General features: G+C 62.7%; 47 protein-coding genes and 1 pseudogene (1 of these 48 running past the window's edge). 14 read left to right on the forward strand and 34 right to left on the reverse strand.

The window, feature by feature from the left end:
* Positions 1–113: 113 nt before the first annotated feature.
* From D0550_RS16310 to D0550_RS16345, 10 genes are all read right to left on the reverse strand, one after another.
* Positions 114–506: a PP2C family protein-serine/threonine phosphatase gene (locus D0550_RS16310; protein WP_116810259.1), complete on the reverse strand. Its 393-nt coding sequence runs from the start codon at positions 504–506 to the stop codon at positions 114–116.
* A 14-nt stretch (positions 507–520) separates the two neighbouring features.
* Positions 521–1,786, reverse strand: a complete 1,266-nt coding sequence (locus tag D0550_RS16315; RefSeq protein WP_161965867.1) for a multiheme c-type cytochrome — start codon at positions 1,784–1,786, stop codon at positions 521–523.
* Between the two features lie 57 nt (positions 1,787–1,843).
* Positions 1,844–5,551 (reverse strand): hypothetical protein, encoded by a 3,708-nt coding sequence (locus D0550_RS36860; protein ID WP_116810297.1) that lies wholly within the window; start codon positions 5,549–5,551, stop codon positions 1,844–1,846.
* Between the two features lie 77 nt (positions 5,552–5,628).
* Positions 5,629–6,963, reverse strand: coding sequence for a hypothetical protein (locus tag D0550_RS16325; RefSeq protein WP_206606332.1), 1,335 nt, complete (start codon positions 6,961–6,963; stop codon positions 5,629–5,631).
* The gene (locus tag D0550_RS35500) at positions 6,921–7,556 is read right to left on the reverse strand and encodes a hypothetical protein (RefSeq protein ID WP_206606333.1); all 636 of its coding nucleotides are present in this window, start codon (positions 7,554–7,556) and stop codon (positions 6,921–6,923) included. The genes D0550_RS16325 and D0550_RS35500 overlap by 43 nt, the downstream gene beginning before the upstream one ends.
* A 1-nt stretch (position 7,557) precedes the next feature.
* Entirely contained in the window at positions 7,558–8,205 is a 648-nt protein-coding gene (locus D0550_RS35505) for a heme-binding protein (RefSeq protein WP_206606334.1), read from the reverse strand.
* Between the two features lie 202 nt (positions 8,206–8,407).
* Positions 8,408–9,655 carry a heme-binding protein gene (locus tag D0550_RS35510; protein WP_206606335.1) on the reverse strand — a complete coding sequence of 416 codons (1,248 nt, stop codon included), beginning with the start codon at positions 9,653–9,655 and terminating at the stop codon, positions 8,408–8,410.
* Positions 9,652–11,445 (reverse strand): cytochrome c3 family protein, encoded by a 1,794-nt coding sequence (locus tag D0550_RS16335; protein ID WP_116810261.1) that lies wholly within the window; start codon positions 11,443–11,445, stop codon positions 9,652–9,654. The genes D0550_RS35510 and D0550_RS16335 overlap by 4 nt, the downstream gene beginning before the upstream one ends.
* A gap of 8 nt (positions 11,446–11,453) precedes the next feature.
* Complete coding sequence (locus D0550_RS16340) at positions 11,454–12,326, reverse strand: hypothetical protein (protein WP_116810262.1); 873 nt, start codon at positions 12,324–12,326, stop codon at positions 11,454–11,456.
* Complete coding sequence (locus D0550_RS16345; protein WP_116810263.1) at positions 12,323–14,854, reverse strand: cyclic nucleotide-binding domain-containing protein; 2,532 nt, start codon at positions 14,852–14,854, stop codon at positions 12,323–12,325. Before D0550_RS16345 ends, D0550_RS16340 begins: the two co-directional genes overlap by 4 nt.
* 400 nt (positions 14,855–15,254) lie before the next feature.
* Between D0550_RS16345 and D0550_RS16350 the strand changes: the two genes are divergently transcribed.
* Positions 15,255–17,222, forward strand: coding sequence for a S8 family peptidase (locus D0550_RS16350; RefSeq protein ID WP_116810264.1), 1,968 nt, complete (start codon positions 15,255–15,257; stop codon positions 17,220–17,222).
* Here D0550_RS16350 and gabT read toward each other — a convergent pair.
* From gabT to gyrA, 13 genes are all read right to left on the reverse strand, one after another.
* Complete coding sequence (gene gabT, locus D0550_RS16355) at positions 17,172–18,482, reverse strand: 4-aminobutyrate--2-oxoglutarate transaminase (RefSeq protein WP_116810265.1); 1,311 nt, start codon at positions 18,480–18,482, stop codon at positions 17,172–17,174. The genes D0550_RS16350 and gabT overlap by 51 nt on opposite strands.
* A 20-nt stretch (positions 18,483–18,502) precedes the next feature.
* Positions 18,503–19,405, reverse strand: coding sequence for a UTP--glucose-1-phosphate uridylyltransferase GalU (gene galU, locus D0550_RS16360; RefSeq protein WP_241520821.1), 903 nt, complete (start codon positions 19,403–19,405; stop codon positions 18,503–18,505).
* Between the two features lie 123 nt (positions 19,406–19,528).
* Positions 19,529–19,852: a ComEA family DNA-binding protein gene (locus D0550_RS16365; RefSeq protein ID WP_116810266.1), complete on the reverse strand. Its 324-nt coding sequence runs from the start codon at positions 19,850–19,852 to the stop codon at positions 19,529–19,531.
* Positions 19,853–20,004: 152 nt separating this feature from the next.
* Positions 20,005–21,198 carry a tetratricopeptide repeat protein gene (locus D0550_RS16370; RefSeq protein WP_116810267.1) on the reverse strand — a complete coding sequence of 398 codons (1,194 nt, stop codon included), beginning with the start codon at positions 21,196–21,198 and terminating at the stop codon, positions 20,005–20,007.
* On the reverse strand, positions 21,188–21,475 hold the full coding sequence (locus D0550_RS16375; protein ID WP_116810268.1) for a lipopolysaccharide assembly protein LapA domain-containing protein: 288 nt from the start codon (positions 21,473–21,475) through the stop codon (positions 21,188–21,190). The genes D0550_RS16370 and D0550_RS16375 overlap by 11 nt, the downstream gene beginning before the upstream one ends.
* Positions 21,476–21,506: 31 nt before the next feature.
* Entirely contained in the window at positions 21,507–21,854 is a 348-nt protein-coding gene (locus tag D0550_RS16380) for an integration host factor subunit beta (protein ID WP_275129248.1), read from the reverse strand.
* A gap of 51 nt (positions 21,855–21,905) precedes the next feature.
* Entirely contained in the window at positions 21,906–23,582 is a 1,677-nt protein-coding gene (gene rpsA / locus D0550_RS16385) for a 30S ribosomal protein S1 (protein ID WP_116810299.1), read from the reverse strand.
* 119 nt (positions 23,583–23,701) lie between these two features.
* Positions 23,702–24,388 (reverse strand): (d)CMP kinase, encoded by a 687-nt coding sequence (gene cmk / locus D0550_RS16390; protein ID WP_116810270.1) that lies wholly within the window; start codon positions 24,386–24,388, stop codon positions 23,702–23,704.
* Positions 24,381–25,700, reverse strand: coding sequence for a 3-phosphoshikimate 1-carboxyvinyltransferase (gene aroA / locus D0550_RS16395; RefSeq protein ID WP_116810271.1), 1,320 nt, complete (start codon positions 25,698–25,700; stop codon positions 24,381–24,383). Before aroA ends, cmk begins: the two co-directional genes overlap by 8 nt.
* Before the next feature lie 109 nt (positions 25,701–25,809).
* Positions 25,810–26,973, reverse strand: a complete 1,164-nt coding sequence (gene pheA / locus D0550_RS16400; protein WP_116810272.1) for a prephenate dehydratase — start codon at positions 26,971–26,973, stop codon at positions 25,810–25,812.
* A 69-nt stretch (positions 26,974–27,042) separates the two neighbouring features.
* Complete coding sequence (locus D0550_RS16405) at positions 27,043–28,209, reverse strand: phosphoglycerate dehydrogenase (protein ID WP_116810273.1); 1,167 nt, start codon at positions 28,207–28,209, stop codon at positions 27,043–27,045.
* 84 nt (positions 28,210–28,293) lie between these two features.
* Entirely contained in the window at positions 28,294–29,373 is a 1,080-nt protein-coding gene (serC, locus tag D0550_RS16410; RefSeq protein ID WP_116810274.1) for a 3-phosphoserine/phosphohydroxythreonine transaminase, read from the reverse strand.
* Positions 29,374–29,412: 39 nt separating this feature from the next.
* Complete coding sequence (gyrA, locus tag D0550_RS16415) at positions 29,413–32,034, reverse strand: DNA gyrase subunit A (RefSeq protein ID WP_116810275.1); 2,622 nt, start codon at positions 32,032–32,034, stop codon at positions 29,413–29,415.
* Between the two features lie 79 nt (positions 32,035–32,113).
* Here gyrA and D0550_RS36415 point away from each other — a divergent pair, with 79 nt between their 5' ends.
* The 7 genes from D0550_RS36415 (at position 32,114) to D0550_RS16445 (ending at position 37,580) form a co-directional block, all read left to right on the forward strand.
* Complete coding sequence (locus tag D0550_RS36415) at positions 32,114–32,665, forward strand: amidohydrolase family protein (RefSeq protein WP_206606336.1); 552 nt, start codon at positions 32,114–32,116, stop codon at positions 32,663–32,665.
* On the forward strand, positions 32,548–33,408 hold the full coding sequence (locus D0550_RS16420) for an amidohydrolase family protein (RefSeq protein ID WP_206606337.1): 861 nt from the start codon (positions 32,548–32,550) through the stop codon (positions 33,406–33,408). The genes D0550_RS36415 and D0550_RS16420 overlap by 118 nt, the downstream gene beginning before the upstream one ends.
* 7 nt (positions 33,409–33,415) lie before the next feature.
* The gene (ubiG, locus tag D0550_RS16425) at positions 33,416–34,126 is read left to right on the forward strand and encodes a bifunctional 2-polyprenyl-6-hydroxyphenol methylase/3-demethylubiquinol 3-O-methyltransferase UbiG (protein WP_116810276.1); all 711 of its coding nucleotides are present in this window, start codon (positions 33,416–33,418) and stop codon (positions 34,124–34,126) included.
* A 25-nt stretch (positions 34,127–34,151) separates the two neighbouring features.
* Positions 34,152–35,438 carry a DNA recombination protein RmuC gene (locus D0550_RS16430; RefSeq protein ID WP_116810277.1) on the forward strand — a complete coding sequence of 429 codons (1,287 nt, stop codon included), beginning with the start codon at positions 34,152–34,154 and terminating at the stop codon, positions 35,436–35,438.
* Positions 35,439–35,455: 17 nt separating this feature from the next.
* Positions 35,456–36,289, forward strand: coding sequence for a squalene/phytoene synthase family protein (locus D0550_RS16435; protein ID WP_116810278.1), 834 nt, complete (start codon positions 35,456–35,458; stop codon positions 36,287–36,289).
* Between the two features lie 21 nt (positions 36,290–36,310).
* Positions 36,311–37,060, forward strand: a complete 750-nt coding sequence (locus D0550_RS16440; protein ID WP_116810300.1) for a YciK family oxidoreductase — start codon at positions 36,311–36,313, stop codon at positions 37,058–37,060.
* 100 nt (positions 37,061–37,160) lie between these two features.
* Positions 37,161–37,580 carry a VOC family protein gene (locus D0550_RS16445; RefSeq protein ID WP_116810279.1) on the forward strand — a complete coding sequence of 140 codons (420 nt, stop codon included), beginning with the start codon at positions 37,161–37,163 and terminating at the stop codon, positions 37,578–37,580.
* A 17-nt stretch (positions 37,581–37,597) separates the two neighbouring features.
* Here D0550_RS16445 and D0550_RS16450 read toward each other — a convergent pair whose 3' ends face one another.
* The 5 genes and pseudogenes from D0550_RS16450 to D0550_RS16470 form a co-directional block, all read right to left on the reverse strand.
* Positions 37,598–38,449 (reverse strand): S4 domain-containing protein, encoded by an 852-nt coding sequence (locus tag D0550_RS16450; protein ID WP_116810280.1) that lies wholly within the window; start codon positions 38,447–38,449, stop codon positions 37,598–37,600.
* A 36-nt stretch (positions 38,450–38,485) separates the two neighbouring features.
* A complete protein-coding gene (scpB, locus tag D0550_RS16455; RefSeq protein ID WP_116810281.1) occupies positions 38,486–39,547 on the reverse strand; it encodes an SMC-Scp complex subunit ScpB in 1,062 nt (353 codons plus the stop codon).
* Between the two features lie 1,463 nt (positions 39,548–41,010).
* Positions 41,011–41,784 (reverse strand): annotated as a pseudogene (locus D0550_RS36865) (segregation and condensation protein A); the annotation flags it as partial.
* 95 nt (positions 41,785–41,879) lie between these two features.
* Complete coding sequence (locus D0550_RS16465) at positions 41,880–43,097, reverse strand: tryptophan--tRNA ligase (RefSeq protein ID WP_116810282.1); 1,218 nt, start codon at positions 43,095–43,097, stop codon at positions 41,880–41,882.
* A gap of 129 nt (positions 43,098–43,226) precedes the next feature.
* Positions 43,227–43,850, reverse strand: coding sequence for an L-threonylcarbamoyladenylate synthase (locus tag D0550_RS16470; RefSeq protein WP_116810283.1), 624 nt, complete (start codon positions 43,848–43,850; stop codon positions 43,227–43,229).
* A gap of 45 nt (positions 43,851–43,895) precedes the next feature.
* On the opposite strand from D0550_RS16470, the gene D0550_RS16475 reads away from it, so the two are divergent.
* Genes D0550_RS16475 through D0550_RS16485 form a run of 3 tightly spaced genes read left to right on the forward strand, consistent with a single transcriptional unit; the run spans position 43,896 to position 45,590 of the window.
* On the forward strand, positions 43,896–44,459 hold the full coding sequence (locus D0550_RS16475; protein ID WP_116810284.1) for a septation protein A: 564 nt from the start codon (positions 43,896–43,898) through the stop codon (positions 44,457–44,459).
* The gene (locus D0550_RS16480) at positions 44,456–44,737 is read left to right on the forward strand and encodes a BolA family protein (protein WP_116810285.1); all 282 of its coding nucleotides are present in this window, start codon (positions 44,456–44,458) and stop codon (positions 44,735–44,737) included. The genes D0550_RS16475 and D0550_RS16480 overlap by 4 nt, the downstream gene beginning before the upstream one ends.
* A 43-nt stretch (positions 44,738–44,780) precedes the next feature.
* Positions 44,781–45,590: a peptidylprolyl isomerase gene (locus tag D0550_RS16485; protein ID WP_116810286.1), complete on the forward strand. Its 810-nt coding sequence runs from the start codon at positions 44,781–44,783 to the stop codon at positions 45,588–45,590.
* 40 nt (positions 45,591–45,630) lie between these two features.
* Here the strand turns inward: D0550_RS16485 and ligA are convergent, their stop codons facing one another.
* Genes ligA through smc form a run of 3 tightly spaced genes read right to left on the reverse strand, consistent with a single transcriptional unit; the run spans position 45,631 to position 52,152 of the window.
* On the reverse strand, positions 45,631–47,646 hold the full coding sequence (gene ligA / locus D0550_RS16490; protein WP_206606338.1) for an NAD-dependent DNA ligase LigA: 2,016 nt from the start codon (positions 47,644–47,646) through the stop codon (positions 45,631–45,633).
* The gene (locus tag D0550_RS16495) at positions 47,643–48,620 is read right to left on the reverse strand and encodes a cell division protein ZipA (RefSeq protein ID WP_116810287.1); all 978 of its coding nucleotides are present in this window, start codon (positions 48,618–48,620) and stop codon (positions 47,643–47,645) included. Before D0550_RS16495 ends, ligA begins: the two co-directional genes overlap by 4 nt.
* Before the next feature lie 28 nt (positions 48,621–48,648).
* Positions 48,649–52,152, reverse strand: coding sequence for a chromosome segregation protein SMC (gene smc, locus D0550_RS16500; protein ID WP_116810288.1), 3,504 nt, complete (start codon positions 52,150–52,152; stop codon positions 48,649–48,651).
* A gap of 252 nt (positions 52,153–52,404) precedes the next feature.
* Here smc and dksA point away from each other — a divergent pair, with 252 nt between their 5' ends.
* The 3 genes from dksA to phaR are packed head-to-tail and all read left to right on the forward strand — an operon-like array spanning position 52,405 to position 54,912.
* Positions 52,405–53,340, forward strand: coding sequence for an RNA polymerase-binding protein DksA (gene dksA / locus D0550_RS36670; RefSeq protein WP_116810289.1), 936 nt, complete (start codon positions 52,405–52,407; stop codon positions 53,338–53,340).
* Positions 53,333–54,283, forward strand: a complete 951-nt coding sequence (gene gluQRS / locus D0550_RS16510) for a tRNA glutamyl-Q(34) synthetase GluQRS (RefSeq protein ID WP_116810290.1) — start codon at positions 53,333–53,335, stop codon at positions 54,281–54,283. Before dksA ends, gluQRS begins: the two co-directional genes overlap by 8 nt.
* A 53-nt stretch (positions 54,284–54,336) precedes the next feature.
* Positions 54,337–54,912 carry a polyhydroxyalkanoate synthesis repressor PhaR gene (gene phaR, locus D0550_RS16515; protein ID WP_116810291.1) on the forward strand — a complete coding sequence of 192 codons (576 nt, stop codon included), beginning with the start codon at positions 54,337–54,339 and terminating at the stop codon, positions 54,910–54,912.
* 67 nt (positions 54,913–54,979) lie between these two features.
* Here the strand turns inward: phaR and pnp are convergent, their stop codons facing one another.
* The 3 genes from pnp to truB all read right to left on the reverse strand — a co-directional run.
* Entirely contained in the window at positions 54,980–57,067 is a 2,088-nt protein-coding gene (gene pnp, locus D0550_RS16520; RefSeq protein ID WP_116810292.1) for a polyribonucleotide nucleotidyltransferase, read from the reverse strand.
* Between the two features lie 185 nt (positions 57,068–57,252).
* Complete coding sequence (rpsO, locus tag D0550_RS16525; RefSeq protein ID WP_116810293.1) at positions 57,253–57,522, reverse strand: 30S ribosomal protein S15; 270 nt, start codon at positions 57,520–57,522, stop codon at positions 57,253–57,255.
* A 121-nt stretch (positions 57,523–57,643) separates the two neighbouring features.
* Positions 57,644–57,671, reverse strand: the end of a protein-coding gene (gene truB / locus D0550_RS16530) for a tRNA pseudouridine(55) synthase TruB (protein WP_116810294.1). The gene runs 887 nt beyond the window's last position; 28 of the gene's 915 nt are visible here — the last part of the coding sequence; the start codon falls outside the window, past its right edge; the stop codon is at positions 57,644–57,646.

Consider the following 57,671-nt stretch of genomic DNA (forward strand, 5'->3'; position numbering starts at 1 on the left):
CGAGTCACCAGATTTCCGATTGGGATGAACCGCGCTAAACTGCTCTTTCCGAAAAGATTCTCCTGGACCCGCAGCACTTTCCAGATACGAGTGAATCGCGCGTCAAGCGCAACTCAAAAAACGCGCCCCTGGCGCCCAACAAAGAATAACGCGCGAACTATCGCCGACCCACGCAAACTTCCGCCTGCCCGCTCGACGATGCGCGTCGCGACGACGGTGGACCCCATGTTTGTCGTAAAGCACTGTTTCGTCTTTTTGGCCGTAGCCGCGACTGTCTCATGCGCTTTGCGAATGGCTTCCACCAGCGGCAGTGTCAAAGCCTCGCCGAGTAATGTTTCTTTGACGACGCGACTGGCCACGTCGCCGCTCGCATGACCGCCCATGCCATCGGCGACGAACCAGAAATTGCTCGCCTCGTCCCAGCCGATGACATCCTCGTTCGGACCGCCGCGACGGCCTGGATGGGTGCGACCGGAGAAGCGTTTGTTGGCAGCTCGGAAACGCACGGTTGATGGTCCGTTCAGAATGATTTCTGCGCGTTGGCCGCGGCAGTGGCGAATTGTTGCGGACTGAACGTCGTGTCGTTCTTGACCGCGTTGTAGAGCGCATCCAGCGCCGCTTTCTTGCTGTTGCGATCGCCGATCGTATAGCTGAGGCTTTCCAGCCCCAGCACGATCTGCTCCGCAGCCGCGTAGTCACCTGCTTTGTCGGTCGCTGCGTAACGAGCGAGCGTCTTGCGCATCTTAATTACATCCTCGCTCGAATATTGTCGACGAGCGAGTGCATCGCGCGGGGCCAGCCAGTTCAGCAACGCCTTCGCTGCCTCGTTCACCGCGGCACGATCACGCTGACCTGCGCGGATCAGCGCGTTGGTCAGCTCGGCCAGCGGCGCAGTCGCGGTCGGCTCGAAAGCATCGGTGAGGGCCTGCAACACGATGAGATTCTGGGTCTGCAAACGCACTGTGCCGGGCTTGATGCCCGCCCCCGCGCGCGCCGAGTTCCAGCGGATCTTGTCCATCGGATGATGGCAGCTGTGGCAATCGTAGAACGCCAGCTCCGGAAACATGTTGCCCGCATGGAACATGTTTGTTTGCAGCAGCGACAGATAGCGGCGCGTGGTCTCGATCTGACCGGTGACCCACAGGTTCATGCCCGAGATCTTGCCCTTGCGTTTGTCGTAATCGGCGTCGACGATGAAATGCGCCGGTTGATTGGTGGTGTAAGCCTCGAGCTCGAAGCTCAAGCGCGGGTGACCCGCGCCCATGATGGCATGCGTCGCGAATTGATCCTTGGTGCCGAGATGACAGCCCAGGCACACCTGGGCTCGCTTGAGCGGCTGTTCCGTTGGATACATGCCGCGCGCGACGTTGTCTTTGTGCGTGGCGCTCTCGACCGCGTGACTTTCGAGCCACTGCTCCGATCCGCCGTGGCACGCCTCGCAGCCTACGCCATCGCTGATCTGAAACTTCGGGCCGCGCTTGTCGGAAGGAACATTGTCGGCGTGACAGTCGAGGCAGATCTTCGCGGCCGTCGCGTTGGGCAAGCCGAGATTGGCGGCAATGCGCTTGGATTCCGGCAGCTCGAGCGTCCTGAACGCCTGCGCGTGCCGGTCCTCCTGCTGCCAGATCCGATACTCGTTGAGCGCCACGTCTCTATCCGACTGCGGCGCGAGTTTGCCGTGGCAGACGCTGGTGGCGCAGCTCGCCACTCCCATATGTTTGTAATCGGCAATACCCGGCTCGATGGCGAGCGCGCGCACGCTCACCCCCAGCAGCGCCGCGATCATGCACAGCGCTTTAGTTCCTGAGAAGGCTCCCGGCCTCCATCCCATAGAGATACTCCGCTACTGTCGCGACACCCTCTGTTCAACCTGGTCGGTCACATACCATGGCTGACCCTTGTCATCGAGGAACAGCTTGCGCATTTCCTCCAAATTGAGCGGTCGCGAGCCACGCCGACCGAACACGGCCACCTGACCGCCCGTCTCGTCCACACCGCGATCGCGTTCCAGGCCCTTCGACAAACTGAGCGCCGGCTTGCTGGTCGAATACATCGCGATCAGCTCTGGTTTGGGGTCGGGACTGAAGCCGTAGAACTTCGGCTGCGACGCCGGCGATGTGAGCTGTACGACCTTGAGGCCGCCCTTGCCGTCGGCCACATACATGAACAGCGACGCATTGGTCGTCGCGACGATCACGTCTTGCGCATCGGTGATCTTCCCGCCCGCCGTGAAGCGCTGATACTCGAACATTCGCTCTGGCCGCTCGGCATCGACGATCACGACACCATCGCTACCGGCGGCGACGTAGGCGTAGGTTCTCGCGACGAACACGCGTTGCGCATTCTTCATGCGAATGGTGTTGTCCTGCACGAGCCGCGGTTCCTTCGGATCGGTTACGTCGATCGTCTTCAAACCCTCGGCATCGGTAACGAACAGATAGCGGAACTGCAACGCGGTCGAACGCGCATCCTTCAATGGCACTTCCGCGATGAGCACCGGGTTCAGCGGCGTATCGACGCTGACGATCGCGACCCCCTTCGCCGTCGTGATGTACAGATAGTAGCCGCCGACGGTGATGTGTCGCGCGCCATTGAGCACACCACCCGGATTCCAGGTCACCGCGCGCTTCAGGAAGTTATTGCGCGGCTCACCGTCAGCCATCGTGTTGACGTCGACGAGGATCAAGCCCTCCTTCGAATCAGTGATGTACGCGTAGTTGTAGAGCGGATGGAACGGCTGTTCCATGTTGGCCACGCGCATCTTCTCGCCTTGATTGCGCGGCGGATGAATCGGCTGGTTCGTAGGCAGCGCCACGCAGGTCGCGTCCTTGGTGTTGACCTGAGTGTCATGCCCCAGCGGGCTGAACGGCGCCGTTATCAAGCGCTGTGACACGCCCTTGTTGCCCTGGCTCGCAACGTCGTACACCTGCAAGCCGCCGCGCCCTTCAGCCACATATAAGTACTCGCCCCGCAGCTGCAGACAGCGCACATCGCCCGCGCTATGGCTAGAGCCGCTCTTCAACTCGCGGCCATTCTCGTTGTGCTTGTTGAACCAATCCGGATACGCGTAACGATGCAGATAACTGCCGATGACAGCCTGCGGCTCGTCCCATTCCGTAACGGTCACCGCACTGATCTGGCCCGCGCCGCCCACATACGCGTTGTAGCCGACGAAGTTGATGAAGTTAGTTCCTTGCGCCAACAACTGCGCCATGATGGCGTTGTTGTCATTCTCCTTGGACAAGTGACAGTCGCTGCAAGTCTTGGTCTCGGTCTTGCGCTCGGTGTGCGGGTAATGCGGGTTGAACGCTTGCGAGCTGTAGCCGCTGGCCGCGATCGGCGGCTGCTGAATGTAGATCTTTTCGCGGTTGGCGTTGGTCGATGAAAGGACTAGCGCCGAACTCGATCTCACTGGTGCGATCTTGCCACCCGCAGCAGGTTCGCGACGGCCGAGCAGGAACATGTCGTCACGAGCAACCTGCGGATTGTAGGTCGCATAGTTGCGCGTCTCGCCACCCTCATAGTGATGACGATTGGTCTTGGCGTTCGCCTCGATCGGCAAGTGACAGCCGCCGCAACTCGTGGTCCACGAGGTGTGGCACATGTAGCACTCGACGTTCTCATCGGTGTGCGCGAGATTGCTCGCCGCCACACCCTTGCCCCACTCCAGCGACGATGTGTTCTTGCTCATGAGCTTGGCACGCGCCGCCTTCGGATTGTATTCGGCGCTGTTCGGATCGACGGAGCGCTTTACGAGACTCATCCGCCATTCGACGCCCGCTTCCATCATCGAGCGCTGATACAACGTCTCGCCGACCCACTCGAAGCGGCGCCGGCCATCGGGCGTGCGCAGCGCCGTCATGTCCAGACCGCCGCCCAACGCGGCTGGGCCGGACGTGTACAAATTCGGTAGCTGCAAGGCCGTGCCGTGACAGTCCTTACAATCGATCTCGACGGCCGCGGCCACTTCGCCGTAGATGTAGCCGTTGCCGTGATTGTCCTGAGAGAAGTGGCAATCCACGCACTGCATGCCCACGTCGACGTGGATAGACGACATGTGGACCGCCTTCTTGAACTTCTGCGGATCCTCGTCGCTCACGATCTTGTTGTTGGCGTCGAGCAGATTTCCCTTGCGGTCGCGCTTGAACACACCGCGGAAATTCCAGCCGTGGCCATGATAGTCCGCGAACTGCGTGTCCTTGAGCTGTGGATTCAGCTCCGACACCTGCTTCAAGAAATCGACGTCCGCCCACTTGCCGCGCGTCGCCGCGCCTTCCGGGTTGCGATCGAGCACTTTGCGCATTTGATCGCTGGTCGGGTACTGCTGCTGCTCCGGCCACATAAAGGGCGCGTCGGACTCGTAGTCCCACATCGTGTAGCCGAGGAAGCTGTTCATGAACATGTTCGGCTGGTGCATGTGACAGACCATGCACTGACTGGTCGGCACCGAGCGCGTCAGCGTGTGCGTCAACGGGTGACCCGGCTCGGTCTTGCTGATCGTCGGGTCGACAGTGCGAGTAAGGCCCTCGTGACCGAACTTCGCGTAGATGCTCGAATGGCGCTTGTCGCGATCGTTCGCATACACCACGTGGCAGGAAGCGCAGCCCGAATGGCGGAAGTCGCCGGGCTGATCGTTGGTGCCGATGAACCACGGCAGCGGATCGTTCAAGCGAGTCTTGGTGATGTTGATCACCGGCACGGCGATGCGCGCTCCGGTACCTGGACCGCGATTCGATTGCCGGAAATCCGGCCGACCGGGTTCTTCGATCCGTTGCAACTGACCGAGCGCGTTCGGCAGGCCGGTCTCGGGGAACAGGTNNTTCACGATATTGCGCCCGCCGCGCTCGAACACGCGGAAGATGTCGCCCGGGTAAATCGTTTCCCACGACGGCAGCGGATACAGCTGCGGCAGAATGCCGGCGATCGCAGCCTCATTGACCAGATGGTCCGGAATCTTCGGCCCTTTCAGCAGTATTCCCTGACCGTTGCGATCGTAGGACTCGCCAAGAATGTACTGTTTGAAATCGAGGATGCCGTTGTTGTAGGCGGCGCCACCCCATAGCATCGCACCCGTCGTGTGCATGCTGCGCGCCGACGCCTCGATGACTTCCATGTGGCACGCGCCGCACGACTCACGAACGATGCGATAGTCGGACGGATTGATGAAGCGGATGAACTCGGGGCTCTCGCGATTCAACAACGTGTAGGTGCGTTGCGGATTGGCGCTGGACGGATAGTTCCATTCCTTCGGGAATCGCGGCAGCACATGCGCCAGTTCCTGCCGCTTCATGTATTCCTTCGTGCCGCGCTCAATGCCGGCCGACAAGCGCACGCTCGCATCGCCACCGTGACAGTCCGTGCAACCCAGCTTCACCGCCGGGTTCGTGTGCATGGTGTTCGAGTCCGTCTGCGTATGGCAGGTCTGACAGCCCTCGGTCTTCGCCCGCACCATTTCGTCGGTCTGACTCTTCGGCGCCGGCGGCGCGGTCACGTACTTGGGCTCGTCGCCGAACAGACCGGCAGAAGCCACGCCACTGAAGGCGCAGAGCATGACCAGTGCCTGCACCGTTGCTGTCGCGATCCTACCTGCCTTTTGCCAGTCACCAGTCATTAGTCACCAGTCACTTCTCAGTAAGCGAAAATCGCGTTGAGCAGGAAGTAACCCGGATTGTCGTCCGGGAACAGTGCATCGAAACCGTCGCCGGCAATCAGCGTTGCATACGAGGCGCGCACCACGATGTTTTGTGACATCAGCGGCCGATAGATCAGCGACGCCGACACGTCGTAACCGATGTGCTTGTCGATCGGCCCTTGATTGCGTGCGACTTCGAGCACTGCCGTGTCGTCGAAGTACAGCGTGTTGGCGTTGAAGGACAGGCGCAGCTGCGGCATCAGATCCATGTCGACACCGAGCCCGGCCATGACGATGCCGGGATTGGTGAAATTCGACTGACCTTGCTCCTTCGACGAACGCAGGTTGTTCAATACGCCGTTGCGCGTCGCCAGCGCCACGCGGCCACCGCCGATCAGCGGTACGGCCTGGCGAATGAAGTAACTGGTGTCCGCACCTGCGAACTGCGGGTTTTCGAATACGGCATCGAAGCCGTGGGCCTTGTCATCGAATGGATCGTCATCGCCACTGCCATACAGCAGCGAGATGCGCGGACGGATCCAGTCGAAGTCCATCGACAGCTCCGCCGCCGCAAACAGCGCGCTGATGTCGACTTTCCTATTGACGAAGACACTCGGGGTCTCGTCGCCGAAGGCGTAGTACACCGAGGTCGTGAGATTGACTCGGCCGAAATGACCGTCGCCGTTGTAGCCCACGTACGTCACGTCGTACTCACGCAGATTCTCCAGACCAAGCGACGACGGCCGCTCGATGAAGTTATTGCGGTTGTAACGCAGCTCGTCTTCGCGATTGCGGTTGTAGAGCACGGTCGCCTGCGACGTGAAGCCGAGCACCGGGAAGTCCTGTCGATAGATGTTCGCGACGAATACGTCGTCTTTGCGAGGCGTCTCGCTCACGTCGTTCAAGCCGCTGTTGATGTCTTTTTCCAGGCGGCGGAAGTACGCGATGTTGTACTGCCACTTGTTGTTGCCGCGGGTGCCAAACAAGCGAGCCCCCAGCTGATTGTCTTGAAACAGGAAGCCTCGGAAGTCCGACGAGAACGGCTGAATGCCGATCCGGAAGCTGTCGAAATCGTAGTTGTCGGAAACGTTCCGCAGATGTCTGTCCACGAACGCGGCCTGCAAGCCGACGAACGTGTCGTCGCGCGTCAGCCCACGGCGCGGATCGGCGTTCACGCCCTGGATTTCTTCGAGCTCGGTGTAGTTGTACGAAATGACCGGAGTGACCCGGAATTCCCAATCGGGTGGCTTGAAGACCGTGTTGCCTTTGTAATAGACGAACTCGGCACTCAGGTTCTGCGCCATCGACCATTGATCGGTGCTGCCGAACACGTCGATCCCGCCGGGATTTTTTTTTGGTCGAGATTTGCGCCGACGGCCGTGGGCACTTCACGCAGCTCGAAAACCGTGTCGGAGATCAGGCCCAGGTTGAAGAACCAATCCTTGCCGACGACCGGCTTGTCCGCTTTGAGCACGTTGCGGTTGTACGGGTCCCACCAGCGTTCCTCGTAGCCGAGCGTATCGACGATGCGCCAGCGATCGGGCATGGGCACCGAGTCCACGAAGTCAGTGAGACCGGGGCGCGGAATTGGCGAGACCGATGCCGGTGGTGCGCGCTCCATGACTCGTCGCCGAGGTGCGCGGCCCGTATCTTCAAGCGGCGGCGGTGGCGGCAAAGCCTGCTGCGCTTCCGGCGACGGCGGCGGTACGCCCTCGCCTGTCGGCGTCGTCGGTTGCTGTGCGCTGCCCTCTTGCGGACACGGCACTTCGGTGTAGCCAGGCCTGCGTCGCTTCACGATTCGGCCGATGTCGTCCTGATAGCAAACTTCCGCGGCGCTGACGCTGGTGGGCCAGCCCGTCGCGGTGACAACGAATGTACTGATTGTGAGTAACGAAGCAGTTAGTGGTTGACGTCTCCTGGTCACGTCACTTCCCTCCACACACGTTATCGTCCGTGCTATCGATGAACGGCGCCTGCGGACACTGCACATAGCGCAACCGCACGCCTTTCGGCAGCAAGTTGTCAGCACGCATTTCCGCCGGCGCATTGTTGATCGCACCCTCCAGCGTCTGACCGGCGTTGTGCAGTCCCATGAACGCGATCATGTCGTCCTGGTCGATGCCGTCACCGGACACGCCGATGCCGCCGATCAACGTGCTGCCTCGATAAACCGGCACGCTGCCGGGGAAGATCTGCAACCCATTCGCCAGGCGCACACCCGTGATCGTCTGCCCCACGCTGCTCAGATCGGTGGCGAGTTGCACACCCGCGCAGCCTGCAGCGACATCCGGAATGCCCGGCACGCCGGCAACGAACAACACATGCTGGAGAATCGCGTTCATCGCCAGATCGAGTTGCATGCCCGTGGAAAACGGACTCCACTCGCCGGCCGGCTTGCTCAATGGCCCCTGACTCTCGCCATTGATGCCGTCGGGATAGAACGGTCGTGCCAGGTTGCCGTAAGCGCGATCGGTGTACGCGATCCGTCCGTCGGCAAGTGCCGAAGGATCATTGAGGAAGGTACGAAACGCATCCACGTAGCCACTCAACGGAATCGAGCGCACGACACTCACTGCCGCATCCGTCGTGCTGAGATATCTCGCATCCGGCAGGGTCGCGAATTAAAAAAAAACTCGCCGCCGAAAACTGGACGACATGAAAACGCCGCAAGTACGTGCCTTTCTGCAACGACACGTCCGTGCCGAACAGCGGCGCGTCGCGGGGTGCGAACGATGCCCCAGAATCTCGCCTTTGCGAGTCGACGACTGAGAATCGTCACGCGCGCTTTGCGATCCCACCGGACGTCGGATCTGCGCAACGAGCTCGATTCGCCACATCGAGCGCCGATCGCAACAATATGCGCACTTCACCTTCAGACAGCGCTGCTCCACCGACAATCGCGCCGTCCGTGCCGGCACGCGGCGCATAACGCAGGTTGTTGGTCTCGTCGACCAGCACGAAAGCATCGCGGCCGGGGAAATCCTGGTCGCCATCAGCCCGCACGCCGGACCCTGGCTGACCGAACATCGTGCCGTCGCGAATGACGCCGTCGGTATACCCGGGCACGGGTATCAGTTGGCCCACCGCCGCGGTGAGCGTGTCGAACCCTGGCGCCGACTGCGGATTGGCGCTGAGATCGGCGAACTCGACGTCGGTGAACCGCAGCAGCTTGCCATCGACGGTGATGCGATCGGCCCGTCGATCGACCGGCGCGCCGAAGCCGAACGTGGCGGCGAACGCAATCGCCTCGTCGACGTCGATGTCCCGATCGAAGATGCTCTTGTCGATGGTGTAAAAGCCATCGGCCAGCACGCCGACGCCCCCCACCACCGTGCCGTTTTTGTACAGCGGAAATCCGCCCGGGTCCGCCGACAATCCCAAGGGCGTTCGCTGCGGCCCGGGACCGGGCGCACCAGCGAACGAACGAACCAGATCCGAACACGCGAGCGAGCTGAACTGCACGCCGAACAGTGGACCGGCGGGCTGAAAGTCTTCGCCCGGATTGAAGTGTTCCTGCACGATCTGACTGGCGACGCGCGTCGAGAACGCGTTGCCTTCGGATGACAGATACGCGCCGGTCACTGCCTTCGCGATGGCAGCAGCCTGATCGATGTTCACCGGCGCGGCTTGCACCGGCAGACGAATTCCTTCCAGCCCGCCAGAGATCGGCGCATCCCCATTCGGGGACGTGGTCACGGTCACCGAACGCGTGGCCGGATCGCCCATGCGATACACGGCGAGCACATTGCCGACCCGATCGACGACCGCAATCGTTGCATTCGTGCCGCGTGCCTGCGCTTCAGCAACACCCTGCGCAATCACTTGCTGCACATCGGCGACGGTGAGGTTCGACGTCGTCGAGCTCGAACAGGTGCCGGTGCACGAGGGATTGCTGTTATCCGTGCCAGTAGTCGGCGTCGTGGGTGAACCGCCTGAACACGCGCCAAGTAGCACGACCAGGGGGAGTGCCGCCGAAACCGGTAGCAACGTCCGCCACGCGCGAAGGTGTGAAATCTGTCTCATGATCCAGCGAGTTCGCCCGCAGGCTCCGGTTTGGTTTCGCGCGCGCGGTGCAATCGAGTCGACAGACGCGTGCTCGCGTCGTTGCGGAACTCGTCCAGCAACGTTGCATCTCGCGGGTGATATTCGTGACAGCTCACGCATCGCACGGTGACTCGCTCGGCCGCAGCCTTATCGCCATGACACTCGGTGCATTTCGTAATGCCGGGCACCATCAGATCACTGGCATCCTCGGATTTTTTGGCTGCATGGCAGGACAGACAGGCGTCGTCGCCCGTCAACTTGCCTTGAATCCGGTGACTGCGATGATCGAAGCGGTTGGCCGGAAAATAGTCGCGAGCGAAGCGGATCGGGATGACCTGGAAGCGATCGAACACGTTCGCCGCCTTGGTATCGATCACGGCGTGACAGCCGATACAACCGCGACGCGTGAACTGACTTTCGATTTCCTTGCGCGCGCTGCGCATGGCGCAGTCGAACGGCACGCCGGTGCATTTCTCCTCTCCCTCCTCCTCGCGTCCCGGCAACCGACGGCGATCGCGAGTCACGCGAGCAGCGTCCGGATCGGAGAACTTGCGAGTGAAGTAGTCCTGCAGCGTGAGCACGACTTCGCGCGGCTTGCCATGAGGCAACTGTCGATCCGGCGCACCGGGGTCGAACGTCAGCTCGTGGCATGACGAGCACTGCTTTTCCATCGAGATCGGCGCGAAGTGCTCGCCGTCGGGCTCGAGTCGGTGACAGTCGGCGCAATTCATAGCCTTGCTGTCGCCGCGACGGAGCACCCGATTCGGATCCAAATGCTGCTGATGGGAGAACTTCAGGTTCGACTGTTCCTTGGCCTGCTCCAACTCGGCGACCAGCGTCTTCCATTCATACGTGAAGCCCGAGCCCGCCGGCACGGCCGTCGACACGAGCAAGTGGGGCTTGAATTCCGGATGCCGCTGCAACCCGAAGCCCAGCACGCGATCCAGCTTGATCTGTCCGAAGCCCTGCCCGGGATCGCGATGACAATCGACGCACATGCCATCGCCGCTGTTGACCAGGAACGTCTGCGGCTCGTTGTGCTCGCGATGACAGGTCGCACAGCGCGGCGTCGGCCCCAGCTCCGTGAGCGCCAGGCGCGCGGGCATGATGTGATCATGCGTCGTCCGGTGGCATTCGGTGCACGCCGCATCCTGCACGCGCTGGAACAACTTCTGGTGACAGGTCTCGCAGCGATCGCCGATCGACTGCTGATGCACCTGATGCAATGGCCCGCTATTCCAAAACTTGTCGCCTGGAATCCACGACGGCGTTGCGGTGCCTGCGTGATGCAGCTTCATGACGAGCAGCGGCAGCAGCAGACCGAACACCATCACCAGCACCACGCCGGCCCAGGCAATGGTGCGCTTGCCCAGAAAGGTCTGTGACAAATCGGTGCGGAATGCGCTCTCGAACGCGCTGGCGTCGATGCGATCGTTGGGCTGCAGCTCGATGGCCGCATTGAAGCCCGGCGGAGGTTGCGCAATGCGCAGGCGATGGCCGGCCAGCTCGATCACGTCACCCACGTTGAGCTTGGCGGTTGCGCGCTTCTTGCCATTCAAGCGCACGACTTCGCCGCGCCGGCACTCCAGCATCAGCTGCAAGCCGGCCAGCACGATCATCGCATGCTCGGGCGCGATGCCCCGACCCAACAACTGAATGTTGCGATCGGCGGCACTGCCGATGGTCAGCGCTTTGCCGGTGATCTCGGTATCGTAGTACTCGGCGATACCGTCTGGCCCCTCCCGTAGCTCGCGTAATAATGCATCCATGCGCGCGGCTACCAGTAGAAGAAGGTCACGATGATGTGCAACACCAACGCCACGAGCAGCGCGATGGTGACCGGCACATGGAAGTACAGCCAGATCTTCAACCAGCCGTACAAGCGGATGTCACGACGGATTCGTCGCAACACGGCTTGCCGCCGGCACAGCAAGACAATGAGCTGTTGCAGGTTGGCAGCTTCGGCGCCTTTGGCGGCGCGCGGCAAGCGGGCGCCGACGAAATCGATGACCTGCTGTTGGTCCGTGTTGCGGACCGGCTTGCCCTCGCCGCGAACGAAATACGAGCCGTCGCGGCTGAACAGCTGCGAATAAATGCCGCCGCCCAGCGTCGTGCGCTCGATGCTGCTGTCCACGGCAATGGCGATGTCCGGCGCACAACGGCTCGCGACCGAGCGAGCGTTGCGATCCAGCTCGAACAATTCGGCAAACAACTCCGCGCGTGCCCCACCCTCGCGGTTTTTGGAAATGAGCTGGGGGTAGCTCATGTACGTGTACAAGCCGAAGAAGCCACTCAGAATCACCACACACATGAGCACATACGCAAGCGTGTGCAGATTCCAGCCAACCTGGATGCCGGAATGGAGTGTGGCGATGACGATGAGCGCCGACCCGAGGTACACGTGAGCCGAAGTCCAGCCTTGTACCGTGCCGCTCGTCGAGCTGTAACGGCGCTTGCGGACCCCGAGCATCGTCAGCCAGACGATCAACAGCGCGCCGACGGTACCGAGCACATAGCCCTGCCAGGTGCCGCCGTTGGGTGGCTGCGAGTCGCCCTGGGTGACGTACAGCACACACGAAGCTACGATCAGCCCCAGCGACCACCACAGGTAGCGGGCTCCGCGATACGAGAGCAGATTGCGGTGAATCACCGCTTACGCTCCTCGACCAGATCGATGAACTGCTCCGGCCCGATGCGGATGGCAGCACCGGTCGGGCAAGCCCGCACACAGGCGGGTCCGCCTTTGAGGCCGACGCAGGCATCGCACTTGGTCGCCTTCTTGCCCTTGTCCTTGGCCTTGGTGGAAGGTTTGTAGTCGGGCTCTTCGCCCGGCCCGCTGCCGATGGCGAACAGCATCCACGACACGAGGCCCGGCTTCTTCGGCGCGTCGTACACCATACGAATCACGCCGTACGGACAATTCGCCTCACAGTTGCCGCAGCCGATGCAGGTCTCGTTGATGTAAACCTCGCCGCTCTCCGAGCGACGCAACGCATTCGGCGGGCAATCCTTCATGCAATGAGGCTGCTCGCAGTGCCGGCACGAGATCGGAATATGGATGTTGGCGAAGGTCGCACCGGCTTCGCGATCCAGACGTGAGATGCCCTGGTGGGTTTCGGCGCAGGCCTTTTCGCAGTTATCGCAACCGACACACAGCGCTTCGTCGATGACCAGGACGTTGGTCGCCTCGCCCAGGCCCTCGTCCATGAGGAAGTTCATCAATGTGCCCGCTTCCGGCCGCACCTGCATGCGTGCGTTGTCGACGACACGCCGACTCACATTCTTCTGTAAAGGATCCAGGCGTGCATCCTCTCGACGAGTGAGCTCCAGGAACTCCTTGCGCTTGATCTCGATGAGCTCGGCGGCGACGTTCGCGCTCGCAGTCTCACGACGCATCGGATCGCCCATCAACGCCATCTCGCCGATGAGCTGGCCGGAGCGCACCTGCGACACCAGCTTGTCCTCACCGCCCTGACGACGTAACAAAGTGATGGCGCCCGAGCGTAAGACGAACAGCGAATCGCCCACCTCACCTTCGCTGAACAGGACTTCGCCGGCTTTGAGCTTGCGCAATGTCACGCGCGTGGCGATGTTGCGAAGCTCTCTGAGCGTCGCGTACGGCGCGAAGTGCCGCTGCAACTCGCGCACGATGAAAATCCAGTCGATGCCGCTGCGAACTTCCTCGTTGGAGTTCACCAGCTTCACCATGGTTCGGCGCGGTGTTTCCACCAGGATGCAGCCCGCGCCCGCGACGGCTTTCTCCAGGCGCGGCCGGCCCGACAGCAAGCTCATCTCACCGAAGAATTCGCCGCGGCCGAGCCGCGTGCGGATTTTCTGCGGCCCGGGGGCTTCGAGCAGCACCTCGCCGTCGACGATAGTGAAGAACGATGTGCCGAACTCGCCGGGCTCGTAAATCACCTCGCCCTCGCGAATGACACGGGTCATGCGCGGTTGCGGATCTTTCAGCGCCAGCTTCCTCTGCAGCACCGTCATGCGTTTGCGGGCGTCGTCGAATTCGGCGCCGGCCGGGAACGTGACCAGCAGATCGCTCTCGATCACCAGCTCGCGAAACGCCAGCGAGTTCATCTGGCGGAACATGGGAATCAGCGTCTGGAACCGCTCGATGATCTCATCCACCGAGCGCTCGAACGGCAAGCCGAAGAACTGGTACTCGAGCAGCGGATGATCCGCCGGCTTGACATCGTTGCCGTTGATGAACTCGACCACGTCATAGCCCTGGTTCATCGCCTGCTTGATCAGCGGATAGCCGGCCAGCGAGCCGATGATGTAAACGCCCGGCACGTTGCTTTCGTAATGGCGGCTCAGCTCGGGAATGGCGTCGGCGCGCTCGTTGGGAAATTTGATGCCGATGGACTCGACGAATTTGCGGGGCGGAATGGCACCCAGGCGCGCGATGATGCGATGACACTGCACCGTCTTCTCGCCTGCCGGAGTCTGCATCACGACGCTCAGCGGCAGCGCGCCGCCAGTTTGAGTCACGCTCTTGATGCTGGTCTCGTAGTAACAATTCAAACGCCGGCGCGGATCGGTGATGGCCGCGACCACCGCGTTGAGGTTGGCGTCCTTGGCGCGGCTGAATTCCTTGCCGCGATTCAAGATCCAGACGTCGTTCTGCTCGGCCAGCGCCAGCGCGTTTTCGATGGCCGAATCGCCGGCACCGACCACCACGATGGTTTCGTCGCTGAATTCCTTGGGATCGTCGAGCTGATATTGGACGCGCTGCAGATCCTCGCCCGGCGCGCCGAGCTTGCGGGGATTGCCTTCCAGGCCGATGGCGAGCACGACGCGGGCAGCTTGAATGGTCTCGCCACTGGTCAGCTGGATTGCAAATGCGCCCTTGGAGCCGGCGATCCTGCGGACTTCGGCGTTGTGACGAATGTTTACATTGAGCTGCCGCAGACCGTCGCCCCACGCCGACAGAATTTTCTCGCGGCTGCCGGCGCCGAAGCCCAGATCGCTGCGCAGATCCAGGAAGCCGGGCTCGGCCATCACATGCTTACCCTTCTGGTAACGCTGGATGGTCTTGGCGTGGGCGCTGAAGCCCTCGAGCAGGATGTAGCTGGGACTCGAGCGCCGCGCCTGTTGGTCACGCGCCGCTGCGCGTGCAGCTGCGCTCAGGCCTGCAGGGCCGGCGCCGATGATTGCGATTTGGTACATGCAGAAACAAATGCGCCCGCACTTGCTCCTCCCTGCGATTGCTTGCGACCCGCTGCCATCCCGTTCACTTATATTTGTTAAATCGCGATGGATGCTACCGACCCGGCCGCGACGCTAGCAAGATGTCCGCTGTGCGCTACGTCACGGAATCCAGGACGTTTGTAGCCGCGAATAGCTCAAGCGCGCTGGGAACAGACTCGTGCGACCGATCTCAATGATTGACTCGGACACGATTCGCCCCGGCGTGCGAACTGGATGCAACACCGCCCGCCGCGGCGGCGGAAACATTCATCCGCGGTACACCCGGCCCATGGTTTGATCGCGGCGGCACGCGCAAGTAAAGGTTTGCGGGCGCCTGACACCGACGTAAACTCAGGAAAGAATCACAAGGGAATCGCCGATGAAGATGCTCGCCACCGTCGTGTTGTCCGCGTTCGCCGCCGTACCGGCATTCGGGCAATCACGGGAGTATCAGGCCCCTCGCCTGCAGGCGCCGGACGCCACCGACCAGATCATCGTGCGCTGGCGCACCGATGCGAAAGCCACGCTCGCGGCCTCGCCCGCCCAGCGTGCCAGCAAGCTGTCGACCAGCTCGGGGCTGACCATCCAGCACAAACGACGCAGCACTGCGAATACCGACGTATACAAGCTCGACCACGCGATGAACAGCGTCGAGCTGCAGGCCGTGCTCGACCAGCTCAACGCCAATCCCGAGGTGGAATTCGCGGTCGCCGACCAGCGCCGCCAGATCCAGCTGCGCCCCTCCGACCCGCTGTTCGAGAATCAGTGGTACTTCGGCAGCACGGAGATCTCCGCCACCCGTACCGATCAGGCCTGGGACATCACCACGGGCAGCGCCAATACGGTGGTCGCGGTGCTCGATACCGGGGTGCGCCCGGACCATCCGGACCTCGCCAACAAACTGCTGCCCGGCTATGACTTTCTCTCCGATGCCCGTATCGGCAACGATGGCGACGGCCGGGACGACGATCCCAGCGATCCGGGCGATTGGGTCGACTCCATGGATCGCGCGACCGCCTTGTTCAGCGGCTGTACGGCGACTGGCAGCTCCTGGCACGGCACGCGCGTTTCGAGCTTGATCGCGGCGGCAAGCAACGAGGGCGTCGGGATGGCCGGCGCCGGCTGGGATACCATGATTCTGCCGGTCCGGGTGCTCGGCAAATGCGGCGGTCCGGATTCCGACATCATCGATGGCATGCGCTGGGCGGCGGGCTTGCCCGTCGACGGCGTGCCAGAGAATCCTCATCCTGCCAATATCATCAACCTGAGTCTGGGCGGCAATGGCGCTTGTAACGCTGCCTATCAAAGCGCGATCAACGAGATCACCGCGCAGGGCACGGTGGTCATCGCCTCCGTGGGCAACGAGGGCATCAATCCCGGCACTCCCGCGAACTGCAGTAACGTCATCGGCGTCGGCGGCATTCGCCAGGCGGGCACCAAGATCGGCTTCAGCAATCTCGGCACAGGCACCGATATTTCAGCCCCGGGCGGCAATTGCGTGAACCTCGGACCGCCGTTCTCCGATGCCGCGCCCTGCGTGTATGCGGTGCAAGTGGCCTTCGATACGGGCCGCACGGTCCCGGAAGGGCCCAGCTACACGGACCGGGTGAGTCGGCCCAACTTCGGCACGAGCTTCTCCGCGCCATTGGTGGCCGGCGCGGCTGCGTTGATGCATGCGAAAAACCCGCAGCTCACACCGAGTCAGTTCCAGACGTTGTTACAAGAGTCGGCAACGCCGTTCCCGACGTCGAGCGCATCGACCACTAGGATCTGCCGCGTGCCGACCACGTTCGTGCAGCCTGAAGAATGTATCTGCACGACCGTCACCTGCGGCGCAGGCATGCTCAACACTTTCGGGGCAGTGCAGGCCGCGCTCAAACCCTTTGGCATCGTGCAGTCGACCGCGACCATCGAGCCGAACGTGGCTGTGAGCATCAGCGGCAGCACGAGCTTTGCGGCGCCCAATCAATCCGTGGCGAGCTATCAGTGGAGTGTCGTCAACGTCACGGGCGCGACGCCGGCGATCGCCGACGCGGCGGCCGAGTCGACGACATTGCAGGTGAATGGCAACAGCCGCTTCACGTTGCGGCTGCGAGTGACGGACGACGCCGGCACGATCGACGACACCGATTTCGCGATGGTCACATCGACGCCGCCCGAGCCGCAAACGCCGCCGCCATCATCGCCGATCGGCCGCAGCAGTGGCGGCGGCGGCAGTTTCGACTGGTGGCTGCTGTTCCTCGGCTTGCTGCCGTTGGCGTTGCCCGGGCCCCGCCGCCGCAAGGTGACGAATGGCTCAGCCGGTCGCAGCCACCGGCGTCGTCGCCGCGAGCACTTCGCGGAGTGATTTTTCGATGATGTCGAGGCCTTCGTTGATGATCGCATCCGAGGCGGTCAGCGGCACCAGCAAGCGAATCACGTTGGCGTAAAGCCCGCACGACAACAGCACCAGGCCGTTGGCAGCCGCCCGCTGCACCAACGCCTTGGTGAGATCGGCATCGGGTGCATGCGCATCGCGATTACGCACCAGCTCCATCGCGACCATCGCGCCCAGTCCGCGCACTTCACCCACGCAGTTGAACTCGCCCTGCAGCTTACGCAGCCGCTGCATCAGTATGTCGCCGACCTGATTGGCACGCGCCGGCAGCTTTTCTTTTTCCATCACGTCGAGCACGGCCAGCGCGGCGGCACAGCTCACGGCTGAGGCTGCATAGGTGCCGCCCAGCCCGCCAACGATGGGTGCGTCCATGATCTGCTGCTTGCCGACCACCGCCGCCAGCGGGAAGCCGCCGGCGAGGCTCTTCGCCATCGTCATCAGATCCGGCTCGATGCCGTAATGCTCGATAGCAAACATCTTGCCGGTGCGGGCGAAGCCCGTCTGGATCTCGTCGGCGATCAGCATGATGCCGTGCTTGTCACACAGAGCGCGCAGCGCCTTGAGAAACTCGACGGGCGCCGCATAGAAACCACCTTCACCGAGCACCGGCTCGATGATGATGGCCGCAACGCGCGACGGCTCGACGTCATATTTGAACAACTGATCGAGCGCGGCGAGACTGTCTTCCGACGTCACGCCGTGGTACGTGACCGGGAACGGCACGTGATACACATCGCCGGGGAACGGACCGAAGCCCACCTTGTATGGCGACACTTTGCCGGTCAACGCCATCGCCATGTAGGTGCGACCATGGAAGCCGCCACCGAATGCGATCACCGCAGAACGGCCGGTGTGAGCGCGGGCGATCTTCACTGCGTTCTCGACGGCTTCGGCGCCGGTGGTGACGAACATGGTCTTCTTCGGCGTCGGGCCCGGCGCCAGCGCGTTGAGCTTTTCCGCCAACTCAACGGCGACGCGATACGGCGTGATCATCACGCACGTATGAGTGAAGCCGGCATCGAGCTGCTGCTGCACGGCCGCCTTCACCTGCGGATGCAGGTGACCGGTGTTCAACACAGCGATGCCGCCCGCAAAGTCGATGTAACGACGCCCATCGGCATCCCACAATTCCGCGTTCTGCCCCTTCTCGATGTAGACGGGCAGCATGGTGGACATGCCTTTGGTGAGCGCAGCGTTGCGCCGGTTGTGCAGGTCTGAGTTGGCTGACATAGCGTGCTCTTGAGAAAAGCTCAACCCTTCGGCGCGAGCGTGGTCGCAGCGAGGTTGCGCAGATAGTCCTGGAACCTGGTGCCGAGGCTTTCGTGCTTCAGGCCGTACTCGACCGTGGCTTGCAGATAACCGAGCTTGCTGCCGCAGTCATAGCGCTTGCCCTCGAACTCGTAAGCGAACACGCTCTCGTCGCCGAGCAGGTCGGCGATCGCATCGGTGAGCTGAATCTCGCCGCCGGCGCCGCGCCCCGTATTCTCCAGCTTTGCAAAGATCGTCGGCGACAACAGATAACGACCGACCACCGCGAGCGTCGACGGTGCATTGGACGGACGCGGCTTCTCGACGATCTGCTTCACCTTGCTGATGCGACCTTCGCGCTCGTCGGTCGCGACGATGCCGTACTTGTCGGTCTCGCTGCGCGGTACCGTTTCCACGCCCAGCACGCTGCCGCCACGCTGCGCGTGCACTTCGGCCATCTGACGCAGGCACGGCGTCGGCGCGTCGATCAGGTCGTCGGCGAGATGCACGAAGAACGGCTCATCGCCTACCACCGGCTTCGCACACCACACGGCGTGACCGAGGCCGAGCGGCGACGGCTGACGAATGTATATACAGCTGGCCCATGACGGCACGATGTCTTTGAGCGCTTTGAGCAGCTCGTGTTTGTTCTGTGCTTCCAGTGCTTCCTCCAGCTCGTGATCGGAATCGAAGTGGTCTTCGATGGCGCGCTTGGAGCTGCCTGTAATGAATACAAGCTTGCGCGCGCCCGCGGCGAGCGCCTCCTCGGCGGCGTATTGGATCAGCGGCTTGTCGACGATTGGCAACATCTCTTTGGGACTGGCCTTGGTGGCCGGCAAGAAGCGCGTGCCGCGCCCTGCCACTGGAAACACTGCCGTTCTGATCACATTCGTCTCTTTCGCCACTGCACATCTCCGCGTTGGGTGCTTAAGGGTGCGACGCCGATGATATCGCAAGCGGCTGGTGCTTGAGGGGTGACAAAAGGCCCGGTCAGTGGTGACCGGGCACAGTTCACACCAAACGCCTGCTCAACCGCCTTTGCGGGCGCCGGTTGTCGCCGAATCCATACGGATATTGACGCGGTTTCGTTCCAGCGTTTTGGCACCGATGCCCTTGACCTTGCGCAACTCATCGGCGCTCTTGAAGGCGCCGTTCTTTTCGCGGTACGCGACGATGTCCTGCGCCTTGGCGAGCCCGATGCCTTGCAACTCCCTGGCGATGGTGGCGGCGTCGGCGGTGTTGATGTCCACCGGCCCGGCCCAGACGGCCGCCGGCAACAAGCTGCAGATCAGCACCTGTACCGCGCGCCGCACGGCCAGAGCCTGCGCGCTTACCGAACGATGTATCGACATGATTCACTCCTTGAATGTATTCAATTTTCCGTAGCGAGACGGATGCGATGGCATCCGACGGCGGAGATTGTCGACACGATGGGTCGGCGCCGGGCGACCAATATCTGGGCAAAAGCCCACGCAATCGGCTGATCGTGCGCCGACAGCTGTGCTCAGCGGCGATGCATGCCCGGCGTCAGGTCCAGCAACGCCACCGGCGCGAACGCATCCCAGCTGCGACACCCCGGGCATTGCCAGAAATGCGCCGCGCTTGCGAAGCCACAATCGACGCACCGGTAACGTTGTGTGCGGCGGAGAATTCGGCCTAGTGCGGTTGCCAGGGCGGTGCACTGTTCGGCCGTCAAATGCGCAGGATCGCCGGCGGTGGCGCTGACGATTTCGCCCAGCGTTGGATCCTCCCGCAGCAGGTCGGGCAAACACTCGCGGACGAACGACTCCTGTTCCAGCCCAGCAACAATGGCGGCGTACGCGAGCTCGGCGCGTGCGACGGGATCAGGTCGCATCCAAGCTCGAAAACGTCGCTCGATCTCGCCCGCGTCGGTGCCGCGCATCGCACGCATCACCCGCGGCAATGCCAACGTAAGTAGTTTGGGATGCAACTCGACGGCACGCTGACACAGCAAAGCCGCCAGCTCCGGCTGATTCATATCGAGTGCGATGTCGGCGCGAATCAAGGCGCCCCGAGGAAAGTTACGTTGCGCATCGCGCGCAAGATGCAGTTGTTCGCGGGCGCCGGCGAAATCGCCTTTCGCACGCAGCTGTTCGGCCAGCTCGCAGTGATAGTGGGCAATCGCAGTCGGATGCTCCGGAGACGCGACCGCAACGAGCTTGCGATGCACGCCGATCGCCTGCTCCCAATCGCGCTGCTGCTCGTAGATACGTAACAAATATCGCAGCGCCTGCACGTGCTTGCCGCCGCCATCGGCGAGCTGCAGAAACAAACGTTCGGCGCGATCGAACAGGCCGGCGCGAAAGTAATCCTCGCCCAAAGCAAACATCGCGTGCAGTCGATGCTCATCGCTGAGCGACGGCCGCGCCATGATGTTCTCGTGCACACGAATGGCACGCTCCACTTCACCGCGGCGGCGATAAAGATTGCCCAGCGCAAAGTGAGTCTCGACCGTATCGTTGTCGACATCGACCATGCGCAGGAACACCTCCAGCGCCTTGTCCGGCTCCTCATCCAGCAGGAAGCCCAGACCGCGGAAGTATTCTTCGGAGAGTTTGTTCGGTTCGGGGGTAGACGCCGCGCCGGCGCCAGAACGGTAGCGGCCAAATAGCCAGCCGGCCGCCGCAGCGACGAACAGCGCAGCGATCAGCAATAGAGACGGTGGGTCAGCCGGCATTTTCCCCGGTGGCTGCCATGCGGGCGCGCTGCTCGGCCAGGCGCAAGGCGCGTCGCAACCGGCCACGCTCGTTGAGCAACTCGGCGACCCAATAGACGCGCCAGACCAGCCCCGCCACCAGACCGGCGACGAAAGCCACGACCAGCGCCAGACCGAGCGGCGTCGCAATGCGCAGGAACGCCAGCTCGACGTCGACACGCGCGACGTTCATGGCACTGACGAACAGCGCCACCAACGCGGCCAGGGCTACAGTGAAATAAAAGACGACGCGGGACATGGGTCCCTAGTCTACGTCGAATCGACGAAAATTAGTCCCGGATGGGGCTGCCGGCGCCTTCGTTCACGCGCTCGCGCAGATCCTTGCCGGGCTTGAAATGCGGCACGTACTTGCCGGACAGCGCCACGGTCTCGCCGGTCTTGGGATTGCGACCCTGGCGAGGCGGACGGAAATGCAATGAAAAGCTACCGAAGCCGCGGATCTCGATGCGACCGCCCTGGGCCAGGGCATCGCTCATGATCTCCAGCACCTGCTTCACCGCCAGTTCCACGTCCTTGGCCGGCAAATGCTTTTGCTTGGCTGCAATGAGCTCGATGAGTTCCGATTTGGTCATGCTCGGGCCCGTTGTTGTTCTTCCACAGAACCTGCCGCGACCCACACGGCGGTGGCTTGCGCCACCGCCGTGCCGCTGGTTGTCGCGGGGGACAAATTAATTGTCCTGGCCTCCGATTTGCTCCTTCAGCAGATCGCCCAGGCTGGTGCCAGCCGAGGACTCGTTGGTGCGGTAATTCGACACCACCTCGGCTTCCTCGTGAATCTCCTTCGCCTTGATCGACAGAGCAATCGTGCGGCTCTTGCGATCGACGTTGGTGAAGCGGGCTTCCACTTCCTGGTCGACCTTCAGCACCGTACGTGCATCTTCCACGCGGTCACGCGACAGCTCGGAAGCACGCAGATGGCCATCCACGCCGCCGCCCAGGTCGATGATCGCACCCTTGGCGTCGACCTCGCGCACGCGGCCCTTGACGATGCTGCCCTTCGGATGATCGGCGATCCAGGCCGAGAACGGATCCTTCGCCAGCTGCTTGATGCCCAGCGAAATGCGCTCGCGCTCCGGATCGATGGACAGCACCATGGCTTCCACCTGCTGACCCTTCTGGTAGTTGCGCACCGCCTCTTCGCCCGGGATGTCCCAGGAGATGTCGGACAGGTGCACCAGGCCGTCGATGCCGCCCGACAGACCGATGAAGATACCGAAATCGGTGATCGACTTGATCTGGCCGCTGACCTTGTCGCCGCGGTTGAAGTTGTCGCCGAAGTCCTTCCACGGGTTCGACTGGCACTGCTTGATGCCCAGGGAGATACGACGACGCTCCTCGTCGATGTCCAGCACCATGACTTCCACTTCCTGGCCGATGTGCACGACCTTGGAGGGATTGACGTTCTTGTTAGTCCAGTCCATCTCGGACACGTGCACCAGACCTTCCACGCCCTCTTCGATTTCCACGAAGCAGCCGTAGTCGGCGATGTTGGTGACCTTACCGAACAGACGCGAGCCGGTCGGATAACGACGGGCGATGTTCTGCCACGGATCGTTGCCGAGCTGCTTGATGCCCAGCGACACGCGCTGACGCTCGCGGTCGAACTTCAGGATGCGCACGTCGATCTCGTCGCCGACAGTGACCACTTCCGACGGATGCTTGACGCGCTTCCACGCCATGTCGGTGATGTGCAGCAGGCCGTCGATGCCGCCCAGGTCCACGAACGCACCGTAATCGGTGAGATTCTTGACCGTGCCCTTGACGACCGCGCCTTCCTGCAACTTCTCCAGCAGCTCCGAACGCTCGGCGCTGTATTCCTGCTCGACCACGGCGCGGCGGGAAACCACGACGTTGTTGCGCTTCTGGTCCAGCTTGATGACTTTGAATTCGAGGGTCTTGCCTTCGAGGTACGAGGGATCGCGCACCGGACGCACATCGACCAGCGAGCCCGGCAAGAAGGCGCGGACGAAGTCGATCTCGACGGTGAAGCCGCCCTTGACGCGGCCATTGATGATGCCCTTCACGATCTCCTGCTTCTCGAACGCCTGCTCCAGACGCGACCAGGTACGGGCACGCTTGGCCTTCTCGCGCGACAAGCGCGTCTCGCCATTGCCGTCCTCGACGCTGTCGAGCGCGACTTCGACGTCGTCGCCGACGCTGACTTCGATCTCACCGCGGTCGTTCTTGAATTGCTCGACCGGGATCACCGCCTCGCTCTTCAGGCCGGCGTTGACGAGCACCACATCGGGCCCGACTTCCACCACTCGGCCAGTGAGGATGGCGCCTGGCTTGATCCGTTGGGACGCCAGACTTTCTTCGAACAGTTGCGCAAAACTTTCGGTCATGAGTATTTCCAGGGCCACGTCGGGCCCGCGTGTTTGTCCTGTCGGCATCCGCTCCGATCAGGGGTTATTGCATCAAGCCACGCATCCGGCGCGGCACCAAGAAATCGAATCGCTGAGAATCAACCGCGCCCGAAGCGCGCAGCGGCCAGCTCCAGTACTCTGGCCAGGACGGCGTCAATCGTCATCGAGGTGGAGTCCACGATCAGCGCATCATCCGCAGGCTTTAGCGGGGCGATCGGGCGGCTTGCGTCGCGTCGGTCACGCTCGGCGATGTCCAGCGAAAGGGCGGCGAGGTTAGCATCGAGCCCCTTGTCTTTCAACTGGTTATACCGCCGGCGGGCCCGCTCTTCGGCGCTCGCGGTGAGGTATATCTTGAGGCCGGCGGATGGAAAAACCACGGTCCCCATGTCACGGCCGTCGGCAACCAGGCCGGGAGCCTGTGCAAATGCACGCTGACGCTCTAATAGGGCCGTGCGGACGCCCGGCATGGCCCCCACTCGGGAAGCGCCCTCGCCGGTCTGCTCGGTCCGGATGGCCCTGCTGACCTCCTCGCCCGCCAGCCAGATCTGCTCGCCCCCGTCCGGGGCCAGGCCGAATCTGACATCCAGCTGCTCGGCGAGCCGTTCATGCGCGATTTGGTCGTCCAGCGCGACGTTTTTGCGCAGCCCGGCCAGGGCGACCAGGCGGTACAGCGCCCCACTATCGAGCAGGTGCCAGCCGAGCTGGTCGGCGACCCGCCGCGCGATCGTGCCCTTGCCCGAACCGCTCGGCCCGTCGATGGTGAGAATCGGAATGCTGTCAGTCATGCACGGAGACGTTCAGCCCTGCGGTCCCCGCCGTGCCCGGGAAATCCGGGAACGAGGTGGCCACGTTTGCTACATCCAGAATCTTGATCGGCGCAGCAGCGCGCAGACTCGCGACCGAGAATGACATCGCGATCCGGTGATCGCCATGGCTATCGACCGTGCCGCCGGAGAACACCTTACCCTCCGGGCGGCCCTGAATACGGATGCCATCCGACAGCACTTCGCAGGTCACCCCCATGGCTTGCAACCCTTCCGCCATGACAGCAATGCGATCGCTCTCCTTCACCCGCAACTCTTCCGCGCCGGTGACGATGGTCTCGCCCTGCGCGCAGGCAGCGGCGATAAACAGCACGGGGAATTCATCGATGGCCAGCGGCACCAGATGTTCGGGTACATGGATGCCCTTCAGCTGCGCCGGACGCACTTCGATGTCTGCGACGGGCTCGGCACCGGCGGAACGATGATTCACTACGCGCAGATCCGCACCCATCAGCGCCAGGATATCCAGCAGGCCGGTACGCGTCGGGTTGATACCGACCCCGGTGATGGTCAGCACCGCGTCCTGCTTGGGATTGATCGACCCTGCGACCATGAAGAAGGCGGCGGAAGAGAAATCTCCCGGTACCTCGAGCGTGCATGCTTTCAGTTGCGTCGGCGGTGTCAGCGACGCCTCACCGTGCGCGGCATCGACCTGGCAGCCGAAGCTCAGCAACATGCGCTCGGTATGATCGCGTGTGATCGCAGGCTCGATGACTGTCGTCGGCGTGTTTGCATATAAACCGGCGAGCAGCACGGCAGATTTCACCTGCGCGCTCGCGACCGGCAGCTCATAACGAATGCCCTTCAATGCCGGGCCGCCCTTGATCTTCACCGGTGGCTTGCCGCCCAGCGTTTCGATCTGTGCGCCCATCTCGCGCAACGGCTTCGCGGCGCGCTCCATCGGACGTTTCATCAGCGACGAATCGCCGATCAGCTCGCTGTCAAAAGACTGGCCGGACAGCAGACCGGTCATCAACCGCATGGCCGTGCCCGAGTTGCCCATGTCGAGTGCGTGATTCGCCGGCTTCAGGCCGCGCATGCCGACGCCATGGACGCGTACCGACTGCGGGCCGGTCTGCTCGATACGTACGCCGAGCGCGCGCATCGCCTTCATGGTCGACAGACAATCTTCGCTTTCCAGGAAGCCACTCACCTCGGTCACGCCGTCGGCGATGCTGCCGAGCATGAGCGAACGATGTGAAACGGACTTATCGCCGGGCACGCGGAGCGCGCCGGAAACGCCAGAAACAGGCTCGACTATGTAATGCGACATTTGTTTAGGGGGCAGCTAAAAGGGGACAGATCTATTTTCCTTCAGGGCGGAAAAATAAATCTGTCCCCATTTCCGGGGTCGGGGCTCGCAGCATACCCTTATTCGGGGGTTACAGCACCGCGGCCGGGTACGAGCCCAGCACGCGAAACAGGGTGGACGCTTCTCTCAGCTCGTCCAGCGCCGTGGCCAGCGGCGGCTGCTCGGCATGGCCGACCACATCGATGAAGAACACATAATCCCATTTGCGCTTGCGCGACGGCCGGGACTCGATGCGGGTCATGGTGATGTTGTTGGCGGCCAGCGGGCCCAGCAACCGATGCAGCGCGCCCGGCGACTGCGTATCGCCGGCGGAGACCAGCAATGTCGTTTTGTCCTGACCGCTGGCGCTGAACAGCTTGCGACCGATGACCAGGAAGCGCGTGGTGTTATCGGCCGTGTCCTCGATTTCCGGCACGATCACGCCGAGGTTATAAACTTCCGCGGCCGCCTCGCCCGCAATCGCAGCCGTGCCATCCTCATCGCGTGCGCGCCGCGCTGCCTCGGCATTGCTGCTGACGGGAATACGCTCGATGTTTGGCAGATGCTCGTCCAACCATTGGCGACACTGCGCCAACGACTGCGGATGCGAGCAAACACGCAGGATCTTCTGCAGGCCCTTCATCCGGCCCATCAGATGCTGTCGGATGCGCAGCTCTATCTCACCGCAAATCTTGAGCGGCGAGTTCAGAAACATATCCAGCGTGTGATTGACCGTGCCCTCGGTGGAGTTCTCGATGGGCACGACGCCGAAGTCGGCATGTCCGGCCTGCACTTCCTCGAACACTTCGCTGATCGCCGGCAACGGCAGCGCGCGCACCGAATGACCGAAATGTTTCAGCACGGCCTGCTGTGAGAAAGTGCCTTCCGGCCCGAGGAACGCGATCTTCAGCGGCTCCTGCTGAGCCAGACAAGCAGACATGATCTCGCGGAACAGCCGCACTATCTCTTCGTTCCGCAGCGGCCCTTTATTGCGCTCGATAGCGGTGCGTAACACCTGCGCTTCACGCTCCGGCTTGTAAAAGTCCGCCGTGCTCAGCCCCTCGCCCCGCTTGGACTCGCCCACGCGTTGCGCAAAGCGGGCGCGCTCATTCAACAGCTGGTGAATGCGCTGATCGATATCATCGATCTGTTGGCGAATCGAGCTCAGCTCGGGCGACGCCGACGTCGGAGCTTTTTTGCCGGCCGCTTTTTTAGCGGCAGCCTTGCCCGGGCTGGCCTTGGAGGTGCGCTTCATTTGTCTGGAAGTGACTGCTGACTAATGACTGGTGACTATCGTCATCTGTCATTCTGCCAGCCTGGACCGTCACAACGCACGCACGTTCAATACACCCTCGATCTTGCGCAGCTGGTCCAGCACCCCGGCCGGCACCTGACCATCCACGTCCATCAATGTATAGGCCAGCTCGCCGCGCGATTTGTTGAGCAGGTCGGCGATGTTGAGCCGGGCGTTGGCCAGCGCGGTGGAGATCTGGCCAACCATGTTGGGCACATTCTCGTTGGCGATCGACAGTCGGGTCGAATTCGCGGTCCGGGGCAGGACCGCTTCGGGAAAGTTGACCGAATTGCGGACATTGCCGTTCTCGAGGAAGTCCTTGAGCGTATCCGCCACCATGATGGCGCAGTTTTCCTCGGCTTCGCCGGTCGACGCGCCCAGATGCGGCAGCGCCACGATCTTCGGATGATGCTTGACCGCATTGGTCGGGAAATCACAGATGTAAGCGCCCAGCTTGCCGCTGTCGAGCGCCTCCAGAATCGACTTTTCATCGACGATGCCCGCTCGCGAAAAGTTGAGCACGACACCATTGTCCTTCAGCAGCCGGATACGCGCGGCGTTCACGAAGCCGCGGGTCGCTTCCACCAGCGGAACGTGCACCGTCACCATGTCGCAACGTGAGAACAGATCATCCAGCGACAACGCCTGCTGTACGCCAGATGACAATTGCCAGGCACGCTGCACGGTAATCTGAGGATCGAAACCCAGCACTCGCATGCCGAGCAGATGCGCCGCGTTCGCCACTTCAACGCCAACCGCGCCGAGGCCGATCACACCGAGCGTGCGACTCGGCAGCTCGTAGCCAACAAACTTTTTCTTGCCCTGCTCGACCGCGACATCCAGCTCTGCGTCGCTGCCTTTGAGATTGCGAGCGTAGTCCCAGGCCTGACAGATGTTACGAGCCGCAAGGAACAAACCGGCGATGACCAGTTCCTTCACGGCATTCGCGTTCGCGCCAGGCGCGTTGAACACTGGCACGCCACGCGCCGATAGACGCGACACAGGAATATTGTTGGTGCCGGCACCGGCTCGGGCGACTGCGATGACGCTGGAGGGAATGTCGATGGAGTGCATATCCGCCGAGCGCACCAGCACGGCGTGCGGATTGCTCAGCGCGGAGGCGACTTCGTATCGATCGCGCGGCAGCCGTTCCAGTCCGCGAACGGAAATATTGTTGAGCGAGAGCACTCTGAACATAGACGCAACGATCCTCTGGAACGCCGAACATCATCAGAGCCAAATCGAAGCTGCCGCCTCAGCAGCGGCAGCTTTCAATCACAATCAAGCGTGCTTGCGCTCGAACTCCTTCATGAAGTTCACGAGCGCTTCCACGCCAGCCAGCGGCATGGCGTTGTAAATGCTGGCGCGCATGCCACCGACCGAGCGATGGCCTTCCAACGTCACCAGTCCGGCGTCTTTCGCTTCGGCGATGAAAGTCTTGTCCAGCTCCGGCCGTGCCAGCGTGAATGGAATGTTCATCCACGAGCGCGCATCGTGCGCCACTGGATTCTTATAGAACGAGGAGGTATCGATGGCCGCGTACAGCAGCTCCGCCTTGCGACGATTGATCTCGCCCATGGCCTGCAGACCGCCCTGCCGCTTCAGCCACTGGAACACCAGCCCCGCCAGATACCAGGCGAAGGTCGGCGGCGTGTTCAGCATCGAGCCTTCCTTCGCCATGGCGCCGTAATCCATGAACGCCGGCGTGCCCGGACGCGCGTGACCGAGCAGGTCTTCTCGCACAATGACCAACGTGAGGCCCGCGGGACCGATGTTCTTCTGGGCGCCGCCATAGATCAGGCCGAACCTGGCAACATCGATGGGCCGCGACAATATGGTCGAGGACATGTCGGCGACCAGGGGCGTGCCGCTCTTCAGCTCCGGCACGAAATGAAATTCCACGCCACCGATGGTCTCGTTCGGCGTGTAGTGCAGGTAGGCGGCGTTCTCGCTCACCTTCCAGTTCGACAGCAGCGGAATCGAGGTGTACGGCTCGCCGGCATCGGCGACGACATTCACCTTGGCATACTGCTTGGCCTCGCCGATCGCCTTCTTCGACCAGGCGCCGGTGTTCACGTAATCGACGGTGTCGCCCGGCTTGCTGAGATTCATCGGCACGCCGGCGAACTGACCCATGGCGCCGCCCTGCAGGAACAGCACCTTGTAGTTCTTCGGCACCGACAGCAGCTCGCGCAGATCGGCTTCCGCCTGCTCTGCGATGGAAATGAATGCCTTGCCACGATGGCTCATTTCCATGACCGACATGCCGGTGCCATGCCAGTCGAGCAATTCCTCGCGCGCCTGCTCGAGTACTTCCTGTGGCAATACCGCCGGACCGGGACTGAAGTTATAGACGCGCATAAGACCCGAAGTGACTAATGATTACTGACTAATGACTGGTCAGACAGGATCCGGGGCGGCACCGCCGCCATCATCGCCCTCGCCGCCTTCGCCGCCTTCGCCACCCTCAGCGCCCGCTTCGCCAGCGCCGCCTTCGGTGACGATGCGTTCCAGGCCGACCAGGCGATCGCCTTCATCGACACGAATCAGGCGCACACCCTGGGTGTTGCGGCCCTGGACCGAAATCTCGTTGACCTGCGTGCGCACCAGCGTGCCGCCGGAGCTGATCAGCATGATCTCGTCTTCCGGCTTGACCAGCAGCGCGCCGACCATCCGACCATTTCGCTCGCTGATTTGCAATGCGATCACGCCCTGGCCGCCGCGACCATGGCTGGGGAAGTCCTCGATCGCCGTGCGCTTGCCGTAGCCGTTTTCGGACGCGGTGAGCACCATGCCCTGCTCATCGACGATGATCAGGGAAATGACTTCCTCGCCTTCCGGCAGGCGAATGCCGCGCACGCCGGCGGCCGTGCGCCCCATCGGACGCACGTCGTTTTCACCGAAGCGGATGGCCTTGCCGCCGCTCGAGCACAGAATGATCTGCTTGGTGCCGTCGGTGATATCGACGCCGACCAGACGATCGCCCTGCTCCAGCTCGATGGCGATGATGCCGGCCTGACGCGGGCGCGAGAACGCTTCCAGCGACGTCTTCTTCACCGTGCCGGCCGCGGTCACCATGAACACGAACTTGTTGGTCTCGAATTCGTGGATGGGCAGCACTGCGTTGATGCGCTCGCCTTCCTGCAGCGGCAACAGATTCACAATGGGCTTGCCGCGCGAGCCACGGCTCGCCTGCGGCAGCTGATACACCTTCAGCCAATACATCTTGCCGGTGCTGGAGAAGCACAGCAGCGTGTCGTGAGTATTGGCGACGAACAGCTTGTCGACGAAGTCTTCGTCCTTCATCGCGGTGGCGGACTTGCCGCGACCGCCACGACGCTGCGCTTGATAGTCGGTCACGGGCTGCGACTTGGCATAACCCCCGTGCGACAGCGTCACCACCACGTCCTGCTGCTCGATCAGGTCTTCGATGGTGAGATCGGAATGATCGAAATTGATCTGCGTGCGACGCGGATCGGCGTACTTCGCCTTGACCTCTTCGAGCTCGGCGCGAATCACCTGCAGCAAGCGCTCCGGGCGCGCCAGGATGTCGCTCAGATCGGCGATCTGGGCCAGCAGCTCCTGGAACTCGGCGATGATCTTGTCCTGCTCCAGCCCGGTGAGGCGGTTCAGGCGCATGTCCAGAATGGCCTGGGCCTGCACGTCCGACAGACGATAGCCGCCTTCGACCAGACCGAATTCCAGCGACAGGCCATCGGGTCGGGAGACGATATCTCCAGCGCGAGCCAACATCGCCGGCACCGCGCCCGACGACCACACCCGTCCCATCAACGCGACTTTCGCCTCGGCCGGCGTCGGCGACGCCTTGATGAGCGCAATCACTTCATCGATGTTGGCCAGCGCAACTGCCTGGCCTTCCAAAATGTGAGCACGCTCGCGCGCCTTGCGCAGGTCGTACACCGTGCGGCGTGTGACCACTTCACGGCGATGACGCACGAACGCTTCGAGCATCTCCTTCAGGTTGAACAGCTTCGGCTGGCCATCCTGCAAGGCGACCATGTTCATGCCGAACACCGTTTCCATCGGGGTGTGCTTGAACAGCTTGTTCAGCACCACGTCCGCGACTTCACCGCGCTTGAGCTCGATGACCACGCGCATGCCGTCCTTGTCGGACTCGTCGCGCAAGCCATCGGAAGCGATGCCCTCGATGACCTTTTCGCGCACCAGCTCGGCGATGCGCTCGAGCAGCCGCGCCTTGTTCACCTGGTACGGCAGCTCGGTGATGATGATGGCCTGGCGGCCCCTTTCGTCTTCTTCGATATCGGTCTTGGCGCGCACGTACACGCGACCGCGACCGGTCAGATAGGCTGAAGCGATTTCAGCGGCGCCATTGATGATGCCGGCGGTCGGGAAGTCCGGGCCCGGGATCAGCTGCATCAAGGTCTGAATGGTGATGTTCGGATCGTCGATGAGCGCGATACACGCGCTGACCACTTCGCCCAGGTTGTGCGGCGGAATGTTGGTGGCCATGCCGACCGCGATGCCGGCGGAGCCGTTGATCAGCAGGTTCGGCACGCGCGTCGGCAGCACGACCGGCTCTTTTTCCTTGCCGTCGTAGTTGTCGACGAAATCGACGGTCTCGCGGTCGATGTCGGCGAGCAGCTCGCTCGCCAGCTGCGTCATGCGGCACTCGGTGTAGCGGTAAGCCGCGGGCGGATCGCCGTCCACCGAGCCGAAGTTACCCTGGCCATCGACCAGCTGGTAGCGCATCGAGAAGTTCTGCGCCATGCGCACCAGCGCGTCGTAAGCCGACGAGTCGCCGTGCGGGTGATATTTACCGAGCACGTCACCGACCACGCGCGCGCACTTCACATACGGGCGGGAGGAGACGTTATTGCTCTCATGCATCGCGAACAGGATGCGGCGATGGACCGGCTTCAAGCCGTCGCGCACGTCGGGCAGAGCGCGCCCGACGATGACGCTCATCGCATAGTCGAGATACGACTGACGCATCTCGTCTTCTAGGTTGACGTGCAGAATTTCGCGAGCGATTTCGGCCATGCGGAGTTCTTCGAAGGAAGTGCCGAATCTTATCACATTGCGGGTCTAGAACAGGGCGTCCAGTTATACTTCGACGCCCATGGAACCTATCGACACACTGCTCTCGGCCCGCTGGATCATTCCGATCGAACCGGCGGGCGTGGTGCTGGAAGCGCATTCGCTGGCGATCCACCAGGGACGCATCCTCGCCGTGTTGCCCACGGCCGAGGCGAAACAGCGTTTTTCCGCGCAGGAAGAGCTCGATCGCCCCGCGCACGTACTGCTGCCGGGGCTGGTGAATGCGCACACTCATGCGGCCAGCAGCCTGTTGCACGGAGCAGTGAGCAGCGCCTCGTTCGAGCACTGGGCCCACAGCATCCGGCAGCTTCAGCAGCGCTGGGTCGATGCTGAATACGTGCGCGACGGCACCGCGCTGGCGATCGCCGCCGCACTGTCGAGCGGCACGACATGTTTTTTTGCCGACCAGCACCTTTTTTTCCCGAAGTGGTCGCGCAGACCGCCGCCGAAGCGCGCATGCGCGTCTGCGTCGGCCTTCCCGTACAAGACACGCCCTCGGTGTGGGCCGGCTCGGCCAGCGAGTGCCTGCAAAAAGGCTTCAATCTGCGGGACGAGTATCGCGACGATCCATTGATCACGACCGCGCTCGCCCCGGTCGAGCCCGCCTCGCTCAGCGACGAGACACTGGAACGGGTGCGGACCCTGGTGGATGAGCTGGAAGTGCCGATCTACATGCACGTGAACGAAAGCCGCGGCTGCGCGCCTTCGCTGGAACGGCTGGAAAAGCTCGGGCTGCTGTCGCCGCTGCTGGCCGCCGTGCATATGGTCAAATTGGATTCTGCCGACGTCGAGCGCGTCGCGGCCGCCGGTGCGAGCGTCGTGCATTGCCCGCAATCCAACCTCAAGTTGGGCAGCGGCCTGTGTCCGGTGCCGTTGTTCAAAGATCGTTCGGTGAATGTCGCGCTGGGCAGCGGTGGCGTCAGTAACAACGATTTGCTGGCCGAGCTGCGCAGTGCCGCCCTCATCGCCAGCAGCATGTTTCCTGCCGCCTCGCCGGTCGACGCACACGACTGGCTGCAGACTGCGACGCTGAATGGCGCGCGCGCACTCGGTCTGGCTGAATCCATTGGCTCGCTGGTGCCGGGCAAATGGGCCGATGTGTGTTGTATCGACCTCGGTCGCCCCAACACCCAGCCCACCTACGACCCGGCGGCGCAGATCGTGTTTGCCGCGTCGCGCGAGCAAGTCAGCGATGTGTGGGTCGCCGGCCGCATGCTGGTCCGTGATCGCGAGCTGACGCATCTGGACACCGCGGCAGTTCTGAATCGCGCCGAGCTGTGGCGCGTGCGTATCGCGGCGGCCCAGGTCACGGAGTAATCGAGTCATGAATGCAGCAACCTCCAACCACGACCCGGCCGAGATCGCCCGCTTCGATGACATCGCGCAGCGCTGGTGGGATCCGAAGGGCGAATTCCGTCCGCTGCACGTTCTGAATCCGGTCCGGCTCGATTATGTCGACCAGGGCGCGTCGCTGCGAGGCAAGCGCGTGCTGGACGTCGGTTGTGGCGGCGGCATTCTCAGCGAGGCGATGGCGAAGCGCGGTGCTCAAGTCACCGGCATCGATCTCGCGCCTCAAACTATCGAGGTCGCGGAACTGCATGCGCTGGAAAGCCAGGTGACGATTCGCTATCTGCGTGAGTCGGCCGAAACGCACGCGGCTCATTCGCCCGCCGCCTATGACGTCGTCACCTGCATGGAGATGCTCGAACACGTCCCCGAGCCGCAGAGCGTGCTGCGCGCTTTGCACGATCTGGTGAAGCCCGGCGGTGACATCTTCGTCTCGACGCTCAATCGCAATCTGAAGGCTTATCTATTGGCGGTGGTCGGCGCGGAGTACGTCCTGAACATGCTGCCGCGGGGCACGCATAGTTATGAGCGCTTCATCAAGCCGTCGGAAATGAGCCGCTGGGCCCGCGGCGTAGAACTGAGCGTCGTCGATATCGCCGGTCTGGCCTATGACCCGCTGCAACACAGCGCCCGTCGCACCGGCGACGTGAGCGTGAATTACATGATGCACTTGAAAAGAGATTCCTGAGTTGGTCGGTACTTCGGTTGGGTTGATGGTTCTGGCCGCGCTCGTAGTGGGCGGGCTCGTTGGCGCGCTCGTCGCCAGCTTGCGTGCGCGTCAGCGTTCGGAAGCACTGCATGTCGAGCTGGCGGTCTTGAAAGCGCAGGTCAAGGGCGAAGAACAGATCGAGCGCGAGCGCCAGGCCGCACTCGAGCGCTCGATGGAAGGGCTCAAGGCGTCGTTCGACAGCCTCGCGGGCTCGTCGCTGCGCTCGAATAGCGAGCTGTTCCTGCAACTGGCGCGCGAGCACCTCACTCAACATCAACAACACGCCGTCTCGGCGCTCAGCGAACGGGAGAAAGCGATCGAAACCATGCTCGCTCCCATCCGCGAGGCACTGGGCAAGACCGAGCAGCAGATTCTGCGCATCGAAAAAGAGCGCGCCGAGACCTTCGGCAGCTTGAAGACGTCGCTGGAAACCGTCGCGCTCGGCCAGCAGGCGCTGCAAAAAGAAACACGCACACTGGTCAACGCGCTGCGCCGGCCCGAAGTGCGCGGCCAATGGGGCGAGATGACTTTGCGCCGCCTCGCCGAGCTCGCAGGCATGGTCGAGCACTGCGACTTCAAGGAACAAGTGCACGTGCGGGTCGAGGACGGCAACCTGCGCCCCGACATGATCGTCCACATGCCCGATGGCCGGGATCTGATCGTGGACGTGAAGACGCCGCTGGATGCCTATCTCGACGCGGTCGACGCGGCCACCGACGAGCAGCGTGCAATCGCGATGCGTCGTCATGCCAACGCCATCGGCGAGCGCGTCAAACAACTCGGCGCGAAGAGTTACTGGGCACAGTTCGAACGCAGCCCGGATTTTGTCATTCTGTTCATTCCGGGCGATCAGTTCCTGTCGGCCGCGCTGGCCGAGCAGCCCAACCTGCTGGAGGACGCGATTCGCCAGGATGTCATCATCGCGACGCCGTCGAGCTTCGTCGCGTTGCTCAAGGCCGTCGCATATGGGTGGCGACAGATGGCGCTCGCGCAGAACGCCGAGACCATTCGCACGCTCGCCGAAGATCTCTATAAGCGTCTGGCCGTATTCACGACTCACCTCGGCAAGCTGGGTCGCAACCTGGGCAACAGCGTCGACAGCTTCAACGCAGCCGTCGGCTCGCTCGAGCGGCAGGTGCTGCCCGGCGCGCGCAAGTTCACCGAACTGGGCGTGCGTCCCGATCGCGAGATGGACACGCTCGAACCCATCGACAAGCTGGTGCGCGAGCCGGTCGAGAACGGCGAGCGCAAGCTGACAGGCACCAGCGATGCCGGTCAGCAGCCCAACTGAGCAGAGTTCGCCATCCCATGTCGACCCTGGACAACGAACTCGTCAATCGCACTGCCCCGCCGGGCTCGATGCGCTATTTCTCGCTGCTGTACTCGCCGGAGGATCGCCGCGAGATCGTGCAGGCGCTGTATGCGATTGACACGGAAATTCGCGAGTCCGCGAAAAGCGCGAGTCACGATGTCGCGCACACGCGTTTAACCTGGTGGCGCGCGGAAACGGACCGGCTCATCAACGCCAATCCGCAACATCCAGCGACGCGCGTGCTGCTGGATCGGACCTCTGGCGATCGCGCGGTCTTCAACAAACTCCATGAAGTGCTCGCGGGCGCCGACATGGATCTCGCCCGCATGACTTTCTCGAATCAACAAGAGCTGCGTGCGTACTGCTCGCGCAGCGGTGGCGCGATCCAAGAGCTGATCGCGACGCTGCTCGTCGGACCCGGCGCCCTCGATGAAACGACGCGCGCGGCGGCCAACAAACTCGGCGTCGGCATTCGCATGGCAGAGATCGTTCGTGACCTGCGTCAGGATGCGTACGACGGCAATGTTTATTTGCCGATGGACCTGCTCGACAAACACGACCTGCAGACCGAGCACCTGCGGGCACGCGAAGTCGACCCGAAACTCAAGGATGCGCTGCGCTCGTTTCGTGACAGCGCCGTCGCCGAGCTCGACCTGCCGCCCCGTGGCCCGCAAACCGAGCATCTCCGCCCCGTTTACGTACTCGCCGCCCTGCATCGCAGGCTGCTCGATCACATCGCCGCCCGTAACTACGATGTCGCCACCCAGCGCATCGAGCTCGGGCCTCTGCAAAAACCGTGGACCGCGTGGCGTGCCGCGCGCCGTGCCTGATCCACAAACCTGGCAATGAATATGACCGACCCTCGTACTTACCAACCTTCCAAAGACGCGCTCAAAGATCGCGTCATTCTCATCACCGGCGCGAGCGATGGCATCGGCAAAGCCGTGGCGATTGCGGCTGCAGATCATGGCGCGCAGGTCGTGTTGCATGGTCGTAGCGTTCGCAAGCTCGAAGCGGTGTACGACACGATCGTGAACGCCGGCAATCCGCGCCCTTCCATCCTGCCCCTGGATTTCGAGAAGGCCGGCCCGGACGAATACGACAAGCTGGTTGCCGCGCTCGATCAGGAGTTCGGTCGACTCGATGGCCTGCTGCACAACGCATCGATGCTGGGCGAGCGCGCGCCCATCGAACATCACGATGTGGCGAAATGGATGCGCACCATGCACGTCAACGTCAACGCGCCTTTCATCCTCACTCGCAGCTGCCTGCCGCTGCTGAAGAAATCGCCCGATCCGGTGATTTTGTTTACCTCCAGCGGCGTCGTTGCCAATCCGCGCGCGTTCTGGGGCTCGTATCTGGTGTCGAAGTGGGCCAGCGACGGTCTGATGCACCTGCTGGCTCAGGAGCTGGAGAAGCAACCCGCCATGCGCGTGAACAGCATCAATCCGGGCGCGGTGAAAACGAACATGCGCCTGCAGGCCTACCCTGCCGAGGATCGCAGCAAGCTGCGCGAAGCGCACACCATCGTGGCTCCGTACCTTTACTTGCTCGGACCGGACAGCCGCGGCGTGCAGGGCCAGACCATCGACGCCCAATAACTCGCGCGGCGAAAAACTTTGGGCTCCGGTGTCGGAAGTCGCTCGGCTGACGCGTCCTTGCGTCGAACGATACGCTTTCCACCCCTTTGAGGAGCTGAAGATGAGCGCTGCACAGAACGAAACTCCCTACTGCAATCCCGAAGTCAAGGGCGGTCTGGTCGCTTACCTGTGCGTCGATGGCGCCAGCAAGGCGGCCGAGTTTTACAGCAAGGCGTTTGGCGCGCAGGAAGCGTTCCGTTATCCGGTGGATGAGCAGGGCCGCACCATGCACATTCACCTGTACATCAATGGCTCATCGCTGATGCTGAGCGACGGCTATCCCGAGCACGGCCACCCGAGCGAAAAGCCGCAGGGCTTCAACCTGACGCTGCAGGTCAAGGACATCGACCAGTGGTGGCAGCGTGCGGTGGATGCGGGCGCCGAGATCGTGCTCCCGCTGCAGGACATGTTCTGGGGTGCCCGCTACGGGCAGCTCAAAGACCCGTTCGGCGTGATGTGGTCGATGAACCAGCCGAAGTAACGATCTTACTGACGCGGTCAGCGCCGTTTCGGCTTCTTGCGCCGATCCGGCGGTGGCCGGCGGCCCGGACGCTGCGGACGAGCGGCCGCTTCCGGTTTCGGAGGCGGCGTCGGCAATGTCAGCTCGACGCTCGCATACAACTCAGCGACGTCACTTTCCGATAGCTCACGATGCTTGCCGCGGGGCAGATCTCGCGGCAGCTCGAAGTCGCCGAACTTCACTTGAATCACGCGGCTCACTTTCAAGCCACGGCTTTCAAACAATGCCCGCACCGCCGCACGGCGATGCGCGCGATGCGATTCCACGCGGAACCATCGATTCGTGCCCTCGCCGCCTGCGGGCTCGATGTTTTCAAACTCGACGGTCTCGTCGTCGTACTGCACGACGCGAGGAATCGAGTCGACATCGTATTCGGGAAATGGCACGAGCACGCGTGCGACGTAGGCCGCTGGCGTTGTTTCTGCACGGCGACGCAACGCATCGGCCAACCGACCATCGCTCGTCAGTAACAACAAGCCGCTGTCGCCTGCCTGCATGGTGTTCACCACCAGCCAACGCGAGCCGCGCAACGACGGCAGCGATTCCATGACGGACTTGGCCGCAACCTCGCCGCTGTCATCCTCGGCGGTCGGTGTGATCGGCTGGCCTTGCGGCTTGTGATACAGGATGACTTTCGGCGCGGCGAAGACGCGCAGCCGCGAGGTCACATCCTTGCCATCGATGCTGACGCGATCGCCGGGGTTGTAACGATCGCCGGGCTGCGCCGGCTGATTGTTCAACCGGACGCGGCCTTCCAGCATCCACTTCTCGATCTCGCGACGGGAGCCGAGGCCATGCTGGGCCAGAAGTTTGTGCAGACGTTCAGACATGGTGCGGGCACCGCCTTCAATCGGCGGTGCCGATAATTATTGACCTTCGCTCGGCGGCTCGCTGATGCGGGCACCGTCCTGCTCTTCGTCGTCGGACGATGCGACCATCGGCGAGGACGCGCCGGAATCTTCGTCCTCGTCATCGGCGTCGGCCAACAGCTCGGTGTCATCGTTCGAGTCGTCGATGTCGCCGTCGTCGCCGTCGTCGGACTCGCTGTCATCGTCGATATCGCCATCGTCGGCATCGGCTTCGGCGACGGTCTCGCTGTCGTCGTCGGCATCGCTATCGTCGACATCGACTTCAGCGACGGTCTCGCTGTCGGCGTCCGCGTCCGCGTCGGCTTCCGTATCACCTTCGGCTTCGGCGTTGGCTTCAACTTCCGCGCTTGCTTCTGTTTCATCGGCGGCGGTGGCCTCTGCAGCCTCGCCGCTCGCGACAGCTTCTTCCGTCGCCGCGCCTTCTGCGGTGCTCGCCGCAACTTCGCCCTCGGCTGGGGCCTCGCCTTCGGCCGAAGCTTCGGTCGATTCCTGCGGTTGATCGGCAGGCAGCTCGAGCTGCACACCGATGGATTCGATGTCCTTCAGCTCGGCCAGCGTCGGCAGCTGATCCAGGCTCTTCAGCCCGAAATAATCCAGGAAGTCGCGCGTGGTGCCGAGCAGCTCCGGACGGCCCGGGACTTCGCGGTGGCCGACGGTGCGAATCCAACCGCGCTCCTGCAGCGTGCGCATGATGGTCGAGCTGATCGACACGCCGCGGATCTCTTCGATCTCGCTGCGGGTGATGGGCTGGCGATAGGCGATGAGCGCCAATGTTTCCAGAAACGCACGCGAGTACTTCGCCGGGCGCTCCGACCACAGGCGTGACACCACTTCGGCGGCCTTCGGCCGCACCTGAATGCGCCAGCCGCTGGCAACTTCGACCAGCTCGATGCCGCGGTTCTCGTAGTCGGCGATCAGCATGCCGATCGCGGTCGTCAGCAACTCGTCTGTCGGTCGCTCGCGCTCTTCGAAGAGGTCCAGCAGCTGCTGTGTGGTGATCGGCTTACCCGCCGCCAGCAGCGTCGCTTCGATGATGTGCTTGAGATCGTATTCGTTCATCTCGATGGTTCCGCGTCCGAATTGTCGACCGAGCTTCCAGCCTCGGTCACCCTGTCGTCTTCCTCGGACAGATTCGCAGTCTGCTCGGTGGCCGGTTCATCCTGCTCGGCGGCGTCGCCCGCCGGCGCATCCTCGGCCACAACGTTGGTCATTTCATCGGCCGGCACGTCCTCGGCAGCGACTTCGATCGGCTCCTCGGAAGTTGTGTCCGCAGCGACTTCGATCGTCTGCTCGGCCGGTACGTCTTCCGCGGCGACTTCAATCGCCTCGACAGCAGGTCCGGCCTCAGCGACGACCTCGATCGATTCGCTCGCCGGCACATCTTCGGCCACAACTTCTATCGCCTCGAGCGCCGGCGCATCCTCGATCACGACATCCGTCGTCTCTGTCGGCTGCGCATGCTCGGTCACATCGTGCATCGCAGGTAAGTCGGAAGATCCGACGGTCTCATCCGCGATGTCCGCCGTCTCGGCCGCAGCCACAAACTCTTCGACGACTTCAGGTTGCTCGACCGAGGCAACGATTTCCTCAGCGCTCGCCGCGGACTCCGCGTCAGCAACGAATTCGTCGGCGACATCGGGCTCGGTTGTCTGAACCTGAGCGGTCGATTCCGCGGCAGTATCTTCGCTCTCGGCCTGAGTCACGAACTCGTTGGCTTCCGCCGTCTCGAACTCAACAACCGACTCGGCGGATTGAACAACCGCCCGATCTGCAACCTCATGCGCGTCAGCCTGCGAGTCGTTCTTCTCGACCTCCGGCTCGGGCACGACGTGCTCTTCCACCACGTGCTCGGGAACGATGTGTTCCTCGACCTCGTGCTCCTCGACGACGTGCTCTTCGACCGGGTGCGATTCGGACCGATCCGCAGCGGCGATCTGCTCCACCGCGGCGTTCGTCTCGACCGATTCGATCACCTCAACCGACTCGCTCGTCTCGACCGACTCGTTCTCGATGGATTCGATGGTCTCAAGCGACTCGGGCGCTGCCAGCGGATCTACGAACGCACCAGCCTCGTCGACCGGGCCGAGCTCATGCGGTACATCTTCGAGCGTGACTTCCTCGGCAACCAGCGAACTCACGGCGGCTTCATCAACCACCACCGGCAAGCCAGCAGCAACTTCCTCAGCAACGACCTCTGCAGCAGCTGCTTCATCCGTCACAGCGACTTCTGCAACCGTCTCCGCCGCACTCTCAGTGGAAGCAACGGCCTCCGACACGGCAGCTTCAACGAAGCCCGCATCCGCGATCGCGGTGTCCGCTTCGATATTGTCGACCGCAATCGACGACGCAGCGGCTACATCGGCAACAGCTTCCTGAACAGCGACGGCAGCGTCATCGGCCGGCGGCGTCTCATCCTCATCCGGAATGTCGTTCTCACCGACCAACTCAGGCTGCGCGAGCGCGGCTGCGTTTTCGGCGTCTGCACTCTCGGACGCGGCCTGGCCACCCTGAACGACTTTCAGATGCCGCTGCGCGGTGCGCACGTGAATCGGTGCGTAAGCCTCAGCTTGCACGATTTCGATCAAGCCTTCCTTCATCAACTCCAGAATGGCGATGAACGTCACAGTGACGCCCATGCGCCCTTCTTCAGGCTTGAACAGTTGCCGGAATTCGAAGAACGCGACCGTCTGCAACCGCACCAGGATTTCCGACATGCGCTCGCGCTGCGACAGGCGCTCGCGAGAGATGTGGTGATGCGCGAACTTCTCCGCCCGTGACAGCACATCGCGAAATGCATCGAGCATTTCCTTCAGCGTCACGTCCGGCAGCAGCTTGACGACCTTGCGCTCTTCCAGCTCGGCCGACGCGGTGATGTTGTCGCGCTCCAGCCGGTTCAGGCGATCGAGGTCTTCCGCCGCTTTCTTGAAGCGCTCGTACTCTTGCAGACGACGCACCAGCTCGGCACGAGGATCCTCTTCCTCCTGACCCTCTGCTACCGGCGGCCGCGGCAACAGCATGCGCGACTTGATCTCCGCGAGCATCGCGGCCATCAACAGATATTCGCCGGCGAGCTCCAGCTGCATCTCCGCCATCACGTCGATGTACTGCATGTACTGACGCGTGATCTCGGCGATCGGAATGTTCAGGATGTCGAGGTTCTGCTTGCGGATCAGATACAGCAGCAGATCGAGCGGGCCTTCGAACGCGGTCAGGAACACCTGCAACGCATCCGGCGGAATATACAAATCGCGCGGCAGCTGAGTGACCGGCTCGCCTTCGACCACGGCGAACGGCATCTCGCTCTGCTGGGGCGGCAGTTCGGCGCTCAGGTCCTCGGCGTCCAGCTGCGAGCCGGTGTCTTCCACCAGCTTCAGTTCGGGCTTGGCCTTGCTCACCGGTAGTTCATCCCCATCGCCTGGTGCACTTCATCGAGCGTCTGACGCGCAACGTCGCGCGCCTTCTCGTTGCCTTCGGCGATGATGCCTCGGACCAGGTCGCGATTCTCTTCGAAATCCTTGGCGCGTGCCTGCATGGCGCGCAGCTCCCCGACCACCGCATCGATGACGGGCTTCTTGCAATCCAGGCAGCCAATGCCGGCAGTGCGACAGCCCTGCGCGGCCCACGCCTGAGTCTCGGTCGTCGAGTAGATCTTGTGCAGATCGAACACCGGACACTTGTCCGGGTCGCCCGGATCGGTGCGACGCTGCCGCGCCGGGTCGGTCATCATGCCCTTGAGCTTCTTCGCGACCTGATCGGGATCCTCGCGCAAGCCAATGGTATTGCCATAAGACTTGGACATCTTGCGGCCATCCAGACCGGGCACCTTCGGGGTTGCCGTCAGCAGCACTTCGGGCTCGACCAGATAGCTGCGGCCCGTGCCTTCCAGATAGCCGATCAGCCGCTCGCGATCGGCGAGCGTCAGGCGCGCCGTTCCCTCCAGCAGAGAGTGCGCCTTGGCGATCGCTTCAGTGTCGCCCTTCTCTTGATAAAGACGGCGCAACTCGTTGTATCGAGTGCCATTGCGAGCGCCGAGTGCTTTGAGTGCTTTCTCAACTTTGGCCTCGAAGTCGGGCTCGCGGCCGTAGATGTGATTGAAGCGGCGCGCCACTTCGCGAGTGATCTCGACGTGCGAGATCTGGTCTTCGCCGACCGGCACATACGCGGTCTTGTACAGCAGGATGTCCGCGGCCTGCAGCAGCGGATAACCCAGGAAGCCGTACATCGCCAGATCCTTGTCCTTCAACTGCTCCTGCTGATCCTTGTAGGTCGGCACGCGCTCCAGCCAGCTCAGCGGCGTGACCATCGACAGCAGCAGGTGCAGCTCGGAGTGCTCGGGCACGCGCGACTGAATGAAGATGGTCGACGACGCCGGGTTCAGGCCGGCGGCGAGCCAGTCGATCACGACGTTCCAGACGTTGCTCTCGAGCTGCGAAGTGTCCTCGTAACCGGTCGTCAGCGCGTGGATGTCGGCGACGAAGAAATAGCACTCGTACTGGTACTGCAGCTCCACCCAGTTCTTGAGCGCGCCGTGATAGTTACCGAGATGGAGGGCACCCGTCGGTCGCATGCCGGACAGGACGCGTCGGTTGTTAGCGGGAGTCGCACTCAATGCTTGGCCTCGGGCCCTATAAATCAAGGCGTTAGCGGATCTTGTTAATTCGGGAAATCAGCAGCTTGCAAAGCTGGGCGCATTATACGCAGCTTGACAGCCAGTCTTGATAGCCGCCTTGGGCCGGGCTTACTCGAAGGCGCTCACATCGCCCTTGCCGCGGCGGACCACGATGGGCGCCGGACCGGCCAGATCGATGACGCTGCTCGGCTCCAGTCCGCAATTGCCGCTGTCGATCACCGCGTCGACCAGATGAAACAGCCGTTCCTGGATCTCACGGGGATCGGTCATCGGATGCTCGTCGCCCGGCAGCAGCAAGGTCGAGCTCATGATGGGCTCGCCCAGCTCGTCGAGGATGGCGATGGGCACGGGATGATCGGGCACACGCACGCCGATGGTCTTGCGCTTCTCGTTCTGCAAGCGCCTCGGGGTCTCTTTGGTCGCCTGCAGGATGAAGGTGTACGGGCCGGGGGTGAACGCCTTGAGAGTGCGGTACTGCGTGTTGCTGACGCGCGCGTAGGTGGCGATCTCGGACAGATCGCTGCACACCAAGGTGAAGTTGTGGTGACGATCGATGTCGCGGATCCGCCCGATGCGCTCCATCGCCGTCTTGTTACCGAGGTGACAGCCCAGCGCATAGCAGGAATCGGTCGGATAAACGACCACTCCACCCTCACGAATGATGTCGACCGCCTGACGGATCAGGCGGAGCTGCGGGTCCCGCGGGTGAATCTCCAAATAGCGGCTGCTCATCCCGGTATGATAGCGGTCCTGTCAACTTCTCCGGCCCGCTCTCGCATGCAGTTGTTGTTCGACTTCTTTCCGGTCATCGCGTTTTTTCTCACTTACAAGATTACCGGCAACATGTTCGTGGCCACCGGCGTCATCATCGTTGCGGTGATAGCGCAGACGGCCTGGCAGTGGTTCCGCCATCGCAAGATCAGTCAGATGGCGCTGATCTCGGGCGTGTTGGTATTGATTTTCGGCGGTCTGACCCTGGCGATCCACGACAAGCTGTTCATCCAGTGGAAGGTCACGGTGGTGAACTGGCTGCTGGCCGCCGCGTTCCTGGCCAGCCGCTTCTTCGGCGACAAGCTGCTGATCGAGCGCATGATGGGTGAGAACGTGCAGCTGGAGCGCCCGGTGTGGGCCACGCTGAACTGGGCCTGGATCCTGTTTTTCGCGGCGCTCGGCGCCATCAATCTGTACGTCGTGTACAACTTCTCGGAAGAGGTCTGGGTCAACTTCAAGCTGTTCGGCATGCTCGGGCTGACCTTCGTGTTCGCCATCGCGCAAGCGGTGTGGCTGTCCTCGAAGATGCCGGCTGAAGAAGCCTCGACCCAATCGGAGAAGCCGCAATGAGCGCTGTTCCATCCCGGGCCGAGCGCATCGTCGGCGAGCTGCGTACAGCGCTGCACACCGAGCAGGTCGAGCTCATCGACGATAGTCACCTGCATGCCGGCCACGCGGGCGCGCGAGACGGCCGAGGGCACTTCCGAGTCCGCATCGTGTCTGACGACTTCGCGGGCCTGCGCACATTGCAGCGCCACCAGCTGGTCTACCGGTCGCTAGGCGACCTCATGCAAACCGACATCCACGCTTTGAGCATTACCGCACTGACACCGGACGAAGCGCGCTGACGAATACTCGTTCAGTCATCTTCCCTCTTCCTCAAGGACTCCTATGAACCGTCACTTTCTCGTCGGCCTGCTGCTGCCTTTGACGCTGCTGGCCGGCTGCGGCAAGGCTGCCGAAAACACTGCTGCCGCGGGCCCGCCGGTCGCGGTGGTCAACGGCAAGAACATCAGCAAGTCCGAATTCGACCTGTACGTCGACAACGTCCAGCGCCAATCGCAGCGCCAGATCTCCGAAGACGAGAAGTCGCAGCTGCTGGATCAGTTCATCAGCATGCAGCTGGCGGCCGACGCGGCGGCCAAGGCAGGCATCGAGAAGGATCCGAAGGTGCAGGATCAGCTGGCGCTGGCGCGCTTGAACGTGCTGGTGGATTCGGGCCTGCAGCAGTGGCTGGAAAAGAACCCGGTGACGGATGAGGAGCTGCGCCCGGAATACGACGCGCAGGTCGCCCAGATGCCGAAGGAATATCACGCCCGTCACATCCTAGTGGACGACGAGGCCAAGGCTGAAGCCATCATCAAGCAGTTGAAGGCCGGCGGTGACTTCGCCAAAGCGGCTGAAAAGAACTCCAAGGATCCGTCCGGCAAGAACGGCGGCGATCTCGGCTGGTTCACGCTCGACACCATGGTGAAGCCGTTCTCCGATGCAGTCGCGGCACTGCAGCCGGGACAGATGACGGACAAGCCGGTGCAGAGTCAGTTCGGCTGGCACATCATCAAGCTCGAAGAGTCGCGCGTCACTGCGCCGCCGCCGTTCGAGGAAGTGAAGGATCGGGTGAAGGTTTTGGTGCAGCGGAAGAAGCTGCAGGATTACCTCGACGGGCTGCGCAAAGAAGCGAAGGTCGAGAAGAAGATTTAAGCAAGGCGGGCGAGAGCCGAGCCAGACTCGGCTCTCGCAGCTAGCCTTCCAGAAGTTTCAGGAACGCCGCCTCATCGAGAATCTCGACCCCGAGATCCTGCGCTTTGGTCAGCTTCGAGCCGGCCTCCGCGCCCGCGACGACATAGCTGGTCTTCTTCGACACGCTGCCGGTCACCTTGCCGCCCAGGGCAGTGATGCGATCTCCCGCCTGGTCTCGGCTCATGCTCTCCAGCGTGCCGGTTAGTACGAACGTCTTTCCTGTCAGCGGACCTTCGGTCGGTGCGGCGCGAGCTTTCTGAGCCGGCCAGTGCACGCCGAGATCGCGCAGCGCTTGAATCACTTCGCGATTGTGAGGCTGCTGGAAGAACGTGTAGGCGTGCGCGGCCACGACGGGGCCTACGTCCTGCACTTCCTGGATCGCGGCTTCATTCGCGTCCTGCAGCGCCTCGATCGAACCGAAGTGGCTCGCGAGCGCGCCAGCGGTCGCCTCACCCACATCTCGGATGCCGAGCGCATAGAGGAAGCGGGACAGCGTCGTCTTCTTGCTCTTCTCCAGCGCGTCGACCAGATTCTTCGCCGACTTCTCGCCCAGCCGCTCCAGGTTCGCGAACTGCTCGACCGTCAGCTTGTATAGATCCGCCGGACTGTGCACCAGCCCGCCGGTGAGCAACTGATCGACGATCTTCTCGCCCAACCCATCGATATCCATCGCGCGACGGCCAGCGAAATGCAGCAGCGCACCTTTGAGCTGCGCGGCACAGGAGAGGCTACCGGAGCAGCGGGCGACAGCTTCGCCCTCCTCGCGCTCCACGGCTGAGCCGCAGATCGGACATTTTTCGGGCAGCTCGACCGGCCTGGCATTCTTCGGTCGGCGCTCGATCACAACTTTGACGACTTCGGGAATCACATCGCCGGCGCGGCGAATCACCACCGTATCGCCGATGTGCACGTCCTTGCGTTTCACTTCATCCATGTTGTGAAGCGTCGCGTTACTCACCGTCACGCCACCGACGAAGATCGGTTCGAGTCGTGCAACCGGCGTCAGTGCGCCCGTGCGGCCAACTTGAAACTCCACATCACGAACAATGGTGTTCTCTTCGTGCGCCGGAAATTTGTGCGCGATCGCCCAGCGCGGCGCGCGGGCGACGAAGCCGAGCTCGCGTTGTTGCGCGAAGCGATTGACCTTGTAGACCACGCCATCGATTTCATATTTGAGCGAGCTGCGCTGCTCGCCGATCGAGCGGTAGTACTCCAGGCAACCTTCGACGCCCTGGACACGCTTGGCCAGCGGCGAAACCTTCAGACCCCACTCGCGCAGGTGTTCGAGCACCTCGAAGTGCGTTGCCGGCAGTTTCCAATTGCCATGCTCGCCGACGGCATAGAAAAACACATCGAGCGGACGGTTCGCCGCGAGGCGCGGGTCGAGCTGACGGATCGTGCCGGCCGCGGCGTTGCGCGGATTCACGAACACTTTCTCGCCCTTCTCCAACGCGCGCTGATTCATTGCTTTGAAACCGGCAAGCGTCATGAACACTTCGCCGCGCACGTCGATCACATCGGGTGCTTTGCCGCGCAGCTGCGTTGGCACGGCTTTGATCGTGCGAACGTTGTGAGTAACGTCCTCGCCCTTCATGCCATCGCCGCGCGTTGCGGCGCGCACGAGCTTGCCGTTCTCGTAACGAAAGCTCATCGCAAGCCCATCGAGCTTCGGCTCGGCGACGTACTCGATGACCTTGTCGGTCTCGAGGCGCTCGCGCACGCGCCGGTCGAAATTGATCAGGTCTTCATCCGTGAACGCGTTGTCCAGCGACAGCATGGGCGTGGTGTGCACGGCTTCCTGCAGCTCGCTGACCGGCGTGGCGCCGACGCGCTGGGTCGGAGAATCCGGTGTGATGAGATCGGGATTCTCGGCCTCGATCTGTTTCAGCTGGTTCAGCAGGCGGTCGTACTCGGCGTCGGAGACTTCCGGATCGTCGAGCACGTGATAGCGATAGTTGTGATGTTCCAGCTGGCGGCGCAGATCCTCCGCGCGCGCCGCAGGCGACGGCTTCGTCACTCGTGATTACCCCTGCCCGGCGGTCGCTCGAACTCGCGAACTTCCTGTTTCATCCGTTCGATGCGATGCACGGTGAGCGGCACACCGCGATCGTCCTGGAGCACGCCACCCAGCGACTGGTGCAGGCGACGCGCGCACGCCACCAGCTCGTTGAGCGCATGCATGCCCGGCACGGGGCCGGGCAACTGAGCAAACAAAGTCACGCCCGGATACAGCGTCTCGTTCATCGTCTCCGGATCGAACGTGCCGGGCTCGACCATGCTGGCGATGCTGAAGATGGCCTGACCATCGCTGTGCTCGCGATGGAAGATGCCGTACTTGCCGTGGCTCAGCAGCTCCTCCGCGAGCACTTCCTGCAGCTTCGCGCCTTCGATTTTCTGCGGGGCCGAGCTCAGGCGCAGCGACAGAATCTTCCGACGCTCAGGCGAGCGCCGCGGCGCTGGCATGTCGCTGGAAGACAGCGTCGGTGCGGGAGTGACAATGGCGGTCGAGGTCGGCGACTGAACCGGCAGCTCTTCAGTGTCGGTATCGGTGCCCAACGTCGGCTCGACGCGGCCACGACGAAAATCCGGCAGCGGCTTCGATTCCGGACTCGGCGCCGGCGGCGCTTCTCTCACCGGCGGTCGCGGCGGCTCGCCACGCGCAACGCGAGCTTCAACGCGCGGGCTCGAGGGACGCACCGGTCGCACGGCGGTGTCGTCGTAATCCTCGGCGAACTGTTTTACTTCATCCGCTGGATCGGGCTCATCGGCCTCCTCATACGGCGGTTCCTCTTCGTAGTCAGGAACGTCCTCCCGCTGGAACGCCGGCTCGCGGCGCACCTCCGTGAAGCCATGCGGCTGCAACGCAGGGTCGGGCCGCGAGCGAAGCGCGACATCTTCCGCGACGGCAGCGGCACCGCGCCGCCCCCACAGATAGATGCCTGCCAGCAGGACGATACCGAAGCCGATCAGAATCCAACGCAACTCACTCATGCGTAAGCTCAGTGCAGGAGTAGATCGATTACATCGCCGCCAGGCGCACCGCTTCGTCCACGTCCACCGCCACCAGGCGCGACACGCCCGGCTCGTTCATGGTCACGCCGACCAGGTGCGATGCCAGTTCCATCGTCGTCTTGTTGTGGGTGATGAAGATGAACTGCACGCGCTCGGACATTTCCTTGACGGTGTTGCAGAAGCGGCCGACGTTGGCTTCGTCGAGCGGCGCGTCCACCTCGTCCAGCAGACAGAACGGCGCGGGGTTCAGCTCGAAGATCGAGAACACCAGCGCCACCGCGGTCAGCGCCTTTTCACCGCCCGACAGCTGATTGATGGTGCTGTTCCGCTTGCCCGGCGGGCGCGCCATGATCGACACACCGGCGTTGAGAATGTCCTCGCCCGCCAGCTCCAGATAGGCATGGCCGCCGCCGAACAGGCGCGGGAAGCGCTCCTTCAGACCGGCGTTGACCCGATCGAACGTATCCTGGAAGCGCTGACGCGTTTCCTTGTCGATCTTCTGGATGGCCGTTTCCAACGTTTCCAGCGCCTCGGTCAGGTCCTTGAACTGGCTGTCCAGGTATTCCTTGCGCTGCGACTGTTCCTGGAATTCCTCGATGGCCGCTAAGTTCACGGCGCCGAGGCGGCCGACCTTGTCGGCGATGTCGCTCAATGTTTCTTCCCAGGCATGCACGTCCGCTTCCGGCGGCATCTCCTGATACACGGTGGCCAGCTCCAGCCCGGTCGCTGTGAACTGTTCCTGCAGCGTCTCACGCCGCACCTTCAGTTCCTGCGCGAGCATGCGCACGTCTTCCAAGCCAGTGCGCGCCTCTTCGATCGCGTGCTCGCGATCCATGCGCTGCTGATCCATCGTACGCATCAGATGTTCGGCGCCTTCCAACGCCTCGCGCGCGACCGACAAATCCTGCTCGACTTCGACGCGCTGTTCGAGCTTCGCTTCCAGCTCCAGCTCCAGCGCCTCCAACGGCGAATCGCCGTCGGCGAGCTGCTGCGTCAACCGTTCGCGACGCTGTTCCAACTGTTCCAACTGATGGCGCAGACGATCCAGGCCGGATGAGATGGACGACAGCGCCGAGCGCCGCGATTCCACCTTGATGGCCACGTCCTGCGCACCGGAGCGATCCAACTGCGCCTGCGAGCGCTTGTGACCCAGATCTTCGCGGCGCTCATCGCGCTCGGACTCCAGACCGATGCGCTGATCTTCGAACTGCGCCATCGCCTCCACGCCTTCCTGCAGGCGGCCGCGTGCTTCGGCGATCGCTTCTGAGCGGCTGCCGTAGTCGTTATCCAGCTCTTCGATTTCGCCGGTCACGCGACGCAGGCGCTCGGCGGTCTGTTCGGCCTTGGCACGCAACGCAGTCACTTGCGAGCTGAACTCGCTGTGCGAGCGATGCAGACGATTCACCTCGGCCTGCAATTCATCGCGACGCTGCTCGAGCGCGTGGAAGCCGTCACGGCACTCGGCGAGCTGAGATTGAACGGTCTCGCGCTGCTCTTCGGCGGCGCTGACGCGATCACGCAGTTCGCGCATTTCTTTTTCACGCTCGATGACGCCGGCGTGCACGTCTTTATCGCGGCTGACGCGCAACCAGTCACGGCCGATCCACACGCCATCGCGGGTGATGACCGACTGACCATCGGACAGCGAGTGACGACGCTCCAGCGCTTCGGGCAACGTGTCGACGGCGACGATGCCGGTCAACAGCGCCGAAATCGCAGACGGCCCCTGCACGCGAGACAGCAGGCTGTTGCTGTCTGCGCTCTGGGCGCTGCTCGCACCGGCGGAGAAGAAAGAAACAGTGCCGACTTGCAGCGAGTCGATGCGCTGAGCGATGTCGTCGAGCGCATCGACCGACACGGCTTCGAGATACGAGCCGAGCACCGTCTCGACGGCGCGCTCCCAGCCCTGCTCCACGACCAGCTGCTGACCGAGACGCGGCCGCTCGGTAAGCGAGTTGGACGACAGCCATTCGGTCACTTTGCCTTGCGCCAGGCCCAGCGCGGCCTGCTGCAGAGCCTGCAGCGACATCAGCTTGCCCTGCGCTTCCTGCAGCTGCTTGCGACTGCTGTCTTCGGCGCTGACCAGTTCGCGTTCGCGCTCGCGCAGCCCCTGCAACTGCTCCGTCGCTTCACGCAGCTGGGTCGCCGAGGTTTCGCCTTGAACCGCAGCGTCTTCCTGCTGGGCTTCGAGCATCGCGATGCGCTCGGCGGAGTCGCCCATGTCGAGCTGACCCAGCTCGGTGCTCAGACGCTCACGCCGCGACTGCAGGCCCGACAGCTGATGTTCCAGCTGTTCGATACGCACGCGCTCGACCTGCGTCTTCTCGCTGGCCGACCGGGACTCGCGATTGAAATCTTCCCAACGCTCCTGCCACAGCTGCATCGCCTCTTCGGCCTGTGACAGCGCGTCGGCGGATGCTTGCTCACGCTCTCGCGCGGCTTCGAGACCGGGCTCGAGTTGTTCCAGCTCGCTCTGCAACTGAGTGATCTGTTCCTCGTCGCGCGACAAATGCTTGCTGGCTTCGGCCGCGCTCTCTTCGGTCTGTTCCAGGTCCTGACGCTGGCGCTGGCGCAGCTCGCGCGTGTGCTGAATCGATTGTTCGGTGCGCGAGATCTCCGAGCCGATCTGGTAGTAACGACCCTGAACTGTGTTGAGCGCTTCTGACTTTTCCGTGAAGTCTTCGCGCGAGGTCTCGATGGACGACTCGATGGCACGCAGTTCGGCGATCAACGCCTGCATCGCCGTGTCGCGCTCGCGCAGCACGGTCTCCTTCGACTCCGCGTCGGTCTCGATCGACTTCAGGCGCAGAGCGATCAATTCGGCGGTGAGCTTGCGCTCGTCCTGCTTCAGGGTCTGGTAGCGGCGCGCGGTCGCAGCCTGACGCTGCAAGTGGCGCAGCTGCTTGTCGACCTCCTCGCGCACGTCGTTGAGGCGCTCCAGGTTCTCCTTGGTGGCGGAGATTCGATTCGCGGTCTCGCGGCGGCGCTCCTTGTACTTGGAGATGCCGGCCGCCTCTTCGATGAAGCCGCGCAGTTCCTCAGGGCGCGCCTCGATGACGCGGCCGATCATGCCTTGCTCGATGATGGCGTAGCTGCGCGAGCCCAGGCCGGTGCCCAGGAACAGCTGCGTGATGTCCTTACGGCGGCAGCGGGCGCCGTTGAGGAAGTACGCCGAGGTGCCGTCGCGCGAGACGACGCGCTTCAGCGACACCTCGTTGAAGTTGGCGAACTGGCCGGCCAGCTTGCCGTCGGAGTTGTCGAACACCAACTCGACCGAAGCGGTGCCCACGGGCTTGCGCGAGCTGGAGCCGTTGAACACCACGTCAGCCATCGAGTCGCCGCGCAGGTGCTTGGCGGAGATCTCACCCATGACCCAGCGCACGGCGTCGATGATGTTCGACTTGCCGCAACCATTGGGACCGACGACGCCCGTCAGGTTGCCCGGGAAATTCACCGCCGTCGGGTCCACGAAAGACTTGAACCCGGCCAACTTGATCTTATTGAGTCGCATCGCGCCTCGGTACGGAAGAGGGGTATGAAAACGGGCCGTAGTGTATGTGAAACATTCCCGCCTGTGGACGCGTTGACGCAGGCTGAGCGGGCCGGACTTCAGCCCACCGATAGACCCTGTACGCGCGGGGTGCGGTCTGTATAATCGCGCCCCTCTTTGGCGAACGATTGTCCGGAAACTGTTGAAGCTGTAGGTCCAAGCTGTTGTTTGGGGCCGGGGTTTAAGCCACAGGCCCTCGCGGAGGCACTTTAGATGGCCGCAAAAAAACCGTCGGTGAAAGCGACGAAGGCCAAGCAACCCGTGGTCAAGAAAGCCCCGGCCGTGAAAGAGCCGGCCAAGGACACCGCGAAAAAGGCGGCGCCAGCCAAGAAAGCGCCGACTGCAGTGGCCCGGCCCAAGCCGGCGGCCGCTGTGCCCCGCCCGACCCCCGCTGCCGCGCACGCTTCAACCAAGGCCGACAAGCCTAGCGAACCGATCAAGCCAGTTGCCGCCCCCACACCCAAGGCAGCAACTGTGGCCGCCTCCGCGAAACCGGCCCACAAGCCGGCACCGAAGGTGAGCAGCACAGCCGCCCCGGACGAGCAGATCGACGACCTCGATGAGTCGATTGCCGAGCCGGTCCCTGCAACCCCTGTGAAGCCAACGAATTCAGCGAGACCCGTGATTTCCCATCCGATTACCAATCCCCAGGACACTGACGCAGCCAGCGACAGTGAGGACAGCGAAGGCCAGGATCTGTCGAGCGTCAACCTGTTAGCCGGCCCGCGCAATGTAAAGCCTTACATTCCGCGGCGTGGCGAGCAGTACATGAACAAGGAGCAGCTCGAGCATTTCCGCACGATCCTGAACACGTGGAAGCGGGACCTGATGCAGGAAGTGGATCGCACCGTGCTCCATATGAAGGACGAAGCGGCCAACTTCCCCGATCCCAACGACCGCGCGACCCAGGAGTCCGAGTTCAGCCTCGAGCTGCGCACGCGTGACCGCGAGCGCAAGCTGATCCGCAAGATCGAAGAAGCGATCAAGCGCATCGAGGACGGCAGCTACGGCTACTGCGTCGAGACCGGCGAAGAGATCGGCATCAAGCGGCTCGAAGCCCGCCCGGTCGCGACCCTGTGCATCGAAGCGCAGGAACGTCGCGAGCGTCGCGAGCTGCAGTACGGCGACCGCGACGACCGCTATCGCTGATTCTCCTGGTCAGTCGACCTACCGGGGCCGGTTCGCACCCTCGCCGACCGGCCCTCTCCACTTCGGCTCGCTAGTCGCGGCCGTCGGCAGTTATCTGTCTGCCCGTCAGGCGCGCGGCGAATGGCTGCTGCGTATCGAAGACCTGGACACTCCGCGCGAAGTGCCAGGCAGCGCCGACTCCATCATCCGCACTCTGGCTACACTCGGATTCGAGTGGACCGGCTCTATCTTGCGCCAGAGTTCACGCCGTGACGCTTACGAAGCGGCAACTCAACATTTGTTGAATAAAGGCCAAGCCTTCCTCTGCTCTTGCACGCGCAGCGAGCTGCAAGCTGCGCAAGCTGTTGCCGAATGTTTGTTAGTTGGTGATGAACTGCGTTACCCAGGATGGTGTCGTCGAGGCCCTCGCGCACCGGAACGCAAGACCGCCGTTCGCGTGATTGTGCCCCGAGGGGAAACCGCAGTTACGGATCTGCTGCAAGGACGCTTCACTGTTGATGTGTCAGCAGAAGTTGGGGACTTCGTCATTCGCCGCCGCGATGGTCTGCATGCATACCAGCTAGCGGTTGTGATCGACGATGCTTTCCAGGGAATCACCGCGGTTGTGCGCGGAGCCGATCTGTTACACAGCACGCCTCGACAGGTGATTTTGTATCGCATGTTAGATCTGTTGGTGCCGGACTACGCACATTTGCCGGTAGCAACAGATGTTAATGGGATCAAACTGTCGAAGTCGGCAGGCGCCGCAGCAATCGATATTGCCCGCCCTACTTATGAAGTGTGGCGGGCATTAGAGTTTCTGCGGCAAGCGCCGCCACCCGAACTGCGTCGTGCCGGATTGGCGACGTTGTGGGAGTGGGCAATACAACACTGGCAACCGAAACGTTTGAACGGACTGCGTCAGGCAACGATCCGGGTCGGACGCGAGGATGGACTAACATGAATGCCCTAGAATCAAGATTGGCTTCTAGCTCTGAACTGCATCGGGGAGCAGTGATGGGCGAGCCCAAGTTCGACAGCGCACAAGAAACTACGATCGATCAAACAAAACAAAATCAACCTCGAGAAGGACAACCCAGAGTCGTCAAGAAATATCCCAACCGTCGGCTCTACGACACGGTCGAAAGCCGGTACATCACCCTCGCCGACATCCGGCGTCTGGTGATGGACAAGATCGACTTCATCGTGATCGACAAGAAATCGCAGGACGACATCACCCGTTCCATCTTGCTGCAGGTGATCGCCGAGCAGGAGCACGCCGGCGAGCCGCTGATGAGCCAGGATTTCCTGTCACAGGTGATCCGCTCCTACGGCGGGGCCATGCAATGCCTGGTGGGAAGCTATCTGGAACAAAGCCTGAAACTGCTGTCGGGCCAGCAGCAGCAAATGAGGGAGCACATGCGCGGCGTGTTTGGCAGCGACGCCTACGACAGCATTGCCGTGCTGACGCAACAGAACATCGAGCGCTGGCGCTCGGTGCAGGACGATATTTTCAGAGTGATGAGCGGGGCCGCAGCAGCAGCCCGCAAGGACCAGCGCGCCGAGGAAACGGAGACCGACTCGCGCAGCTAGGCAGTCTTCAGACCGGAGGCAGTGGCCACTGCCCCCGGTCCGATTCAAGCTACTTCAATGAGTCGAATCAGGCGGCGTCGACGTTGCGCATGCTCAGACGCACGCGGCCCTGACGATCGACTTCCAGCACCTTCACGCGCACCACGTCGCCTTCCTTCAGCTTGTCGCTGACGCGCTCGACGCGCTCTTCGGAGATCTGCGAGATGTGCACCAGGCCGTCCTTGCCCGGCAGGATGGTGACGAACGCACCGAAGTCCATCAGACGCGCCACGCGGCCTTCGTAGACACGGCCCACTTCCACTTCCGCGGTGATGAGCTCGATGCGACGCTGCGCCTCGCGGCCCGATACGCCGTCCACCGACGCGATCTTGACGGTGCCGTCGTTCTCGATGTCGATCGTGGTGCCGGTCTCTTCGGTGATGGCACGGATGACCGCACCGCCCTTGCCGATGACTTCGCGGATCTTCTCCGGATCGATCTTGATGGTGATGATCGAAGGCGCCCACTCCGACATCTGCGGACGAGCTGCAGGCAGGATCTGATCCATCTGCTCCAGGATGTGCAGCCGGCCGGCCTTCGCCTGCTCCAGCGCCACCTGCATGATCTCCTTGGTGATGCCGTTGATCTTGATGTCCATCTGCAGGGCGGTCACGCCATCGCGCGTACCGGCCACCTTGAAGTCCATGTCGCCGAGATGATCTTCGTCGCCGAGGATGTCGGTGAGCACCTGGAACTTGTCGCCCTCCTTCACCAGGCCCATCGCCACGCCGGCGACCGAAGCCTTGATCGGCACGCCCGCATCCATCAGCGCGAGGCTGGAGCCGCAGACGCTGGCCATGGAGCTGGAGCCGTTCGACTCGAGGATTTCGGAGACGACGCGGATGACGTACGGGAAGTTGGTCATGTCCGGCATCACGGCGCTGATGCCGCGACGAGCCAGGTTGCCGTGGCCGATTTCACGGCGCTTCGGCGAACCCATCATGCCCGTCTCACCCACGCTGAACGGAGGGAAGTTGTAGTGGAACATGAACGGCTCTTTGCGCTCGCCGGTCAGCGCATCGATGATCTGCGCGTCACGGCCGGTGCCGAGCGTGGTGGTGACCAGCGCCTGGGTCTCGCCACGAGTGAACAAAGCGGAGCCGTGCGTACGCGGCAGCACGCCGGTCTTGATCGTGATCGGACGCACCGTCTTCATGTCACGGCCGTCGATACGCGGGGCGCCAGTGATGACGCGATCGCGCACGATGCGATATTCGAGGTTGGCGAATTCCTTGGAGACATCGGCAGCGGCGAACTGCGGCGCCTCGCCCGTCGCCAGCGCGGTGAGCGCGGCGGCTTTGATTTCCTGCACGCGGTCACGACGCTTCATCTTGTCGGTGACCTGATAAGCCTCGCTCAGCGCGCTCTGCGCATTGGCGGCCACAGCAGCCTCCAGCGCGGTGTTCGCGACCGGTGCGGCCCAGGCCCAGGCGGGCTTGCCTGCTTCCGCCTTGAGCTCGTTGATCGCCTTGATCGCGACCTGCATCTGCTCGTGGCCGAACACCACGGCGCCGAGCATCACTTCCTCGGACAGACGATCGGCTTCGGATTCGACCATCAGCACCGCTTCGGCCGTACCGGCGACCACGAGGTCGAGCTGGGAGGTCTTCATCTGCTTCGCGGTCGGGTTCAGCACGTACTGGCCGTCGATGTAACCGACCTTGGCCGCGCCGATCGGGCCCATGAAGGGCACACCGGACAGCGCCAGGGCCGCGGAGGCACCGAGCATCGCCGGAATGTCGGCATCGATTTCAGGATTGAGCGAGACCACGGTGGCGACCACCTGGATCTCGTTGAAGAAGTGCTCGGGGAACAGCGGGCGGATCGGACGATCGATCAGGCGCGAGGTCAATGTTTCTTTTTCGGACGGCCGGCCTTCGCGCTTGAAGAAACCGCCGGGGATGCGACCCGCAGCGTAGGTCTTCTCGACGTAGTTGACCGTCAGCGGGAAGAAATCCTTGTTCGGGTCGGCCTGCTTGCGGCCCACCGCGGTGACCAGCACCACGGTATCGCCCATCGATACCACCACCGCACCGTCGGCCTGGCGGGCCATCTCTCCGGTTTCCAACGTGACTTGATGCTGACCGAAGGCGAAGGATTTTTTAATAGCGCTCACGATGGTTCCTACTGATATGGATGGCTCAGCGGCTCATCGCGCAACACGAGGGCGCAAATAGGCCGAGACACGAAGTTGTATTGAAAACTAGAAGCAGCGAACGGCGCAGCATGACAGTGGCCAGGGTTCGTGCGTGATCAGGCGGGCGAGCCGGCATGACAGTATCCGGCTCGACCCAGCGCGGCTTAGCGCCGCAGACCGAGACTGGCGACGACGGCGGTATAGCGTTCCGGCGCGGTCTCTTTGAGGTAATCCAGCAGCTTGCGGCGCTGATTCACCATCTTCAGCAGGCCGCGGCGGGAGGCGTGATCGCCCTTGTGAGCGCTGAAATGCTCGCTCAAGCCGTTGATGCGTGCGGACAGCAACGCGATCTGCACTTCCGGCGAACCGGTATCGTTGGCGTTGCGGCGGTATTGGGCGACGATTCCGCCCTTCTGGTCGGTCGACAATGACATCTGCTTAACCTCGGTACGGCGTACGAATCGCCGCGTGAAGAAAACTCAAGCTACCCGATGGCAGCTTTTGAGAGGCGCGCATTGTACCCGCGCGGCCCGGAATCTCAAGTAAAACCAAGAATTAGGAAACCGATACGAACAGACGTGCA

This window comes from Steroidobacter cummioxidans (genome assembly GCF_003104955.1).

Bases quoted from the DNA above. Each gene is read 5' to 3' on its own strand.
- D0550_RS16315 (WP_161965867.1), bottom strand. From the start codon at position 1,786: ATGATCGCGGCGCTGCTGGGGGTGAGCGTGCGCGCGCTCGCCATCGAG.
- D0550_RS35510 (WP_206606335.1), bottom strand. From the start codon at position 9,655: ATGAGACAGATTTCACACCTTCGCGCGTGGCGGACGTTGCTACCGGTT.
- D0550_RS16335 (WP_116810261.1), bottom strand. From the start codon at position 11,445: ATGGATGCATTATTACGCGAGCTACGGGAGGGGCCAGACGGTATCGCC.
- D0550_RS16345 (WP_116810263.1), bottom strand. From the start codon at position 14,854: ATGTACCAAATCGCAATCATCGGCGCCGGCCCTGCAGGCCTGAGCGCA.
- D0550_RS16350 (WP_116810264.1), top strand. From the start codon at position 15,255: ATGAAGATGCTCGCCACCGTCGTGTTGTCCGCGTTCGCCGCCGTACCG.
- gabT (WP_116810265.1), bottom strand. From the start codon at position 18,482: ATGTCAGCCAACTCAGACCTGCACAACCGGCGCAACGCTGCGCTCACC.
- D0550_RS16365 (WP_116810266.1), bottom strand. From the start codon at position 19,852: ATGTCGATACATCGTTCGGTAAGCGCGCAGGCTCTGGCCGTGCGGCGC.
- D0550_RS16370 (WP_116810267.1), bottom strand. From the start codon at position 21,198: ATGCCGGCTGACCCACCGTCTCTATTGCTGATCGCTGCGCTGTTCGTC.
- D0550_RS16375 (WP_116810268.1), bottom strand. From the start codon at position 21,475: ATGTCCCGCGTCGTCTTTTATTTCACTGTAGCCCTGGCCGCGTTGGTG.
- rpsA (WP_116810299.1), bottom strand. From the start codon at position 23,582: ATGACCGAAAGTTTTGCGCAACTGTTCGAAGAAAGTCTGGCGTCCCAA.
- cmk (WP_116810270.1), bottom strand. From the start codon at position 24,388: ATGACTGACAGCATTCCGATTCTCACCATCGACGGGCCGAGCGGTTCG.
- aroA (WP_116810271.1), bottom strand. From the start codon at position 25,700: ATGTCGCATTACATAGTCGAGCCTGTTTCTGGCGTTTCCGGCGCGCTC.
- pheA (WP_116810272.1), bottom strand. From the start codon at position 26,973: ATGAAGCGCACCTCCAAGGCCAGCCCGGGCAAGGCTGCCGCTAAAAAA.
- D0550_RS16405 (WP_116810273.1), bottom strand. From the start codon at position 28,209: ATGTTCAGAGTGCTCTCGCTCAACAATATTTCCGTTCGCGGACTGGAA.
- serC (WP_116810274.1), bottom strand. From the start codon at position 29,373: ATGCGCGTCTATAACTTCAGTCCCGGTCCGGCGGTATTGCCACAGGAA.
- gyrA (WP_116810275.1), bottom strand. From the start codon at position 32,034: ATGGCCGAAATCGCTCGCGAAATTCTGCACGTCAACCTAGAAGACGAG.
- D0550_RS36415 (WP_206606336.1), top strand. From the start codon at position 32,114: ATGGAACCTATCGACACACTGCTCTCGGCCCGCTGGATCATTCCGATC.
- D0550_RS16420 (WP_206606337.1), top strand. From the start codon at position 32,548: ATGCGCGTCTGCGTCGGCCTTCCCGTACAAGACACGCCCTCGGTGTGG.
- ubiG (WP_116810276.1), top strand. From the start codon at position 33,416: ATGAATGCAGCAACCTCCAACCACGACCCGGCCGAGATCGCCCGCTTC.
- D0550_RS16430 (WP_116810277.1), top strand. From the start codon at position 34,152: ATGGTTCTGGCCGCGCTCGTAGTGGGCGGGCTCGTTGGCGCGCTCGTC.
- D0550_RS16435 (WP_116810278.1), top strand. From the start codon at position 35,456: ATGTCGACCCTGGACAACGAACTCGTCAATCGCACTGCCCCGCCGGGC.
- D0550_RS16440 (WP_116810300.1), top strand. From the start codon at position 36,311: ATGACCGACCCTCGTACTTACCAACCTTCCAAAGACGCGCTCAAAGAT.
- D0550_RS16445 (WP_116810279.1), top strand. From the start codon at position 37,161: ATGAGCGCTGCACAGAACGAAACTCCCTACTGCAATCCCGAAGTCAAG.
- D0550_RS16450 (WP_116810280.1), bottom strand. From the start codon at position 38,449: ATGTCTGAACGTCTGCACAAACTTCTGGCCCAGCATGGCCTCGGCTCC.
- scpB (WP_116810281.1), bottom strand. From the start codon at position 39,547: ATGAACGAATACGATCTCAAGCACATCATCGAAGCGACGCTGCTGGCG.
- D0550_RS16470 (WP_116810283.1), bottom strand. From the start codon at position 43,850: ATGAGCAGCCGCTATTTGGAGATTCACCCGCGGGACCCGCAGCTCCGC.
- D0550_RS16475 (WP_116810284.1), top strand. From the start codon at position 43,896: ATGCAGTTGTTGTTCGACTTCTTTCCGGTCATCGCGTTTTTTCTCACT.
- D0550_RS16480 (WP_116810285.1), top strand. From the start codon at position 44,456: ATGAGCGCTGTTCCATCCCGGGCCGAGCGCATCGTCGGCGAGCTGCGT.
- D0550_RS16485 (WP_116810286.1), top strand. From the start codon at position 44,781: ATGAACCGTCACTTTCTCGTCGGCCTGCTGCTGCCTTTGACGCTGCTG.
- D0550_RS16495 (WP_116810287.1), bottom strand. From the start codon at position 48,620: ATGAGTGAGTTGCGTTGGATTCTGATCGGCTTCGGTATCGTCCTGCTG.
- smc (WP_116810288.1), bottom strand. From the start codon at position 52,152: ATGCGACTCAATAAGATCAAGTTGGCCGGGTTCAAGTCTTTCGTGGAC.
- dksA (WP_116810289.1), top strand. From the start codon at position 52,405: ATGGCCGCAAAAAAACCGTCGGTGAAAGCGACGAAGGCCAAGCAACCC.
- phaR (WP_116810291.1), top strand. From the start codon at position 54,337: ATGGGCGAGCCCAAGTTCGACAGCGCACAAGAAACTACGATCGATCAA.
- rpsO (WP_116810293.1), bottom strand. From the start codon at position 57,522: ATGTCATTGTCGACCGACCAGAAGGGCGGAATCGTCGCCCAATACCGC.